This is a genomic window from Streptomyces sp. NPDC018263 (assembly GCF_055562575.1).
Genome location: NZ_JBVHFA010000008.1, coordinates 1 through 56609, shown reverse-complemented (window position 1 = coordinate 56609; position 56609 = coordinate 1). Strand labels below are relative to the sequence as shown.

General features: G+C 72.3%; 51 protein-coding genes (1 of these 51 running past the window's edge). 26 read left to right on the top strand and 25 right to left on the bottom strand.

Annotated features, from left to right (window positions below; genetic code table 11):
- From ACZ3HQ_RS23110 to ACZ3HQ_RS23095, 4 genes are all read right to left on the bottom strand, one after another.
- A protein-coding gene (locus ACZ3HQ_RS23110; RefSeq protein ID WP_031182872.1) for a branched-chain amino acid ABC transporter permease crosses the window boundary here: on the bottom strand, positions 1–778 show its 5' portion. The gene continues 155 nt to the left of window position 1, outside the view; the window shows 778 of its 933 coding nt (coding positions 1–778); its start codon is at positions 776–778; the stop codon falls past the left edge of the window.
- 114 nt (positions 779–892) lie between these two features.
- The gene (locus ACZ3HQ_RS23105) at positions 893–2125 is read right to left on the bottom strand and encodes a branched-chain amino acid ABC transporter substrate-binding protein (protein ID WP_467513653.1); all 1233 of its coding nucleotides are present in this window, start codon (positions 2123–2125) and stop codon (positions 893–895) included.
- Between the two features lie 945 nt (positions 2126–3070).
- Complete coding sequence (locus ACZ3HQ_RS23100; protein ID WP_467513651.1) at positions 3071–3550, bottom strand: PaaI family thioesterase; 480 nt, start codon at positions 3548–3550, stop codon at positions 3071–3073.
- 57 nt (positions 3551–3607) lie between these two features.
- Positions 3608–5908 (bottom strand): FdhF/YdeP family oxidoreductase, encoded by a 2301-nt coding sequence (locus tag ACZ3HQ_RS23095; RefSeq protein ID WP_467513649.1) that lies wholly within the window; start codon positions 5906–5908, stop codon positions 3608–3610.
- Between the two features lie 190 nt (positions 5909–6098).
- On the opposite strand from ACZ3HQ_RS23095, the gene polA reads away from it, so the two are divergent.
- A complete protein-coding gene (gene polA, locus ACZ3HQ_RS23090) occupies positions 6099–8822 on the top strand; it encodes a DNA polymerase I (RefSeq protein WP_467513647.1) in 2724 nt (907 codons plus the stop codon).
- A 101-nt stretch (positions 8823–8923) separates the two neighbouring features.
- The gene (locus tag ACZ3HQ_RS23085) at positions 8924–9334 is read left to right on the top strand and encodes a hypothetical protein (RefSeq protein WP_467513645.1); all 411 of its coding nucleotides are present in this window, start codon (positions 8924–8926) and stop codon (positions 9332–9334) included.
- On the opposite strand, the gene ACZ3HQ_RS23080 is transcribed toward ACZ3HQ_RS23085, so the two are convergent.
- A complete protein-coding gene (locus ACZ3HQ_RS23080; RefSeq protein WP_467513643.1) occupies positions 9249–10133 on the bottom strand; it encodes a DUF4184 family protein in 885 nt (294 codons plus the stop codon). The two genes, ACZ3HQ_RS23085 and ACZ3HQ_RS23080, sit on opposite strands and share 86 nt — an antisense overlap.
- Before the next feature lie 312 nt (positions 10134–10445).
- On the opposite strand from ACZ3HQ_RS23080, the gene ACZ3HQ_RS23075 reads away from it, so the two are divergent.
- Positions 10446–12206: a lytic murein transglycosylase gene (locus ACZ3HQ_RS23075; protein ID WP_467513641.1), complete on the top strand. Its 1761-nt coding sequence runs from the start codon at positions 10446–10448 to the stop codon at positions 12204–12206.
- A gap of 6 nt (positions 12207–12212) precedes the next feature.
- On the opposite strand, the gene ACZ3HQ_RS23070 is transcribed toward ACZ3HQ_RS23075, so the two are convergent.
- Together ACZ3HQ_RS23070 and ACZ3HQ_RS23065 are read right to left on the bottom strand one after the other, a co-directional pair.
- Positions 12213–14891 (bottom strand): ATP-dependent RNA helicase, encoded by a 2679-nt coding sequence (locus tag ACZ3HQ_RS23070; protein WP_467513639.1) that lies wholly within the window; start codon positions 14889–14891, stop codon positions 12213–12215.
- Positions 14892–14925: 34 nt separating this feature from the next.
- Positions 14926–15762 (bottom strand): class I SAM-dependent methyltransferase, encoded by an 837-nt coding sequence (locus ACZ3HQ_RS23065; RefSeq protein ID WP_467514167.1) that lies wholly within the window; start codon positions 15760–15762, stop codon positions 14926–14928.
- A gap of 372 nt (positions 15763–16134) precedes the next feature.
- On the opposite strand from ACZ3HQ_RS23065, the gene rpsA reads away from it, so the two are divergent.
- The 4 genes from rpsA (at position 16135) to ACZ3HQ_RS23045 (ending at position 19889) form a co-directional block, all read left to right on the top strand.
- Entirely contained in the window at positions 16135–17640 is a 1506-nt protein-coding gene (rpsA, locus tag ACZ3HQ_RS23060; protein ID WP_135785464.1) for a 30S ribosomal protein S1, read from the top strand.
- Between the two features lie 229 nt (positions 17641–17869).
- Positions 17870–18808, top strand: coding sequence for a PAC2 family protein (locus tag ACZ3HQ_RS23055; RefSeq protein WP_467513637.1), 939 nt, complete (start codon positions 17870–17872; stop codon positions 18806–18808).
- A 32-nt stretch (positions 18809–18840) separates the two neighbouring features.
- Positions 18841–19458 carry a dephospho-CoA kinase gene (coaE, locus tag ACZ3HQ_RS23050; RefSeq protein ID WP_467513635.1) on the top strand — a complete coding sequence of 206 codons (618 nt, stop codon included), beginning with the start codon at positions 18841–18843 and terminating at the stop codon, positions 19456–19458.
- A gap of 50 nt (positions 19459–19508) precedes the next feature.
- Positions 19509–19889, top strand: a complete 381-nt coding sequence (locus tag ACZ3HQ_RS23045) for a tetratricopeptide repeat protein (protein ID WP_161187201.1) — start codon at positions 19509–19511, stop codon at positions 19887–19889.
- A gap of 10 nt (positions 19890–19899) precedes the next feature.
- On the opposite strand, the gene ACZ3HQ_RS23040 is transcribed toward ACZ3HQ_RS23045, so the two are convergent.
- The gene (locus tag ACZ3HQ_RS23040; RefSeq protein ID WP_467513633.1) at positions 19900–20226 is read right to left on the bottom strand and encodes a DUF6343 family protein; all 327 of its coding nucleotides are present in this window, start codon (positions 20224–20226) and stop codon (positions 19900–19902) included.
- Between the two features lie 128 nt (positions 20227–20354).
- Between ACZ3HQ_RS23040 and ACZ3HQ_RS23035 the strand changes: the two genes are divergently transcribed.
- Positions 20355–21038, top strand: a complete 684-nt coding sequence (locus tag ACZ3HQ_RS23035) for a class I SAM-dependent methyltransferase (RefSeq protein ID WP_467513631.1) — start codon at positions 20355–20357, stop codon at positions 21036–21038.
- A 43-nt stretch (positions 21039–21081) separates the two neighbouring features.
- On the opposite strand, the gene ACZ3HQ_RS23030 is transcribed toward ACZ3HQ_RS23035, so the two are convergent.
- The gene (locus ACZ3HQ_RS23030; RefSeq protein WP_467513629.1) at positions 21082–21621 is read right to left on the bottom strand and encodes an RNA-binding S4 domain-containing protein; all 540 of its coding nucleotides are present in this window, start codon (positions 21619–21621) and stop codon (positions 21082–21084) included.
- A gap of 307 nt (positions 21622–21928) precedes the next feature.
- Here ACZ3HQ_RS23030 and ACZ3HQ_RS23025 point away from each other — a divergent pair, with 307 nt between their 5' ends.
- On the top strand, positions 21929–22627 hold the full coding sequence (locus ACZ3HQ_RS23025; protein WP_467513627.1) for a uracil-DNA glycosylase: 699 nt from the start codon (positions 21929–21931) through the stop codon (positions 22625–22627).
- On the opposite strand, the gene ACZ3HQ_RS23020 is transcribed toward ACZ3HQ_RS23025, so the two are convergent.
- Both ACZ3HQ_RS23020 and ACZ3HQ_RS23015 read right to left on the bottom strand, forming a co-directional pair.
- On the bottom strand, positions 22624–23073 hold the full coding sequence (locus ACZ3HQ_RS23020; RefSeq protein ID WP_467513625.1) for a GNAT family N-acetyltransferase: 450 nt from the start codon (positions 23071–23073) through the stop codon (positions 22624–22626). The genes ACZ3HQ_RS23025 and ACZ3HQ_RS23020 overlap by 4 nt on opposite strands.
- Complete coding sequence (locus ACZ3HQ_RS23015) at positions 23070–23480, bottom strand: RidA family protein (protein ID WP_467513623.1); 411 nt, start codon at positions 23478–23480, stop codon at positions 23070–23072. Before ACZ3HQ_RS23015 ends, ACZ3HQ_RS23020 begins: the two co-directional genes overlap by 4 nt.
- 94 nt (positions 23481–23574) lie before the next feature.
- Between ACZ3HQ_RS23015 and ACZ3HQ_RS23010 the strand changes: the two genes are divergently transcribed.
- From ACZ3HQ_RS23010 to ACZ3HQ_RS22995, 4 genes are all read left to right on the top strand, one after another.
- Positions 23575–24396 (top strand): nucleotidyltransferase domain-containing protein, encoded by an 822-nt coding sequence (locus tag ACZ3HQ_RS23010; RefSeq protein ID WP_467513621.1) that lies wholly within the window; start codon positions 23575–23577, stop codon positions 24394–24396.
- 55 nt (positions 24397–24451) lie between these two features.
- On the top strand, positions 24452–26302 hold the full coding sequence (locus tag ACZ3HQ_RS23005; RefSeq protein WP_467513619.1) for an FUSC family protein: 1851 nt from the start codon (positions 24452–24454) through the stop codon (positions 26300–26302).
- A gap of 93 nt (positions 26303–26395) precedes the next feature.
- Positions 26396–27040, top strand: coding sequence for a DUF899 domain-containing protein (locus tag ACZ3HQ_RS23000; protein ID WP_467513617.1), 645 nt, complete (start codon positions 26396–26398; stop codon positions 27038–27040).
- A gap of 185 nt (positions 27041–27225) precedes the next feature.
- Positions 27226–27402 (top strand): hypothetical protein, encoded by a 177-nt coding sequence (locus ACZ3HQ_RS22995; protein ID WP_350904823.1) that lies wholly within the window; start codon positions 27226–27228, stop codon positions 27400–27402.
- 19 nt (positions 27403–27421) lie between these two features.
- Here ACZ3HQ_RS22995 and ACZ3HQ_RS22990 read toward each other — a convergent pair whose 3' ends face one another.
- From ACZ3HQ_RS22990 to ACZ3HQ_RS22980, 3 genes are all read right to left on the bottom strand, one after another.
- Complete coding sequence (locus ACZ3HQ_RS22990) at positions 27422–29284, bottom strand: ABC transporter ATP-binding protein (protein WP_467514166.1); 1863 nt, start codon at positions 29282–29284, stop codon at positions 27422–27424.
- A 244-nt stretch (positions 29285–29528) separates the two neighbouring features.
- The gene (locus ACZ3HQ_RS22985) at positions 29529–29951 is read right to left on the bottom strand and encodes a hypothetical protein (protein ID WP_467513615.1); all 423 of its coding nucleotides are present in this window, start codon (positions 29949–29951) and stop codon (positions 29529–29531) included.
- On the bottom strand, positions 29948–30643 hold the full coding sequence (locus ACZ3HQ_RS22980) for an ATP-binding protein (RefSeq protein WP_467513613.1): 696 nt from the start codon (positions 30641–30643) through the stop codon (positions 29948–29950). The genes ACZ3HQ_RS22985 and ACZ3HQ_RS22980 overlap by 4 nt, the downstream gene beginning before the upstream one ends.
- Before the next feature lie 239 nt (positions 30644–30882).
- Here ACZ3HQ_RS22980 and ACZ3HQ_RS22975 point away from each other — a divergent pair, with 239 nt between their 5' ends.
- Both ACZ3HQ_RS22975 and ACZ3HQ_RS22970 read left to right on the top strand, forming a co-directional pair.
- Entirely contained in the window at positions 30883–31743 is an 861-nt protein-coding gene (locus tag ACZ3HQ_RS22975; RefSeq protein ID WP_467513611.1) for a helix-turn-helix domain-containing protein, read from the top strand.
- Positions 31744–31998 (top strand): DUF397 domain-containing protein, encoded by a 255-nt coding sequence (locus ACZ3HQ_RS22970; RefSeq protein ID WP_030809830.1) that lies wholly within the window; start codon positions 31744–31746, stop codon positions 31996–31998.
- A gap of 94 nt (positions 31999–32092) precedes the next feature.
- On the opposite strand, the gene ACZ3HQ_RS22965 is transcribed toward ACZ3HQ_RS22970, so the two are convergent.
- A complete protein-coding gene (locus ACZ3HQ_RS22965) occupies positions 32093–33580 on the bottom strand; it encodes a glutamate synthase subunit beta (protein ID WP_467513609.1) in 1488 nt (495 codons plus the stop codon).
- A 267-nt stretch (positions 33581–33847) separates the two neighbouring features.
- Positions 33848–34609, bottom strand: a complete 762-nt coding sequence (locus ACZ3HQ_RS22960) for a DUF2293 domain-containing protein (protein ID WP_467513607.1) — start codon at positions 34607–34609, stop codon at positions 33848–33850.
- 132 nt (positions 34610–34741) lie between these two features.
- Here ACZ3HQ_RS22960 and ACZ3HQ_RS22955 point away from each other — a divergent pair, with 132 nt between their 5' ends.
- Complete coding sequence (locus ACZ3HQ_RS22955; RefSeq protein WP_467513605.1) at positions 34742–35374, top strand: nucleoside/nucleotide kinase family protein; 633 nt, start codon at positions 34742–34744, stop codon at positions 35372–35374.
- Between the two features lie 27 nt (positions 35375–35401).
- Here the strand turns inward: ACZ3HQ_RS22955 and ACZ3HQ_RS22950 are convergent, their stop codons facing one another.
- Positions 35402–36529 carry a magnesium and cobalt transport protein CorA gene (locus ACZ3HQ_RS22950; protein ID WP_467513603.1) on the bottom strand — a complete coding sequence of 376 codons (1128 nt, stop codon included), beginning with the start codon at positions 36527–36529 and terminating at the stop codon, positions 35402–35404.
- A gap of 178 nt (positions 36530–36707) precedes the next feature.
- Between ACZ3HQ_RS22950 and ACZ3HQ_RS22945 the strand changes: the two genes are divergently transcribed.
- Positions 36708–37502 (top strand): methyltransferase domain-containing protein, encoded by a 795-nt coding sequence (locus tag ACZ3HQ_RS22945; protein ID WP_467513601.1) that lies wholly within the window; start codon positions 36708–36710, stop codon positions 37500–37502.
- Between the two features lie 12 nt (positions 37503–37514).
- Here the strand turns inward: ACZ3HQ_RS22945 and ACZ3HQ_RS22940 are convergent, their stop codons facing one another.
- The 4 genes from ACZ3HQ_RS22940 to ACZ3HQ_RS22925 form a co-directional block, all read right to left on the bottom strand.
- The gene (locus ACZ3HQ_RS22940; protein WP_467513599.1) at positions 37515–38468 is read right to left on the bottom strand and encodes a carbohydrate kinase family protein; all 954 of its coding nucleotides are present in this window, start codon (positions 38466–38468) and stop codon (positions 37515–37517) included.
- A complete protein-coding gene (locus ACZ3HQ_RS22935; protein WP_467513597.1) occupies positions 38453–39361 on the bottom strand; it encodes a pseudouridine-5'-phosphate glycosidase in 909 nt (302 codons plus the stop codon). Before ACZ3HQ_RS22935 ends, ACZ3HQ_RS22940 begins: the two co-directional genes overlap by 16 nt.
- 90 nt (positions 39362–39451) lie before the next feature.
- Entirely contained in the window at positions 39452–40006 is a 555-nt protein-coding gene (locus ACZ3HQ_RS22930) for a methylated-DNA--[protein]-cysteine S-methyltransferase (protein ID WP_467513595.1), read from the bottom strand.
- A gap of 48 nt (positions 40007–40054) precedes the next feature.
- Positions 40055–40924 (bottom strand): glycerophosphodiester phosphodiesterase, encoded by an 870-nt coding sequence (locus ACZ3HQ_RS22925; RefSeq protein ID WP_467513593.1) that lies wholly within the window; start codon positions 40922–40924, stop codon positions 40055–40057.
- A 278-nt stretch (positions 40925–41202) separates the two neighbouring features.
- Here ACZ3HQ_RS22925 and ACZ3HQ_RS22920 point away from each other — a divergent pair, with 278 nt between their 5' ends.
- The 7 genes from ACZ3HQ_RS22920 to aroQ all read left to right on the top strand — a co-directional run bounded on the left by ACZ3HQ_RS22920 (position 41203) and on the right by aroQ (position 49855).
- Entirely contained in the window at positions 41203–42078 is an 876-nt protein-coding gene (locus tag ACZ3HQ_RS22920) for an MHYT domain-containing protein (RefSeq protein ID WP_467513592.1), read from the top strand.
- Positions 42079–42119: 41 nt separating this feature from the next.
- Positions 42120–44267 carry an excinuclease ABC subunit UvrB gene (uvrB, locus tag ACZ3HQ_RS22915; RefSeq protein ID WP_467513590.1) on the top strand — a complete coding sequence of 716 codons (2148 nt, stop codon included), beginning with the start codon at positions 42120–42122 and terminating at the stop codon, positions 44265–44267.
- Positions 44268–44423: 156 nt separating this feature from the next.
- On the top strand, positions 44424–45002 hold the full coding sequence (locus ACZ3HQ_RS22910) for a TerD family protein (RefSeq protein ID WP_135785439.1): 579 nt from the start codon (positions 44424–44426) through the stop codon (positions 45000–45002).
- A 43-nt stretch (positions 45003–45045) separates the two neighbouring features.
- Entirely contained in the window at positions 45046–46791 is a 1746-nt protein-coding gene (locus ACZ3HQ_RS22905; protein WP_467513588.1) for a TerD family protein, read from the top strand.
- 232 nt (positions 46792–47023) lie between these two features.
- Positions 47024–48007 (top strand): TerC family protein, encoded by a 984-nt coding sequence (locus ACZ3HQ_RS22900; protein WP_467513586.1) that lies wholly within the window; start codon positions 47024–47026, stop codon positions 48005–48007.
- Between the two features lie 166 nt (positions 48008–48173).
- A complete protein-coding gene (locus tag ACZ3HQ_RS22895) occupies positions 48174–49274 on the top strand; it encodes a calcium:cation antiporter (RefSeq protein ID WP_467513584.1) in 1101 nt (366 codons plus the stop codon).
- 107 nt (positions 49275–49381) lie between these two features.
- A complete protein-coding gene (gene aroQ, locus ACZ3HQ_RS22890; protein ID WP_356428041.1) occupies positions 49382–49855 on the top strand; it encodes a type II 3-dehydroquinate dehydratase in 474 nt (157 codons plus the stop codon).
- Between the two features lie 13 nt (positions 49856–49868).
- On the opposite strand, the gene ACZ3HQ_RS22885 is transcribed toward aroQ, so the two are convergent.
- A complete protein-coding gene (locus ACZ3HQ_RS22885) occupies positions 49869–50525 on the bottom strand; it encodes an MBL fold metallo-hydrolase (RefSeq protein ID WP_467513582.1) in 657 nt (218 codons plus the stop codon).
- 46 nt (positions 50526–50571) lie between these two features.
- Positions 50572–51258 carry a maleylpyruvate isomerase family mycothiol-dependent enzyme gene (locus ACZ3HQ_RS22880; protein WP_467513580.1) on the bottom strand — a complete coding sequence of 229 codons (687 nt, stop codon included), beginning with the start codon at positions 51256–51258 and terminating at the stop codon, positions 50572–50574.
- Positions 51259–51483: 225 nt separating this feature from the next.
- Here ACZ3HQ_RS22880 and uvrA point away from each other — a divergent pair, with 225 nt between their 5' ends.
- Both uvrA and ACZ3HQ_RS22870 read left to right on the top strand, forming a co-directional pair.
- Positions 51484–54504: an excinuclease ABC subunit UvrA gene (gene uvrA / locus ACZ3HQ_RS22875; protein ID WP_467513578.1), complete on the top strand. Its 3021-nt coding sequence runs from the start codon at positions 51484–51486 to the stop codon at positions 54502–54504.
- 2 nt (positions 54505–54506) lie between these two features.
- A complete protein-coding gene (locus ACZ3HQ_RS22870) occupies positions 54507–55631 on the top strand; it encodes an SRPBCC family protein (RefSeq protein ID WP_467513576.1) in 1125 nt (374 codons plus the stop codon).
- Positions 55632–55718: 87 nt separating this feature from the next.
- Here the strand turns inward: ACZ3HQ_RS22870 and ACZ3HQ_RS22865 are convergent, their stop codons facing one another.
- Both ACZ3HQ_RS22865 and ACZ3HQ_RS22860 read right to left on the bottom strand, forming a co-directional pair.
- Positions 55719–55892, bottom strand: coding sequence for a CsbD family protein (locus ACZ3HQ_RS22865; protein WP_467514164.1), 174 nt, complete (start codon positions 55890–55892; stop codon positions 55719–55721).
- Positions 55893–56213: 321 nt separating this feature from the next.
- On the bottom strand, positions 56214–56384 hold the full coding sequence (locus tag ACZ3HQ_RS22860) for a hypothetical protein (RefSeq protein ID WP_467513574.1): 171 nt from the start codon (positions 56382–56384) through the stop codon (positions 56214–56216).
- Positions 56385–56609: the final 225 nt, after the last annotated feature.

Genomic DNA, 56609 nt, shown 5'->3' with positions numbered 1-56609 from the left:
CGGCGACGCCGAGGACGAGGCCGCCGAGCATGGCGCCGTAGATGTTGCCGATGCCGCCGAGAACGGCCGCGGTGAACGCCTTGAGGCCGAGGATGAAGCCCATGCGGAAGTCGATCTGGCCGTACTTGAAGCCGTAGGCGACGGAGCCGACGGCGGCGAAGGCGGCGCCGAGGGCGAACGCGATCACGATGATGCGGTCGGTGTTGACACCCATCAGCTTGGCGGTGTCCGGGTCCTGGGCGGTGGCCTGCATGCCGCGTCCGGTGCGGGTGCGCATCACGAAGTAGGCGAGGACGGCCATGCTGAGCGGGGCGGCGGCGACGAGGAAGACGTCACCGGTCTGGATGGTGACGTTGCCGATCTCGAAGGGTCCGCCGGGGATGCTCGGGAAGGTGCGCGCGGACTTGGCCTCGGGGTACCAGGCCCACACGGCCTGCTGGAGGGCGAGGGAGAGGCCGATGGCGGTGATCAGCGGGGCGAGCCGGGGCGCGCTGCGCAGCGGCCGGTAGGCGAATCGTTCCGCTCCGACGGCGACGGTCACGGCGACCACGATGGCGCCCACCAGCATCAGCGGCAGGGCGATCCACATGGAGGTGCCGTCGGGAAGGATGTACACGTAGACAGTGAGGGCGCCGAAGGCGCCGGTCATGAATATCTCGCCGTGGGCGAAGTTGATGAGCTGGACGATGCCATAGACCATGGTGTAGCCGATGGCGACCAGCCCGTACATGGAACCAAGTAGCAGGCCGTTGACGAGCTGCTGCGGCAGTTCGTTCACCGCATGTCCTCCGAGCGTGGGATAAGCGACGGATGTGGCCGGAAGTGGCCGGATGCGAGTCCGCGCGGGGCGCCTCTTGAGCGCCCCGCGCGGCTCGGCTGGTGCGGGCGTGGGTCAGGAGCCGTTGTAGGTGCCGGACTCCACGGCCTTCCAGGCACCGTCCTTGACGGAGTACACCGTGAGCTGCTTGTTGGTGGCGTCGCCGTACTCGTCGAAGGAGACCTTGCCGGTCACGCCGTCGAAGGAGACGTTCTGGAGGGCGGCGGTGACCTTCGCGCGGGCGTCGGAGGGCAGCTTGCCGCCGTTGTCGTCGACGACCTTCTTGACGGCCTCGATGATCGACCAGGCGGAGTCGTAGGAGTAGCCGCCGTAGGCCGCGTACGCCTCCTTGTAGCCCGCCGCCTGGTAGTCGGCGACGAACTGCTTGGCGGAGGGGAGGGTCTCCACGGGGGCGCCGACGGAGGTGGCGAGGTCGCCGGTGGCGGAGGCGCCCCCGAGCTTGATGAAGTCGTCGGCGTAGATGCCGTCGCCGCCGACCAGCGGGACCTTGGCGCCGGCCGCCTTGATCTGCTTGCTGAGCGGGCCGGCCTGCGGGTACTCGCCGCCGTAGTAGACGACCTCGGCACCGGAGTTCTTCACCTTGGTGGCGACCGCGGAGAAGTCCTTGGTGTCGGGGTTGATGTGCTCGGTGCCGACGACCTTGCCGCCCAGCTTCTTGAACTCGGCGGAGAAGGTGGCGGCGAGACCGGCGCCGTAGGTCTTCTTGTCGTCGATGACGAAGACCTTGGTCTTCTTGGCCTTGTTGTAGACGTACTGGGCGGCGAACGGACCCTGGATGGCGTCCGTGGTCGCGGTGCGGAAGTACGACTTGTACGTGCGGGCCTTGGTCTTCTGCCAGTTGACGCCCTGGGTCAGCGCCGGGTTGGTGTTGGCGGGGGAGACCTGGGCCAGCTTGGCGTCGTCGAGGACCTTCTGCATCGACTCGGCGACGGAGGAGTTCAGCGGGCCGACGACACCGAGGACGCTCTTGTCGGTGACGAAGGCGGTGGAGTTCTGCTGGCCGGAGGAGGGCTGGGCCTGGTCGTCCTTGGCGTCGATCTTGAAGGTGACGCCCTTGACGTACTCCTTCTTGTTCGCGGTCTTGACCGCGAGGTCCACCGAGTTCTTGATGCCGAGGCCCAGCGCGGACAGGTCGCCGGTCAGCGGGGCGTCGACGCCGATGGTGACGGTGGTGCCGCCCTTGGCGTCGGTGCCGTTGTCGCCGCTGTCGCGCGAGCCGCAGGCGGTGAGGGTGAGCGCTCCCGCGGACAGCGCGGCGGTGATGGCGATGAGCGAACGTTGACGCACGATCAGTCCTTTCCCTGGACGACCGCATCCCCATGGAAACGGTCGAGCCGCGCGCCTGGCCGAAAAACGAATCCGGGGCGCGGTGACTGGCCGTGACTCTAGGCGTGTGATGGGAACGTGGAGGAGAGCTTGACCAAGGCTGTGACGCTCTTGTTATGACACGAGGTAATGCAGAGCGGTACGCCCTGGGGGGAACGCCGGAATTCCGGCCGATTCGCCCTGTCCACATGGTGAGAACGCGCAGCCCGTGCCCTCAACTGTTCAGGCGTCTCGGGGGTTTTGGTGATGACGGCGTACTTTCGCGGCAGGCTTCCCCAAGTGCGCGGGAGAGGTATCGGGCGTAGCGCGGACCGAGGATGAAACTCTGGGTTTGTATTGCGCGCGTATTACGCAGTGTTACTTCCAGGAAAGGCAGTGCGGCATTTTTGGGCACCCTTCCGCATTCCGTGACACGCATGGTCACGGTGATCACGCGCGAGGAACCGGGTGCGGTCCGGAAGGGGACGGGGGGCTCGGATTCGGCCGACATCCCGGCGTGGGGCTGGCTCACCCGGGTCACGGTGACCGCGGGACCGGACTCCACGGCGAGCCGCACGTCGAACGCGAGGCGGCGGGGTGCGGTGGTCCGGCCCTCCAGAAAGGCCACGGTCACCGTCTGTGCGGGAAAGGGGAGTTCGGGAGGGGGTGCCGGGCGCGGGCGGGTGGCCCAGAGGGCGGCGCCGGCCGCCAGCACGGCGCAGGCGGTGGCCGGAATCAGTAGGGTGCGGCGGCGCCATGGGCGGGATGCCGGGCGTGCCCCGGCGGGCTCGCGCGCCCAGGTGCCCTCGCCGGGTTCCAGCGGGCCGATGCCGGTCATCGCCGGATTCCGGGCCGTACGAGAAGTGCCCCGCCCCGTCCCATGCGCCGAAAGCTACGGCGTGGGGCGGGGCGGGGCAATGGGTGGCGTCAGTCCTTCGCCGGGGCCCCGCTCGCGGGAAGGTCGCGCAGCAGGCAGGTCAGGCGGGCCGTGCAGACACGGCGGTCCTGCTCGTCGGTGATGACGATCTCGTACGTCGCCGTGGAGCGGCCCCGGTGGACCGGGGTGGCTACGCCGGTGACCAGGCCGGAGCGGACGCCCCGGTGGTGGGTGCAGTTCAGGTCGACGCCGACGGCGACCTTGGAGCTGCCGCCGTGCAGCATCGAGCCGACGGAGCCGAGGGTCTCGGCGAGCACCGCGGAGGCACCGCCGTGCAGCAGGCCGTACGGCTGGGTGTTGCCCTCCACGGGCATGGTGCCGACCACCCGCTCCGGCGCCGCCTCGATGATCTGCACACCCATCCGCGTCCCCAGGTGGCCGGCGGAGAACATCGAGGGCAGGTCCACGCCGAGCGCCGCGTACTCGTCGATGATCTCCTGCGGGAATGTCACCTGCTGCTGCTCACCCATGTCCGGCTCCGTTCTCGTGCGCCTGTCCGGCGGCCACCGATATCACTGAGCGAACGCTCAGTCGGTCGCCGATTGTTCCAGACGCCCCTCCGGGCGCGCTTCCAGCCGGACCACCACGGACTTGCTCGCCGGGGTGTTGCTGGTGTCGGCGGTGGCGTCCAGCGGCACCAGCACATTGGTCTCCGGGTAGTACGAGGCGGCGCAGCCCCGCGCGGTCGGGTAGTGCACCACCCGGAAACCGGGCGCCCGGCGCTCCACCCCGTCGCTCCACTCGCTCACCAGGTCCACGTAACTCCCGTCGCTCACGCCGAGTTCGCGGGCGTCCTCGGGGTGGACCAGCACCACGCGGCGGCCGCCGGTGATGCCCCGGTAGCGGTCGTCCAGGCCGTAGATCGTGGTGTTGTACTGGTCGTGCGAGCGCAGCGTCTGGAGCAGCAGCCGGCCCTCGGGCAGCTCCGGGTGCTCCACCGGCGCGGCGGTGAAATTGGCCTTGCCGGTGGCGGTGGGGAAGCGGCGCTCGTCGCGCGGGGCGTGCGGCAGGGTGAAGCCGCCGGGGCGGGCGACGCGGGCGTTGAAGTCCTCGAAGCCGGGGACCACCCGTGCGATGCGGTCGCGGATGGCCGCGTAGTCCCGCTCGAACTCCTCCCACGGCACGGTGCTGTCCGGCAGTATGCGCCGGGCCAGCCGGGCCACGATGGCGGGCTCGGACAGCAGGTGCGGGCTCGCGGGCGCCAGCCGGCCGCGCGAGGCGTGCACCATGCCCATGGAGTCCTCGACGGTGACGAACTGCTCGCCCCCGCCCTGCACGTCGCGCTCGGTGCGCCCCAGCGTCGGCAGGATCAGCGCGCGGGCTCCGGTGACCACGTGCGAGCGGTTGAGCTTGGTCGAGACGTGCACGGTCAGCCGGGCCCTGCGCATGGCCGCCTCGGTGACCTCGGTGTCGGGGGAGGCTGAGACGAAGTTCCCGCCCATGGCGAAGAACACCTTCGCCTCGCCGTCCCGCAGCGCGCGGATGGCCCGTACGACGTCGAAGCCGTGCTCGCGCGGCGGGGCGAAGCCGAACTCCCGCTCCAGCGCGTCCAGGAAGGCGGGCGCGGGGCGCTCGAAGATGCCCATGGTGCGGTCGCCCTGCACATTGGAGTGGCCGCGCACCGGGCACACCCCTGCGCCGGGACGGCCGATGTTGCCGCGCAGCAGGAGGAAGTTGACCACCTCGCGGATGGTCGGCACCGAGTGCTTGTGCTGGGTGAGGCCCATCGCCCAGCAGACGATGGTCCGCTCAGAGGCCAGCACCATCTCCAGGGCCTGCTCGATCTCCGCGCGGTCGAGCCCGGTCGCGGCCAGGGTCTCGTCCCAGTCGGCCTTGGCGGCTGCGTCCGCGAAATCCTCGTAGCCGTGGGTGTGTGCGCGCACGAACTCCTCGTCGACCGCGCCGTCCGTCTCCAGGATCAGCTTGTTCAGCAGGCGGAAGAGGGCCTGGTCGCCGCCGATGCGGATCTGGAGGAACAGGTCGGTGAGCGCGGCGCCCTTGAGCATGCCCTGCGCGGTCTGCGGGTTCTTGAACCGCTCCAGGCCCGCCTCGGGCAGCGGATTGACGCTGATGATCCTCGCGCCGGACGCCTTGGCCTTCTCCAGCGCGGAGAGCATGCGCGGATGGTTGGTGCCGGGGTTCTGCCCGGCCACGATGATCAGATCGGCTCGGTACAGATCCTCCAGCAGGACGCTGCCCTTGCCGATGCCGATCGTCTCCGAGAGCGCCGAACCGGACGACTCGTGGCACATGTTGGAACAGTCGGGCAGGTTGTTCGTGCCCAGCTCGCGCGCGAAGAGCTGGTACAGGAACGCCGCCTCGTTGCTGGTGCGCCCCGAGGTGTAGAAGACGGCCTCGTCCGGCGAGCCGAGGGCCGCGATCTCCTCCGCGACGATGTCGAAGGCACGCTCCCAGGTGACCGGCTCGTAGCGGTCGGCGCCCTCGGGCAGGTACATGGGGTGGGTGAGGCGGCCCTGCTGGCCCAGCCAGTAGCCGCTGCGCGCGGCGAGGTCGGCCACCGGGTGCGCGGCGAAGAACTCCGGGGTGACCCGGCGCAGCGTGGCCTCCTCGGCCACCGCCTTGGCGCCGTTCTCGCAGAACTCCGCCATGTGCCGGTGCTCCGGCTCGGGCCAGGCGCAGCCGGGGCAGTCGAAGCCGTCCTTCTGGTTCACCCGCAGCAGGGTCAGCGCGGTGCGCCGCACCCCCATCTGCTGCTGGGCGATCCGCAGGGAGTGCCCCACCGCGGGCAGCCCCGCCGCCGCGTGCTTCGGCTCCCCTGTCCGCGGCGCGTCCTGCACCGGATCACCCTTGGGCGGCTTCGTCGCCATCGCCCGCTCTCCTTCGATCGTCCTTCTCGCATCCGGGGTCCCCCGGCCCCGCGGGACAAGCATGCCCCGCGAGCGCCCGCAGCGGGAGCCCTGTGGACAGTGCGTGCGGGAAGCCTGTGGACAGTGCGCATCTCCGGGCGGAAACGGTTCGCGGACTCGGCTGTCAGTGCGGCGTGGCAGGATCGGGGGCGTGGCAGATTCAGCATCGAAGAAGACCGACACCCCTCCCGGCGGCCGACCCCGCCTGATGCTCATGGACGGGCACTCACTGGCGTACCGCGCGTTCTTCGCGCTGCCCGCGGAGAACTTCACCACCGCGACGGGCCAGCCGACGAACGCGATCTACGGCTTCGCCTCGATGCTGGCCAACACCCTGCGTGACGAGGCGCCCACGCACTTCGCGGTCGCGTTCGACGTGTCCCGCAAGACCTGGCGCTCGGAGACGTTCACCGAGTACAAGGCGAACCGGTCCAAGACCCCGGACGAGTTCAAGGGCCAGGTCGAGCTGATCGGCGAGCTGCTGGACGCGATGCACGCGCCCCGCTTCGCCGTGGACGGCTTCGAGGCGGACGACGTGATCGCCACCCTCGCCACCCAGGCCGAGGCCGAGGGCTTCGACGTGCTGATCGTCACCGGCGACCGGGACTCCTTCCAGTTGGTCAGCGAGCACACCACGGTGCTCTACCCGACCAAGGGTGTCTCGGAGCTGACCCGGTTCACCCCGGAGAAGGTTTTCGAGAAGTACGGGTTGACGCCCGCGCAGTACCCCGACTTCGCCGCCCTGCGCGGCGACCCGTCCGACAACCTGCCCGGCATCCCCGGCGTCGGCGAGAAGACCGCCGCGAAGTGGATCAACCAGTTCGGCTCGTTCGCGGAGCTGGTCGAGCGCGTGGAGGAGGTCAAGGGCAAGGCCGGGCAGAACCTCCGCGACCACCTGGAGTCGGTCAAGCTCAACCGTGTGCTGACCGAGCTGGAGCGCCAGGTCGAGCTGCCGAAGACGGTCGCGGACCTCGGCCGTGAGCCGTACGACCGCAAGGGCGTGGCCGCGTTCCTGGACACCCTGGAGATCCGCAACCCCTCGCTGCGCGAGCGGCTGTTCGCCGTCGACCCCGGCGCCGAGGAGGCCGAGGCCACCCCGGTCGTCGCGGACGGCGTCGAGGTGGACGGCACGGTCCTGGGCACCGGCGAGCTGGCCGGCTGGCTGGCCGAGCACGCCGCCGAACCGCTGGGCATGGCCACGGTGGACACCTGGGCGCTGGGCGCCGGTTCGGTCGCCGAGGTCGCCCTGGCCGCCGCCGGGGGAGCGGCCGCCTTCTTCGACCCCGCCGAGCTGGACGAGTCCGACGAGCGGGCGTTCGCCGACTGGCTGGCCGACCCCGAGCGGCCCAAGGTGCTGCACAACGCCAAGGGCGCCATGCGGGTGCTGGCCGAGCACGGCTGGAGTGTGGAGGGCGTGTCCATGGACACCGCGCTCGCCGCCTACCTGGTCAAGCCCGGCCGCCGCTCCTTCGACCTGGACGCGCTCTCGCTGGAGTACCTGCACCGCGAGCTGGCCCCCGCCGCCGCGGCCGACGGGCAGCTCGCCTTCGGCGGGGACGACGGCGCCGAGGCCGAGGCCCTGATGATCAAGGCCCGCGCCATCCTCGACCTGGGCGACGCGCTGGAGACCCGGCTCGCCGAGGTCGGCGCCGCCGACCTGCTGCGGGACATGGAACTGCCCACCTCCGCCCTGCTCGCCCGCATGGAGCGGCACGGAATCGCGGCCGACCGCCCGCACCTGGAGACCATGGAGCAGACCTTCGCGGGCGCCGTGCAGCAGGCCGTGAAGGAGGCGCACGCCGCCGCCGGGCACGAGTTCAACCTCGGCTCGCCCAAGCAGCTCCAGGAGGTCCTCTTCGGCGAGCTGGCGCTGCCGAAGACCAAGAAGACCAAGACCGGGTACACCACCGACGCCGACGCCCTGGCCTGGCTCGCCGCGCAGACCGACAACGAACTGCCGGTGATCATGCTCCGCCACCGGGAGCAGGCCAAGCTGCGCGTCACGGTCGAGGGCCTGATCAAGACGATCGCCGCCGACGGCCGTATCCACACCACCTTCAACCAGACGGTGGCGGCGACCGGCCGGCTGTCCTCCACGGACCCCAACCTCCAGAACATCCCGGTCCGCACCGACGAGGGCCGCGCGATCCGCCGGGGCTTCGTGGTCGGCGAGGGCTTCGAGTCCCTGATGACGGCCGACTACAGCCAGATCGAGCTGCGCGTCATGGCCCACCTCTCCGAGGACGCCGGCCTCATCGAGGCGTTCACCTCCGGCGAGGACCTGCACACCACGGTCGCCTCCCAGGTGTTCTCGGTCGGCCGGGACGCGGTGGACGCGGAGATGCGCCGCAAGATCAAGGCCATGTCGTACGGCCTCGCCTACGGCCTGTCCGCCTTCGGCCTCTCCCAGCAGCTCAACATCGACGCCGGCGAGGCCCGCGCGCTGATGGACACCTACTTCGAGCGGTTCGGCGGCGTACGGGACTATCTGCGCCGCGCGGTCGACGAGGCGCGGGCGACGGGCTACACGGCGACCCTCTTCGGCCGCCGCCGCTACCTGCCCGACCTCAACAGCGACAACCGCCAGCGCCGCGAGGCCGCCGAGCGGATGGCGCTGAACGCCCCGATCCAGGGCACCGCCGCCGACATCGTCAAGATCGCGATGCTCCACGTCGACCGGGCGCTGCGCGAGGCGGAGCTGAAGTCCCGGATGCTGCTCCAGGTCCACGACGAAATCGTGCTGGAGATCGCCCCCGGCGAGCGCGCGGCCACCGAGGAGATCGTCCGCCGCGAGATGGCGAACGCCGTCAGTCTGCGCGCCCCGCTGGACGTCTCGGTGGGCGTCGGCCCGGACTGGGAGTCGGCGGCGCACTGAGCCACCGGAAACCCCGCGGGCAGCCGTCCTTCCCGCGGGGTTTCACTCACGTGGCCCCCGCCAGAACGCACCCCGCGCCCGCCACCCGCGAGACTGCGGGCATGGGTATACGCATGCTTCACCGCCTGAGGCCCGCCCCGCGGCACGGCAGTACGGAGCGTACGGACACCGGCCCGGCGCCCGAGGCGTCCGGGACGGCCGTACCCGTCGTCGCGGCCGGTGCCAGCGCCGCCCGCCACCCCGCGCACCCGCTGACCCGGGTCCGCCGCGCGGGCGCGGCAACCCGCCGGGCCCTGGCCGCCGTGGCCCGTCGCCTCCCCGACCGGCACGCCTGTGCCGACCTCGCGCGCGGCTACCTCGCGCTGCTGCTGACCCACCTGCCGAAGGCCCGCCCCCGGCACACGCTCACCGTGTTCGTGGCCTCCCTCACCGACCGCCCCGCTCCCTCGGCCCCGCGCCGACCGTCGCGCCCCGCGACACCGGGTCCCCGGCCGGGACGGAAGCGGGCGTAGCACCGCCGGGCCGCCACACCCGTAGCGCGCCCGCGTACAGCACCACACCGAGCAGCAGGCCCGCGCCCGCGCCGAAGCACACCGTGGGCACCAGCTCCCAGGGCCGGGCGACCGCGCCCCAGTACGCCCACCAGCGCACCGCCCGCACTGCCGCCGCACCCAGCGCGCAGCCGGCCAGCAGGAGCAGCGCCCAGCACCGGTCCCGTACGGAGAGCAGCGGCACGCCCACCGGGTCCCCGGCCGGGGCCGACCGGACCGCCCGCACCAGGAAGACGGTGATCCCGACGGCGGCCAGGGCCGACGTGCCGTACTGGAGCCACTGGAAGAGGGGAATTCCGGCCATGGCGCTGGCGAGCGCCGGGACCAGTTCGGTGCCCCAGCGGTCGTGGTGGGTGAAGGCGTCCCACACCACGTGGGTGAGCCCGCCGAGCACCGCCGAGACGTACCACCACAGCGCCAGGGACGCCCTCACCCGCGCGCGGGGCGCCCCGCAGCGCAGCAGGGCGGCGGGCCTCGGCTGCCAGGACCCAGGGAGCAGCGCCACCAGCGGCTCGCGCACCAGCAGCCAGAGCGCCACCAGCGCCCAGGAGATCAGCACGTCCACGGTGAGCACACCGCTGAAGGAGTGCGTGACCGTCCCGAACTCCATCGCCTCCGGGTGGACGCTGGCCGCGTAATAGGTCAGGTCCGGCGCGAAGGAGCCCGCGACGAGCACCGCGGGGACCAGCGGCCCGCGCCCGGTCCCGTCCCGGCGGACGGCGGGCAGTACGGCCGCGGCATGGCTGAGCGTGAACGGCAAAGGGGCCTCCTGGAACGGCCGGCACAGGCCGCACCGGTGATCGCGCGCCCAGTATGCGTGATCCGCCCGCACCGGCCGCGCGAGCGACGGGAGTCGGCCAAGTCCGGAAAACGCGGCCGCCACGGGTGCCTTGAGGCAGGGGAGTTGACGTAGGGTCGGCCGGGGCGCATCTGTCGTGCACACGGTCAGGTGACCCACCACACATGCCTCAGTGCGGCACACCGGGCAACCGCGGTACCGGCTCGGCCGTCACACCTTCAGTCGGACAGGCGCAGACGGACGCCGAGGGCGTCCACGGGAGGGGTTCACTCTATGGCGGCGCACAAGGGCAGGCGGCTGCGCAAGGGAGCGGCGACGACCGCGGCGGCCGCCTTGGCGGTGGCGGCACTCTCCGCGTCCCAGGCACCGGGCGCGACCGGCGCCCCCGACACCCTCCAGGCCAACGCGGGCCAGAGCAGCCCCGCGCCGGAGATGTCGGCGGACGGCAACGCCACCGGCAACTCCCCGTACTACACGGACCTTCCGCCGCTCAAGAGCCCCGTGCCGAGCCCGTCCTCGACGATCGGCACGCCCGTCTCGCGGGGCGAGGGCGAGGCGGGCATCCCCGCGACCGTCCTGGACGCCTACCAGAAGGCCGCGGCCGAACTCCGCGCCGCCAAGCCCGGCTGCAACCTGCCCTGGCAACTCCTCGCCGCCATCGGCAAGGTGGAGTCCGGCCAGGCCAGAGGCGGCCGCGTGCGTGCCGACGGCACCACCATCAGCCCGATCATCGGCCCCCAGCTCGACGGCAACGGCTTCGCCCTCATCAAGGACACCGACCACGGTGCCTATGACGGCAACAGCTCCTACGACCAGGCCATCGGCCCGATGCAGTTCATCCCGTCCACCTGGGCGTGGGCGGGGCGCGACGGCAACGGCGACGGCAAGGCCGACCCGAACAACGTCTACGACGCGGCCCTCGCCGCGGGCCACTACCTGTGCCGCAACGGCTGGGACCTCTCCACGTCACGCGACCTGCACCGCGCGATCCTCAGCTACAACAACTCCACCGATTACCTCAACCTGGTGCTGAGCTGGGTGGATTACTACCGCAAGGGCACCCACTCGGTCCCGGACGGCTCCGGCGGCGTCCCCGGCCACCGCAGCGACGACGACCTCCCGCGTACGAGCATGCCCGCCACTCCCGGCAGGGCCGAGCCGAAGCCCTCGAAGCCGGCAAAGCCCGCCAAGCCCTCGAAGCCGGCCAACCCGCCCAAGGAGAGCCCGAGTCCGGACCCGGGCACGCCCGGCAGCGCCTCGCCCGAGCCCACCCCGCCGGGCGGGACGCCCACCCCGTCCGACACGGTGGACCACCTCGTCTCCCCCGACCTGGACGGCACCGAGCTGACCGCCACGGCCGGGGACGCCTTCGAGCGGCGGATCGGCGCCCGCGCGGTGACCAAGGACGGCAAGTCCGTGGCCAAGATCCGGGTGCGGTTCACCATCAGCGGCGACACCGACGCCACCTTCACCGGCGGCGAGCGCGTGGCCACCATCGCCACCGACACCAAGGGCATCGCGCTCGCCCCGCAGCTCCTCGCTGGGGAGAAGGCCGGCACCTTCACGGTCAGCGGCGTGGTCGTCGGGCATGCGGCCAAGGGCGTCGGCTACACCGCCACCGTCACCCCGCGCCCCGCCGACAAGCTGGTCCGCACCTCCGACACCGCCCTGACCTGCACGCCGGGCGGCGAGTTCGCCGGACAGATCCAGGTGAAGGCGACGTACAAGGGCGCCCCGGCGGCCAAGGTCGGCGCCACCGCCACCCTGGTCAAGTCCGCGGCCGACCCCGCCGCGAACATCGCCGGGCCCTACTTCAAGGACGCGAACGGCCAGCCCGTCCGCACCCTCACCGGGCTCACCACCGACGCGAACGGCCTGGTCACGCTGCCCAAGCTGTACGCCGACCTGTTCAGCGGCACCTACCTGCTCCGCGTCACCACGCCGGGCGGCGGGAGCGTCACCGTCGAACTGAAGGTGTCGGCCGCGGCAAGCGCCTCCGCCAGCCCGTCGCCGAGCCCCTCGGCCGGCTCCTGAGGTCCTTCACCGCCTGAGCCGGGCCGTCGTGTGACGGGTCGGCTCGGCGGTGGCCGGGTCCTCGGGCCAGGGATGCTTCGGGTACCGCCCGCGCAGCTCGGCCCGGACCGCCCGGTAGCCGTCCCGCCAGAACGAGGCGAGGTCCGCCGTCACGGCGGCGGGCCGCCCGGCGGGCGACAGCAGATGCACCAGCAGCGGCACCCCGGCCACCTCCGGGGTCTGCCGCAGCCCGAACATCTCCTGCAACTTCACGGCCAGCACCGGCCGTTCGGGGTCGCTGTAGTCGACCCGCACCCGTGACCCGCTCGGTACGGCGATCCGCTCCGGTGCCAGCTCGTCCAACCGGGCCGCCTCCCCGCCCGCCCACGGCAACAGCCGCGTCAGCGCCTGCCCCGCGTCGATCCGCCCCAGGTCCGCCCGGCGCCGGGCCCGCCCCAACTCCGGCTCCAGCCAGTCGTCCACGCGGGCCGGCAGCGCCTCCTCGGACACGTCCGGCCACGGCTCCCCGAGCCGCGCGCGCAGGAACGCCAGCCGCTGCCGCAGGAGTTGACCGTGCTCGGTCCACCTCAGCAGCCCCAGCCCCTCCCGCTCCAGCCCCTCGACCAGGGCGGCCCGCACCAGCGCGGAGTCCGGCCGCGCCAGGGACCGTACGGCCAGCTCGACGGCCCCCAGCCGCTCCACCCGCCGCGCCACGACATCCCCGTCGGCCCACCGCACCTCCTCCCGCTCCTCCCACAACGAACCGGCAGCCGCCCGGGCGACCTCCTCCCGCACAGCGGCCCCCAGCCGCACCCGCCCATGCCCCTTGCCCGCCGGCCGATCGGCCACGGCCACCACGATCCAGGGCGCTCCCCGCAACGCCGACCCCTCCGCCAGCTCCACCCGAGTCCCGGACACCATCAGATACGACCCCCCGTCCAACCGGGCGACCCGCTCGGGGAAGGCGAGCGCGGCGACCTGACCGACGGCGGCCTCGTCACCGGACAGGCCGACGGCGGAGCCGGACGCCCCGGGGGAGGCCGAGCGGGAGTCGCCGTCCCATGAGGCCGCCTGGTCCGGGCCGCTTGGCCGGGCCGGACCGTCGCCGGCCGGCCGGGGCCCGCGGCCCGCCGTGGCCTCACCGCTCGGCTCGGCGTGCCGCGCCTGCTCGTCCATGGGGCTCTCGGCGTCGGCCGATCCCGCCGCAGGCCCCGCCGCACGCCCCGTAGCCCCCCGCAGCCGGTGTACCTCCGCCGCCCACCGCCCCGCGTACGCGTCCCCGCCGCGGCGGGCTCGGCGCAGGGCTCCGGCCAGGTCGTCGCCGTAGTCGCGGGGGACCTCCTCCGACAGGAGGGCGACAGTCTCAGCGGCGGGGGCCGGTGCGTCCAGGAGGGCTCGGCCGAGGCGGGGGTGGAGGCCGAGGCGGGAGAGGCGGGTGCCCCGGGGGGTGGCGCGGCCGGTGGGGTCGACGGCGCCCACGGCCGTCAGGACGTCGCGGGCCGCCGCCATCGCGCCGGCGGGCGGCGGGTCCAGCAGGGCGAGGCCGGTGGCGTCCGGGTCGCCCCAGCAGGCCGCCTGGAGGGCGAAGGCAGTCAGGTCGGCGACCTTGATCTCCGGGGCCGGGAAGGCCGCTAGGCGGGAGTCCTCGGCGCTGTCCCAGCAGCGGTAGACCACGCCGGGTGCCTCGCGCCCGGCCCGGCCCGCCCGCTGGGCACCGGCCGCGCGGGACGCCCGTACCGTGGCCAGGCCGCTCAGGCCCCGCGCGTGGTCCACGCGGGGCTCCCGCGCGAGCCCCGAGTCGACCACGACCCGGACGCCCGGCACGGTGAGGGAGGACTCGGCCACGGAGGTCGCCAGGACCACCCGGCGCCGTTCGCCGGCGGAGAGCACCGCGTCCTGCACGGCGGCGGGGGCGCGGCCGTGCACCTGGAGCACGTCGATGTCCGGAAGCGGCCCCAACTGACCTGCCACGCGGGCGATCTCGCCCACGCCGGGCAGGAAGCACAGCACGTCACCGGACTGCTCGGCGAGGGCCCGCCGTACGACGGAGGCCACGTGCGCGAGGAGCGCCGGGTCCACCCGCATCCCGTGCGGCGGCCGTACCGGACGCGCGGGCGGCGCCCAGACCACGTCCACGGGGTACGACACCCCGGCCGCCTCCACCACCGGCGCACCGCCGAGCAGCCGGGCCCAGCCCCCCGCGTCGGTGGTCGCGGAGGCGGCCACCAGGCGGAGGTCGGGCCGGAGGGTCCCGCGTACGTCCCAGAGGAAGGCGGCGGCCGTGTCCGCGTCGAGATGCCGTTCGTGGCACTCGTCCAGGACGACCACGTCGACACCGGCCAGCTCCTGGTCCCGCTGGAGCCGCTGAAGAAGGACGCCGGTGGTCACGACCTCCACGCGGGTGTGGGGCCCCACCACACGTTCGCCGCGCACGGTGTGGCCGACGCTGACGCCAGGCTTCTCACCCAGCAGCCACGCCATCCGCCGGGCGGCGGCCCGCGCCGCGATCCGGCGGGGCTCGGCCACCACGACCCGCCGCGCCGGACCCCCGCCGACCAGCCCGGCCAGCACCAGCGGCACGAGCGTCGTCTTGCCGGTACCGGGCGGCGCCACCAGTACGGCCGTGCCCTCCCCCTCCAGCGCGGCGGTCAGGTCGGGCAGGGCGGAGCGCACGGGCAGCGCGTCGAGGGCGTCGTCACGGATCACGCCCCCAGTGTCGTACGCCGGGCCGCGGGGCCCGTCAGTCCCGTTCGCAGACGAAGATCGCGGTGCCGGGGATCAGGTTGCCGCGCAGCGGGGACCAGCCGCCCCACTCGGAGGTGTTCCAGGCCGGCCACTCCGGCTCCACCAGGTCCACCAGCCGGAACCCGGAGGACACGATGTCCCGCACCCGGTCACCGATCGTGCGGTGGTGCTCCACATAGACGGCGTGCCCGTCGTCGCCCTGCTCCACATAAGGAGTGCGGTCGAAGTAGGACGACGCCACCGACAACCCCTCCGGACCCGGCTCGTCCGGGAACGCCCAGCGGACCGGATGCGTCACCGAGAACACCAGCCGGCCGCCCGGCCGCAGCACCCGCCGCACCTCGCGCAGCACCAGCCGGGGATCGGCCACGAACGGCAGCGCCCCGTACGCCGAGCACACCACGTCGAAGGAGGCGTCCGCGAAGGGCAGCGCGCCCGCGTCCGCGCACACCAGCGGGAACGCCGCGCCGATGCGCAGCGCGTGCTGGAGCTGCCGGTGGGAGAGGTCGAGCGCGACCGGCCGGGCCCCCTGGGCGGCCAGCCAGCGCGCGCACTGCGCCGCGCCCGCGCCGATCTCCAGCACGTCCCGGCCCTTCAGCTCCTCCGCCGGGCCGAGCAGCTCGGCCTCCACCTCGTCCAGCCCCTCCGGGCACCAGACGAAGCGGTCGTCACCGAGGAAGGTGCCGTGCTCGATCTGGTACTCGTCGGCGTTCCGGTCCCACCAGCCGCGGTTGGCCCTGCTGCTCTCCGCGACCCCCGCGTCACGTCGGGTGGCTTCCGGCTCGGATTCCTCCGGCCCCTCCGGCTCGTGCGTCTCAGGCTCTTGGATGATCGGCTCCCTCGTCGTACTCTTCCGTCCAACCGGCCCGCCGGACGCGTGTCACGGAAGGGATCGCGCGGTCTGCCGCGCCCAGTTGGGACGATTCTTCCGCCGGGTATGCGGCGATCCGTCGGCGGTGTGCGCCTTCGCGCATTGACCCTGCCCGGCTGCCCCCGTATGCTACAAGTTGCGCTGCGGGCCTGCGCACCTCAGACGTAGCAGGTCGCGCTCGCATCTGTATGTATCCCTCGGTTCTCGAGGCGCCACCGGGCACCCGGTGCTTATGTGGCGCTTCCTTGGCTGTCCGGCTTCTGCAGAGCGAAACGGGCTCCCGGCGTAAGCAGTACCTACGACTTCAATGTCCGTACCGGAGCCCTTTCCCACATGACGAGCAGCACCGAGACCACCGCCACCACCCCGCAGGTTGCGGTCAACGACATCGGTAACGAGGAAGCCTTCCTCGCCGCGATCGACGAGACGATCAAGTACTTCAACGACGGCGACATCGTCGACGGCGTCATCGTGAAGGTCGACCGGGACGAGGTCCTGCTCGACATCGGTTACAAGACCGAAGGTGTCATCCCGAGCCGCGAGCTCTCGATCAAGCACGACGTCGACCCGAACGAGGTCGTCAAGGTCGGCGACGAGATCGAGGCCCTGGTTCTCCAGAAGGAGGACAAGGAAGGCCGCCTGATCCTCTCGAAGAAGCGCGCCCAGTACGAGCGCGCCTGGGGCACCATCGAGAAGATCAAGGAAGAGGACGGCATCGTCACCGGTACCGTCATCGAGGTCGTCAAGGGTGGTCTCATCCTCGACATCGGCCTCCGTGGCTTCCTGCCGGCTTCCCTCGTCGAGATGCGCCGTGTCCGCGACCTCCAGCCCTACGTGGGCAAGGAGCTCGAGGCCAAGATCATCGAGCTGGACAAGAACCGCAACAACGTGGTCCTGTCCCGCCGTGCCTGGCTGGAGCAGACCCAGTCCGAGGTCCGCCAGACGTTCCTCACGACCCTCCAGAAGGGTCAGGTCCGCTCCGGCGTCGTGTCCTCCATCGTCAACTTCGGTGCCTTCGTGGACCTGGGTGGCGTCGACGGTCTGGTGCACGTCTCCGAGCTGTCCTGGAAGCACATCGACCACCCGTCCGAGGTTGTCGAGGTCGGCCAGGAAGTCACCGTCGAGGTCCTCGACGTGGACATGGACCGCGAGCGCGTCTCCCTGTCGCTGAAGGCGACCCAGGAAGACCCGTGGCAGCAGTTCGCCCGCACCCACCAGATCGGCCAGGTCGTGCCCGGCAAGGTCACGAAGCTGGTTCCGTTCGGTGCGTTCGTCCGCGTGGACGAGGGCATCGAGGGTCTGGTCCACATCTCCGAGCTGGCCGAGCGCCACGTGGAGATCCCGGAGCAGGTCGTCCAGGTCAACGACGAGATCTTCGTCAAGGTCATCGACATCGACCTCGAGCGTCGCCGCATCAGCCTCTCGCTGAAGCAGGCCAACGAGGCCTTCGGTGCCGACCCGGCGTCGGTCGAGTTCGACCCGACCCTGTACGGCATGGCCGCGTCCTACGACGACCAGGGCAACTACATCTACCCCGAGGGCTTCGACCCCGAGACCAACGACTGGCTCGAGGGCTACGAGACCCAGCGCGAGGCGTGGGAGGGCCAGTACGCCGAGGCGCAGCAGCGCTTCGAGCAGCACCAGGCCCAGGTCATCAAGTCCCGCGAGGCGGACGAGAAGGCCGCTGCCGAGGGTGGCGACGTCGCGGGTGCCGCTCCGGCCGCGTCCGGTGGCGGCGGCGGTTCGTACTCCTCCGAGGGTGCGGACACCTCCGGTGCCCTTGCTTCGGACGAGGCGCTTGCCGCGCTGCGTGAGAAGCTGGCGGGCGGCCAGAGCTGATCGCTCACCGCTGAGGTTTAGCCGGTATTAAGGCTGAGGGACTCGTACCTTTCGGGGTGCGGGTCCCTCAGGCGTTTCTGGTGCGTTGTCAGGTGCGGGCTGTGGGAGCTGAGCGCGCAGTTCCCCGCGCCCCTTTGGGGAGTCGCAGCCGGACTCTGTTCGATGATCTTGGGAATGCTCTGTTGCTTCTTGGTGTTGGGTCATTTGGACACTAGGAGGGGCGGTCATCGTGGTTGATCCGCAGGGTTTGTTCGCTTGGGAGTCGAAGGGTCTGGCCGTGGTGGACATGGCGCTGGCCCAGGAGTCGGCCGGGCTGGTCATGCTCTACCACTTCGACGGGTACATCGACGCGGGAGAGACGGGCGACCAGATCGTCGAGCGTGTCCTCGACACGCTGCCGCACCAGGTCGTGGCCCGGTTCGACCACGACCGGCTGGTGGACTACCGCGCCCGCCGTCCGCTGCTGACCTTCCAGCGGGACAGTTGGACCGACTACGAGGTGCCGGCCATCGAGGTCCGCCTCGTGCAGGACGCCACCGGCGCGCCGTTCCTGGTGCTGTCCGGGCCGGAACCCGATGTGGAGTGGGAGCGGTTCGCGCTCGCCGTCCAGCAGATCGTGGAGCGGCTCGGCGTCCGGCTTTCCGTCAACTTCCACGGCATCCCGATGGGCGTGCCGCACACCCGTCCCGTGGGCCTCACCCCGCACGGCAACCGCACCGACCTCGTGCCCGGACACCGCAGCCCCTTCGAGGAGGCCCAGGTGCCGGGCAGCGCGGCCGCGCTGGTGGAGTACCGGCTCAGCGAGGCCGGGCACGACGTCCTGGGGGTCGCCGCGCACGTCCCGCACTACCTGGCCCGCTCCGCGTACCCGGACGCCGCGCTGACCGTGCTGGAGGCGATCACCGCCGCCACCGGCCTCGTCCTGCCCGGCGTCGCCCATGGCCTGCGCACGGAGGCCCACCGCACCCAGACCGAGATCGACCGCCAGATCCGCGAGGGCGACGAGGAACTGACCTCCCTCATCCAGGGCCTTGAGCACCAGTACGACGCGGCCGCCGGCGCCGAGACCCGCGGCAACATGCTCGCCGAGCCCGTGGACATCCCCTCCGCCGACGAGATCGGCCGCGAGTTCGAGCGGTTCCTCGCGGAGCGGGAGGGCGAGGCGTAAGCCTCCTGGCAGAGGGGTCTAGGCTGCGCGGCATGTTGAAAGTGGGGCTGACCGGCGGTATCGGGGCCGGCAAGAGTGAGGTGTCGCGGCTGCTCGTGGAGCACGGGGCCGTGCTGATCGACGCGGACCGGATCGCGCGGGAGGTCGTCGCGCCGGGGACGCCGGGGCTTGCGGCCGTGGTGGAGGCGTTCGGGCCGGAGATCCTCGCCGGGGACGGCTCGCTGGACCGGCCCCGGCTCGGGTCCATCGTCTTCGCCGACCCCGAGAAGCTGGCCGTCCTCAACTCGATCGTGCACCCCCTGGTGGGCGAGCGGTCCCGTGAGCTGGAGAGCGCGGCGAGCGCCGACGCCGTTGTCCTGCACGACGTACCGCTCCTCACGGAGAACGGGCTGGCGCCGCTGTACGACCTCGTGATCGTCGTGGACGCCAGCCCCGAGACCCAGCTCGACCGGCTGGTCCGGCTGCGCGGGACGACCGAGGAGGACGCCCGCGCCCGCATGGCCGCCCAGGCGAGCCGCGAGCAGCGCCGGGAGATCGCCGACATCGTGATCGACAACGACGTGCCGCTGGACGCGCTGGAGAAGCGGGTCGCGGAGGTGTGGGCCGAGCTGACCCGGCGCGCGGTCGCGCGAAGCGGTGGCGCGGAATAGCCGTTCGGTTCCGAGGCGTTGGAACGGCGGAGTGAGGGAAGGACTTCGCCGTGCCCGAGATCAATGGTTCCGCCGGACGTACGCCGGAGACGGATGTCATCGACTTCCGCGCCGCCGAGCACCTGCTCGACGCGCGGGACCCCCGGGGCGCGGTGAAACTGCTCGACGAAGTGATCGCCGCCCACCCCGAGAACACCGCCGCCCGGCTGCTGCGGGCGCGCGCCTTCTTCGCCGCCGCCCAACTGCGGCCCGCCGAGCTGGAGTTCACGGTCGTGCTGGAGCGCGAGCCGGACAACGCCTTCGCCCACTTCGCGCTGGGCCGCACCTACGAGCGACAGGGCCGGTCCGGTCAGGCCCGGCGCCACTTCCGGCTGGCCGCCGCGCTGGACCCCAACCCGGACTATCTGCGAGCGGCCCGCTTCGACTCCTGAGCCCTGTGGTTCAGGGGTGGTGGTGCCGGGGCGCGGGCAGCCGGTGGAAGCCCCGCCGCCGCCTCGGCCGTACCGCCGTCTCGTCGTGCACCGGCTCGTACGGGGGTACGTCCCGGCCGGGCTGGTAGTGCGGGCCCTGGCGCAGATGGCGGACGACCAGGACCAGGTCGACCGTGACCACCAGCCACAGCACGGCACAGGCGACCGCCCAGCCGGTCCGTCCGGTGAGGGCGAAGGCCACGGTGCCGAAGACGGTCCAGGCGAACCCCCACACGCTCAGCCACAGCCGCGCCCGCAGCGCACTGCGCGCGGTCGTCGGTTCACTGCCGGTACGCATCCGATCACCGCCTCTCTGGCAACGTACTCCGGTTCCCGGACCGGTGTGAATTGACTCGAACGAGTGGTTCGGAGCGGGACGGGAACGGCCGAGCGAAGATCGTCCGTTCTTCCGGCATGACAGTCGAGATGCGTGAAGGACATCAGGGCACCGGCCCCGGAGCGATCACCCCGGACGGCTGCGCGGTCGAGCTGTACGCCCGCTTCCCGGCGGGCGACGAACCGGACGTCATCGCCGCGGCCGTGCCCGCCGGGGCGCACATCCTGGAGCTGGGCAGCGGTGCGGGCCGGATCACCCATGAGCTGCTGGAGCGCGGCTTCCGGGTGACGGCGGTGGACGAGTCCGCCGAGATGCTGGAGCGGGTGCGCGGCGCGGAGCGCACCATATGCACGCCGATCGAGGACCTGGACCTGGCCGAGCGGTTCGACGTGGTCCTGCTCGGTTCGTTCCTGGTGCACACCGCCGACCCGGCGCTGCGCCACGCCCTGCTGGACGCCTGCGCCCGCCATGTGACCCCGGACGGGTGCGTGCTCATCCAGCGGGAGGGCGCGGACTACCACGAGAACGTGCCGCGGGAGCGCGTCGACCCCCGTGGGTTCACCGTCCGGATCGCCTCGGTGGAACCGGTCGGGGACGGGGTCGACTCGGTGCGGGCCGAGTACACCTTCCCGGACGCCACCTGGACCCAGACCTTCCGCAGCAGGCCCCTGACGAAGGAGCGGTTCGAGGCCGCGCTGGCGGAGGCGGGGCTGAGAGTGGACGCCGAGCTGACCGACGACGGGACATGGGTGAGGGCGGTGCCGGTGAGCTGAGAGGTCTGAGGGGTTCGAGGGGGGCGGTCCGGGGTGCCGTGGTTCAGGGGCCCGGCCGGTGCCTGGTTTCGGGGGCAGCGGGAGCGTCCGGCGCGCCCAGCCCGCGCAGGCGTTCCAGCTCGCGGCGGTCCCGCTTGGTGGGGCGGCCGGCGCCCCGGTCGCGGATGCCGATGGGGGCGACCGCCTCTCGGGGCGGGGGAGGAGGCGAGTTGTCGATGTAGCACTGAGCGGCCACCGGCGCGCCGACTCGCTTGCGGATCAGCCGCTTCACGATCACCACGCGCTCCCGGCCCTCGTGCCGCAGCCGCACCTCGTCACCCACCCGCACGGAGTACGCGGGCTTCACCCGGTCCCCGTTCACATGGACATGGCCGCCCCGGCACGCGGTGGCGGCCAGCGAACGCGTCTTGACCAGGCGCACCGCCCAGATCCAACTGTCGATCCGCACGGTCTCCCCGGCGGCGAGCCCCGCGGCCTCGGCGGCGGCCACCGCGGCGGCGGTACCGGAGTCGGGCGCCGGTGCCCCGGAGGCGGCGGCTCCCCGGGTCTCGTCGGCGGCCGGGTCCTGTGAAGCGAGTGCCATGCTGCCGACCCTAACGCTCCGCCCCGCCGGGCCGGTACGGCGTTTCCCACCACTCCCACGCCCCGGCCCGGAAGCGGCCCGCGCACCCCGGAGGCTGTTGCCGAGGCGGGGCCGGACTTCGCCGGGGTGTCCCGCGCGGTCGTCGTCACCGCTTGGCCGGCGTCCAGCGGCCGGCTGAACCTCTGGGTGCCGACCACCGCCGTCACCATGGGTGTGGCCGCTGCCGGCCGTGCTGTTCGCGCTGAGCTGCGGGTTCCTCGCGCTGGGAGCGGCATTCACCGGACCGGACCGGTCTACCGTGAAGGGCATGGACGACAGCGGTGGCCTCGCCAGGCTCGACCGGCGCGTGAGCGAGTGCCGGGCCTGCCCGCGCCTGGTGGAGTGGCGCGAGGAGGTGGCCCGTACCAAGCGGGCCGCGTTCGCGGACTGGACGTACTGGGGGCGCCCGGTACCCGGCTACGGCCCTGCCGACGCCCGCCTCGCCATCATCGGGCTGGCCCCCGCCGCGCACGGCGGCAACCGCACCGGACGCATGTTCACCGGCGACCGCTCCGGCGACGTGCTCTACCAGGCCCTCTACGACCTGGGCCTCGCCTCCCAGCCGACCTCGGTCGCCCTCGACGACGGGCTGGAACTGTACGGCGTCCGGGTCACCGCGCCCGTGCACTGCGCCCCGCCCGCCAACAAGCCGACGCCCGGCGAGCGCGACACCTGCCGGCCCTGGCTGGTCCAGGAGCTGAAGCTGCTCCGGCCGACGCTCCGGGCCGTCGTCGTGCTCGGCGCCTTCGGCTGGCAGGCGGCGCTGCCCGCGCTCGCCGAGGCGGGCTGGACCGTACCCCGTCCCCGCCCCGCCTTCGGCCACGGCACCCACGTCCCGCTGGAGGGCGGCCTCGACCTCTTCGGCTGCTTCCACGTCAGCCAGCGCAACACCTTCACCGGCCGCCTCACCCCGGAGATGCTCCGGGAGACCCTGCGGACGGCGGCGGAGGCGGCGGGTCTGCGCTAGCGGGGCTGCCAGACGTACCGCACGTCCGGTTCCCGCTCCTCGTTGGCGCCGTCGGTGCGCTCGACGGCGACGAAGCCGTGGCGCTCGTAGAAGCGGTGGGCGGGTTTGTTCACCTGGAACGTCCACAGCGTCAGCCCGGTCGGTACGCGCTCCTTGGCCAGCGCGACGAACCGGTCGCCGAGGCCGCGTCCGCGATGGGCGGGGTCCAGGTAGAGCTGGGACAGCAGGCTCCCGTCGAGCACCATCACGCCGACGATCGCGCCGTCCTCCGCCTCGGCCACCCAGGTCTCGCGCAGCGGGATCACCACGTCGCGGAAGTAGGCGCGGACCTCGTCGTCCGACCGGGGGCGGACGACCGTGGGCAGGGCGGCGGCGAAGGAGCGCAGCCAGACGTCGGCCGTGGCGGGGGCGTCCGCCGGGGCGGCCCGGCGCAGCAGGACCGTCACTCGCCCGTCTCCGGGATCACGGCCGTGGCGGTGATCTCCACCAGTTGGCCGGTGTAGCCGAGGCACGCGACCCCGAGCAGGGTGGAGGAGTGCGGGCCCTTGCTCAGCCCGGACGCCTCCACCACCTCCCACACCGAGGAGAGCACCGAGGGCTGGTCGCTCACCACGTACACCTCGGTCCCCAGGACGTGCTCCAGATCGCTGCCCACGGCCCGCAACTGCTCCCGCAGGTTGGCGATCACCTGCCCGGCCTGGGCCACCGGGTCGCCCGGCCCGACCAGTTCGCCCCGTTCGTCCAGCGGGACCGCGCCCGCGAGGAAGGCGAGCCGGGTGCCCGCCTCCACCACGGAGGCGTGGGAGTAGGCCGGCGGCGGGAAGAGACCGGGGACGGTGACACGGCGGATCATGGCGGCTCCCTCGATGCGCGGGCGGACGACCGCCCATCATTGGACGCCCGGAGCCGTCCGCGCATCCGAATAACGACGACAGAAAGCAGCCGCCGTGCCCGCCCTCTCCGACGCCGACTTCCTCTCCGCCACCGCCGACCGCCTCGCCGGGCTGCCCACCGTGCGGGCCGTCGCGCTCGGCGGGTCGCGGGCCCAGGGCACCCACACCGAGGACAGCGACTGGGACCTCGCCGTGTACTACCGGGGCGGCTTCGACCCCGCCGACCTGCGCGCCCTCGGCTGGGAGGGCGAGGTGTCCGAGGTCGGCGGCTGGGGCGGCGGGGTGTTCAACGGCGGGGCGTGGCTCAGCGTCGACGGGCGCCGGGTCGACGTCCACTACCGGGATCTCGGCACCGTCGAGCACGAGCTGGCCGAGGCGGAGGAGGGCCGCTTCCGGGTCGAGCCCCTGCTGTTCCACCTCGCCGGGATTCCCACGTATCTGATCGTCGCCGAACTGGCCGTCAACCAGGTGCTGCGCGGCACCCTGCCCCGACCCGCCGCCTACCCGGACGCGCTGCGCCGTACCGCCCCCGAGCGCTGGTGGGGCACCGCCCGCGCCACCCTCGGCTACGCCCGCGCCGGCCACGCCCCGCACGGCCGGCTCACCGAGGTCGCCGGTGCCCTCGCCATCGCCGCCGCCCAGGCCGCACACGCGGTGCTGGCCGAGCGCGGGGAGTGGATCACCAACGAGAAGCGGCTGCTGGAGCGTGCGGGACTGCGCCGCATCGACGAGGTGACCGCCGCCCTCACGCCCGAGACCCTCATCGGCGCGGTGACCGAGGCGGAGAAGATCCTGCTCACGCCACCAGGGCATCTTTCACCTCCCCGAAACCCGGGCGTCGCATCCTCCGCAGCGCCACGCTCTACCCTGGAGTGATCCCACTCGGCCACCGTCGTCCGAAGGCCCCCGCCCTCGCACGAACAGGAGCCCCGTGTCGCGCCCCGCCGTCCGGTCACTTCCGCCCTGGCTCGCCCACGCCTTCCGCGCCCAGCGCGGCCCGGTGCCCTGGAGCGCGGTGCTCAGGGGCGCCCTCGCCGCCGGACCGCTGCTGGTCGCCGGGATGCTCGCCGGACTGACCGCCGAGGGCGTCCTCGCCGCGATCGGCGCGATGCTCGCCGGGATCAACGACCGCCCCGGCGGCCGCCGCGCCTCCGTCGGACGCCTCGACATCCCCGCACTGGCCGGCGCCCTCGGCCTGCTCGCCGGCACCTACGGCGGACAGCACCTCTCCGCCGTACCGCTCACCCTCGCCCTGACCGTGCTGGGCCTGCTGGCGGGTTCCATCAGCGCAGTCGGCCCGGTCGCCTCGGCGGCCGGCACCCAGCTCCTCGTCACCGCCGCCGTCGGCGCGGGCACCCCCGCCGGACCGCCCGCCTGGCAGGGCGCCCTCGCCTTCCTCGCCGGAGCGCTCTGGCTGCTCCTGCTCCGCCTCGCCCTGCCCACCCCCGGCTCGCTCGCGGGCGACTTCCGCTTCGACGGCGAACGCCAGGCGGTGGCCGACGTGTACGACGCCGTCGCCGCCCTGCTCGACGCGGCCGGCACCGACACCGCGCCCGCCCGCCGGGCCGCGCTCACCGCCGCCCTCGACCACGCGCAGGACGCCCTCACCGGGCCCCGGCTGCGCCGTCACGCCGCCTCCGCCGCCGAACGGCGCCTGCACGCCCAGTACCGGGCCGCGCTGCCCCTGGCCGAAGCCGCCACCGCGCTCGCCTGGGCCGGTGACCCGCTCTGCGGACGAGCCTCGGCGGGCCCCCGCAGGCTCGCCGCCGCCGTCCGCGACAACACCGCCGCCGGACCGCTGCCCGCCCCCACCCGCGCCGCGCCCGCCCTGCGCGCCCTCGACGACGCCCTGCTGCGCGCCGCCGAGGCGTTCGACCGTGCCGGCGACGCCCGCCACCTCACCCTCGGCCGACGCGGCGGGACACGCGACGCGCTGCGGGCCATGTTCGGCACGGCGGGCCGCGAGTACGGGCTGCGCGTCGCCCTCTGCTTCGGCGCCGGAGCAGGCATCGCTCAGGCGCTCCACCACACCGGCTGGTACGGCAGCCACCCGCACTGGTACTGGCTGCCGCTCACCGCCGTCTTCCTGGTCAAGCCCGATCTCGGCCCGCTGGTCTCCCGCGTGCTGTGCCGGGCCGCCGGGACCGTGCTGGGCGCGCTGGTGTTCGCCGCCCTGGCCGCGCTGCTGCCCCACCCGGCCGGGCTGATCGTGCTGGTCACGGTGTGCGGTGCGCTGCTGCCCGTCTCCACCCGGCACTTCGCCGCGCTGACCGCCGTCGTCACCGTGCTCGTGCTCGCCCTGATCATGGTCGGCGGGGAACCGCAGGCGTGCCTCGGCCGGATCGCGGAGACCATGGTGGCCTGCGCGCTCGTCCTGATCGTCGGCCACCTCCCGATGCCGGGCCGTCACGGCGCCGGGGTCCGGGCCCGGCTGGCCGCCGCCGGGGGCGCCGCGCACGCCTACCTCGTGCACGTCCTCGCCGAGACCGGCGACCACGCCGAACGCTGGGCGCTGCGCCGCGAGGCGTACCGCGCGCTCGCCGAGGCCCGTACCGCCATCGCCGTCTCCGCCGCCGAACTGCCCGCCCTGGCCCGGCACACGCAGGGCACCGACCAGGTGGCCGCCGTGCTGGAACGGCTCGTCGACACCACCACCGCCTGCGCGGTCCACCTGGACGACACCGGCCGCCTCACCCCCCGCCACACCGGCCAACTCCAGTCAGCGCTCAGGGAACTGGAGGCCGGCGGCCGGGACTGGACCGGGCTCGGCACGGCCGCGTAGCGACTGCCCGGAAAAAAAAGTCCGCCGCACGCCGATGAGTTGTGCCCCCGTCCACGGTCAGCACCCCGAACGGACCGTCGGACAGGAGGGCTCATGTCGTTTCCGGAGATCGTCAGCCGTGAACGGTGGCGGGCGGCGCGCGAGGAGTTACGGCGCAAGGAGCAGGCCGTCGAGCGGGCACGGGCGGCGCTCGGCGAGGAACGGCGGCGGCTGCCCATGGCCGAGGTCACCGAGGAGTACGTCTTCGAGGGCGGCGACGGCAAAGCCACCCTGCTCGACCTGTTCGGGGACCGCGCCCAGCTCGTCGTCCACCACTTCATGTTCGCGCCGGAGCAGGAGGCCGGCTGCCCCTGCTGCGCGGCCTTCCTCGACCAGCTCGGCCCCCTCGCCCACCTCCGCGCCCGTGACACCGCCTTCGCGGCCGTCTCGCTCGCGCCCTTCACCCGCCTGCTGCCCTTCAAGGCGCGGATGGGCTGGACCGTGCCCTGGTACTCCTCCTGCCACAGCGACTTCAACCGCGACTTCGAGGCGACCGTGGACCGCGCCGGCGCCCCCGCCGAACGCCCCGGCCTGAGCTGCTTCCTGCGCGACGGCGACCGCGTCTTCCACACCTACTCGGTGTACGACGACGCCCTGGACGGCATCGGCGCCCTCTCCGGCCTGCTCGACCTCACCGCCCTCGGACGCCACCCGCACGGCGACGGCCGGCTCCGCCTGCACGACGAGTACGACCACTGACCGGCCGGCGTCGTTCCGTGTCCGTCCGGGCACCGAACGCGGCCGCCGCTGTCGTGCGGTGAGCGGACGTACACGTTCGGCTGTGAACCGGTGTCGGCTATGTCTCAGTGTCGTCACCGGGCGAGGCGATCACCCCCTCCAGCGCGTTGACTTCGGTAAGCACGACGCATGACTGGAGGTGCGAGATGGTGATTGGGCGGACCGTGCTCGAACGCTTTCCCGCAGGCGGCCCGCGCGGCTCATGGCCCGCGGAGGAGTTCGCGCACGCGCGACGGCAGGAAGGGATGCCGGTCGAGGTCGTGATGGATCTGGCGACCGACACCTTCCTGGTGATCCTGCGCGGTGCGGACGGCGTGGACTGACTTTCTGAACGGGCCCGGCTCAGCCGGGCTTCGGCGCGGGGACGGGGGCGGTGAACTGCCCGGCCTGGAGCGCGTACAGCTCCGCGTACACCCCGCCCCGCGCGAGCAGCTCCTCCGGGCTGCCGGACTCCACCAGCCGGCCGCGCTCCAGCACGTGCACCAGATCCGCGTGCCGGACCGAGGCGAGCCGGTGCGTGATCAGTACGACCGTCTGACCGCTGCCCGCCAGCGCCCGGATCTTCTCGAACACCGCCAGCTCGGCCCGCGCGTCCAGCGCTGCCGTCGGCTCGTCCACGATCAGGATGCCGCCCCGCCGGTAGGCGGCCCGCGCGATTCCGAGCCGCTGCCACTGGCCCCCCGACAACTCGTGGCCGCCGGTGAAGTTCCGGGCCAGCAGGGTGTCCAGCCCGCGCGGCAGACCCGCGACCACCTCCTCGGCACCGGCCTCCGCGACCGCCGCCGCCAGCCGCTCCTCGGTCAGCGGCACGGAGGAACGGCCCACCGCCACATTGACCCGCGCGGTGAACGGCCACCGCTTGAAGTCCTGCGCCACCATCGCCACCCGCTCGGCCAGCAGCCGCCGGTCCGCCCGCGCCGCGTCCACCCCGTCCCACAGCACCCGCCCCCGGTCCGGCGCGTACAGGCCGGCGAGCAGCTTGACCAGGGTCGTCTTGCCCGAACCGTTCTCGCCGACCAGCGCGATGATCCGGCCCATGGGCAGGCTGAGGCTCACCCCGTCCAGCGCGGGCCGCGCCGACTCACCCGGGTAGTTGAAGGTGACGTCCTCGAACCTGATCTCCTTCGGCTCCTCCGGCAGTTCCTCCCCGCCCACCGGGATCGCCCGCTCGGCCGCCTCCACGTACAGCCGTTTCAGGTCCCCGACGAACAGCGCCTCCTCGTGCAACTGGTTGACCTCCAGCACCAGCGTGTCCAGGCTCGCCGAGCCGGTACGGATGGCGATGACCGCCGTACCCGCCACCGACAGCGCCATCGCCCCGGCCAGCAGCAGGCCGCCGAGGGTGGCGTAGGTGGCGAGCGTCGCCAGCCCCGTCCACGCGGCCGCCGCCAGCCCGGTACGGGCCGCGAGCCGGGAGAGGCGGGCCTGCTCGGCCTCCGCCGTCTCCGACATCGCCCGGTAGTGCCGCAGCAGGAACGGGCCGACCCCGTGCACCCGGATCTCCGGCGCGGCCCCCGGCTCGGTGAGCAGACTGCCGATGAGCTGCCCGGCCCGCACGTGCTGCACCCAGGTGTGGAACGACTCGTAGCGCCGCCGCGCGTTGGTCAGGGCGCTCCAGGCGCTGGGCAGCGTCATGGTGACCAGCAGCGGGAGCAGCGCGGGATGCAGCACGGTCAGCACACCGGCCGCCGCGAGCAGCGAGATCAGCGCGTTGATGACCCGCGCGCTGTAGGAGATCATGTGGCGCGCCGAGCGGGCGCCGTACTGCGCCGTGTCCAGCAGCTTGTGGAAGGCGTGGTCCTCGATCGCGGCCAGCTCCACATTGGCCGCCCGCTCCAGGTACAGCTCGGTCGCCACCCGCTCCACCTTGGGCTCCAGCCGCCCGGTGGCGTAGGTGGAGGCGGCCCGCAGCAACGCCGCGACCAGCATCGTCACGGCCATCACCGCGAGGGCGGGTACGGCGGCGCGCAGCCGGTGCTCGATGTCCGGGCCGGTGAGCAGGCTGCCGAGCGCGCTGTTGACGGCCAGCAGGCTCACCGCCTGGGCCACGCCCCGGCCCACCTCGGCGGCGAGCACGGTACGGGCCGCCCTCGAGTCCGCCTGCCGGGCCAGCTCCAGACTGGACGCCAGCATGCCGGGCAGCCGCCGCACCATCGAGCGCAGGCTCAGCTCCAGGAAGGCGTCGGCGTGTTCGTTCCACCCCATGTCGTACCGGAGGGGGCCGCCGAAGAGCAGCCGCTCCGACTCCGAGACCTCGGGGCCGTCCGGGTCCTTCGGTTCGCCTGGTCTGTTCCGTCCCCGCCGCTGCCGCCGCACCGCGGACCTCCCCGTCGCCGTGACCGAACGACCACTGTCCCCGCGGTCGCCCGGCGGGGGCAGAGCGCGAGCGGGGGCGTACGGGGGTGCGCGTGGCGGGGTGCCGCGGGAGGGTGCGCGGGGTCGTGTGCCGTCAGGCCGAGATGGGGCGGGACCAGTCCGGGGTGGTGCCCGTGACCCGGCACAGGGCCAGGTAGAGCGGGATCGGCGGGGTGTAGGGGATCGTGCCGGCCGGGCGGCGCAGCAGATGGGCGGTGCGGGGGACGGGGGCGCCGGGGGCGTACTGGGCGGGGGCGGGCCAGGGGAGCGCGTAGTCGGAGTCGGCCGGGACGAGCCACCACCAGCGGCCGCCCTCGGCGTACACACAGCCCACCCGGGGGAGTCGGGGGACGATCAGGGCGGCCAGGCGGTCGGGCATGGCGACGGCGTCGCAGCCGAGCGGCGCGGTCATGCCCTCGGGCACGGGCGGTCCGGGGAGCCGGTCGGGCGCGGGGCGGCCGCGTCCTAGCCGGACCAGCGTGTTCAGGCCGAGCGGCTGCCCGGCGGCGCCGGTCACGCCCTGCTCCAGGCTTCGGCCCGTTCGGCGGCGCGGGCGTACTGCTCCGGCACCCGGACGCGGCGGGCGGGGGCGGAGCGCACGTCCTCGCCGGGGGCGCGGGCGGGGTCGGGCTTGCCGCGCGTGCCCCAGCCGAGGTCGTGGCGGGGCTCGGTGGCGGTGCGAGTGCCGGTGCCGGTGTGCGCCGGGGTGGCGGGGTCGCCGTCCGTGGCGGGGTCGCGGTCCAGTTCGGCCCAGACCAGCAGGCCCGGCCCGTGTTCCTGGGCGCCCCAGGCCCGGCACAGCGCGGCGACGAGAAGCAATCCCCTCCCGTGCTCCTCGTCGGGCCGCTGCTGTGCCGGGTGCGGCTCGCCGGGCGCGCAGCCCTCGTCCCGCACGGCTATGCGCACCAGGCCGTCGTGGTCGGCCAGTTCGCACACCACGCGACTGCTCGCGGTGTGCACGACCGCGTTGGTGACCAGTTCGGAGACGACCAGGACCGCGCTCTCGCAGGTGTCCGCGCACACCGACCAGCCGGTCAGCCGGGTCCGCGCCAGGCGTCTGGCCTGGGCCGGAGAGCCCGGATGGGCGGCCAGCTCGAAGCGGAACCGGCGGCCGGCCCCGGCCGTTGCCGGTGCCGGTGCGACGCCGGGACGGGAACGGTCTGCGGCGGAGTCTGTTCCTAAGGGCGCGGACGGAATCACGGTTGCCACTATCTCCCCGCCGTGAACACTTGGCAAGTGTCACTCTGAAAAATGCAGAGTGCGGTATGACGCGGTGAACGGCCGTGGCACACTGCTCGCAACAGCACCTCGCGCGGCGCCAATTGGGACCCTCGCCGATCCGCCCGGATCGTCGAATGCGTCTTCGAACGGCGCCGCAGGGCTGTCGGGGTGCCTTCACCGGGTGTCCCGCCCAGGCAACCGGTATCCCTTCCGTCGGAGGTGGCAACGTGAGCGAACCGCGGTCCGCGCCGACCGTGGGTCAGGTGGTCCTCGGCCGACGCCTGCTGGACCTGCGGGAACGCGCCGGGCTCAAGCGCGAGGAAGCCGCCCGCGTCCTGCGCGTCGCCCCCGCCACCGTGCGCCGCATGGAGATGGCCGAGGTCTCCCTCAAGATCCCGTACCTCCAACTCCTGCTGAAGTCCTACGGCGTTCCGGACGACGAGGCCGAACTCTTCGTCCAGCTCGCCGAGGAGGCCAACCGGCCCGGCTGGTGGCAGCGGTTCCACGACATCCTGCCTGGCTGGTTCTCGATGTACGTCAGCCTGGAGGGCGCCGCCGCGCTCATCCGCTCCTACGAGCCGCACTTCGTCCCCGGCCTGCTCCAGACCGAGGACTACGCGCGCGGGGTGCTCAGATCCGGCGCCATCGGGCAGACCAGCCCCGACGACATCGAGCGCCACGTCGACCTCCGGATGCGCCGTCAGGAACTCCTCACCCGCCCCGACGCGCCCCGCTTCTGGGCCGTGATGGACGAGACCGCCCTGCGCCGCCCGGTCGGCGGCCCCGAGGTGATGCGCGCCCAGCTCGACAGACTGCTGGAGGCCACGACGCTGCCCGGCGTCACCCTCCAGGTGGCCCCGTTCGCCAACGGGCCGCATCCGGGCACGTACGGCCCCTTCGTACTGTTCCGGTTCGCCATGCCCGAACTCCCGGACATGGTCTACAGCGAGTACCTGACCGGCGCGGTCTACCTCGACGCGCGCTCCGAGGTGGCCACACACCTGGAGGTCATGGACCGCATGGCGGCGCAGGCCGCCACGGCACAACGCACGAAGGAGATCCTGCGGGATCTCCGCAAGGAGCTGTGAATGGATCGCATCAATCCGCGCCGCCGCGTCTACAACGGGATGCCCGCGCGGGAACTGGGCGCCGTGGGCTGGCACAAGCCCTGGAGCGGCGGCAACGGCGGCAACTGCCTGGAGGCCATGAAGCTGGCCGACGGCCGCATCGCCGTACGCCAGTCCACCGACCCGGACGGCCCCGCGCTGATATACACCACCGCCGAGATGACCGCCTTCATCGAGGGCGCGAAGGCGGGAGAGGCGGACTTCCTGCTCTCCTGAACCGCTGTCCCACTTTTTGACTCTGCGCACCACCCTTGCCCCCCGGTCCCCTCCTTCCCGGCTCCTTCCTGCTCCTCCCTGACCCGGCCGATGGCTACACCGCCATCGGCCGGTCGTACGGCGAGATCGGCGCCTCCAGCCACGACTCACCCATCAGATACCGGTCCACGGCCGCCGCCACCGCCCGGCCCTCCGCGATCGCCCACACCACGAGCGACTGACCGCGTGCCGCGTCCCCGGCCGCGAACACACCCGGCACGTTCGTGGCGAACTGCCCGTCCCGTGCGAGCGTGCCGCGCGGCTCCGTCTCCAGCCCCAACTGGTCGATGAGCCCGTCCGCGCGGTCCGGCCCGGAGAAGCCGAGCGCCAGCAGCACCAGGTCGGCGGGCAGCACCCGCTCGGTGCCCGCCACCGGCTGCCGTCCCTCGTCCACCTCCACCAGGTGCAACTCCCTCACCCGCCCCCGACCGTCCCCGGTGAACCGGAGCGTGGACGCCGCGAACAGCCGGGCGTCCGCGTCCGCCACCGGAGCGGTACGCAGTTCACCCGCCTCCTCGTGCGCGCCGGAGAGCCGGTAGAGCTTCGGGTACGTCGGCCAGGGCTCCGCCTGCGCGTCCCGCTCCCCGCCCGGCCGGGCGTAGATGTCCAACTGGGTCACGGACGCGGCGCCCTCGCGCACCGCCGTCCCCAGACAGTCGGCCCCGGTGTCCCCGCCGCCCACGATCACCACATGCCGCCCGGCCGCCGACAGGGGGTTGGCCTCCAGGTCGCCCGCGCACACCCGGTTGGCCGGCGGCAGATACTCCATGGCCTGGTGGACTCCGGCCAACTCCCGCCCCGGCACCGTCAGTTCCCGCCACGCCGTGGCCCCGGTGGCGATCACCACCGCGTCGTACCGCGAGCGCAGCTCCGGCGCCGGCACGTCCTGCCCGACCGCCGTCGACGTACGGAACCGTGTCCCCTCCGCCCGCATCTGCTCCAGGCGCCGGTCCAGGAAGCGCTTCTCCATCTTGAACTCGGGGATGCCGTACCGCATCAGCCCCCCGATGCGGTCGTCCTTCTCGTACACCGCCACGGTGTGCCCCGCCCGCGTGAGCTGCTGCGCGGCGGCCAGCCCGGTCGGGCCCGACCCGATCACCGCGACCGTCTTCCCGGACAGCCGGTCCGGCGGCCGGGGCGGCTCGAAGCCCTCCTCCCAGGCCCGCTCGGCGATCGCCCACTCCACGTTCTTGATCGTCACGGCGGGCTGGTTGATCGCCAGCACACACCCCGCCTCGCAGGGCGCCGGGCACAGCCTGCCGGTGAACTCGGGGAAGTTGTTCGTCGCGTGCAGCCGCTCGCTCGCCGCCCGCCAGTCCGACCGGGCCACCAGGTCGTTCCACTCCGGGATCAGGTTCCCCAGCGGACAGGCGTCGTGGCAGAAGGGGACCCCGCAGTCCATGCACCGGTTCGCCTGCGCGCCGACGATCGGCAGCAACGCCCCCGGCACATAGACCTCGTCCCAGTCCCGGACCCGCTCCACCACCGGCCGCCGCGGCCACTCCTGGCGCGGTGTGCTCATGAACCCCTTGGGATCGGCCATGGGCGTCTTCCTCGCGGACGTGTACCGGGGTGCGGACGTGTACCGGGGTACGGACGTGTATCGGGGCACTGGGGGTACCGCGGGCCGTGCGGCATCGGACGGGGGTCGCTCGGCGGTCACCCGGCACGGAGGCACCCCCGGCCCGGTGTCCTTCCGGCCACGATACGTCGCCGCCGACCCCCGCGCAGGGCGGCGGACGCCACCTTTCCGCACTCCGCACACCATCGGCCCGCCCCCGCGAACCACTGTTTCCTCGCGCCACTCCCGTCACTCCTCTCCCTGTGCTCGTCCCGGTTCCACCCCCTCCCGCGCGGCCGGCTCCCGCCACTCCCGCAGCACTGCCTCCACGGCCCCGGCGATCCGGCCGCGCGCCTCGCGCCGGGGCACCCCGCTCATCAGCAGCCCGTCGTACGGGGTGTCCAGATGCCGTACCGACGCCACCACCGCCGAGGTCACCGCCGCCTCCGACAGCGCCCGCCCGGCCGCGCTCCGTCCGACCCGTCCGCTGCCCCGCAGGGCCGCGTGCCCGGCGACCGCCCGCGCCCGGCCGTCCGGACAGCCGGGGAACAGCCGCCCGATCTCCGCCGCGAACCGCGCGACGAAGCGCTCGTCCTCCGCCTCCCGGCGCCGCGCGTCCCGCGCCCGGCGCCGCTCCCGGACCTCCGCGTCGGCCAGGCACCGCTCCTCCGCCCGCGCCAGCGCGGCCTCCTCCACCAGCAGGCCCTGGCGCTCGTACCGGCCACGCCGCCGCGCGAACCGCACCACCACCGCCGACAGCGCGCTCTCCTCCCGCGCCCGGCGGGTCAGGGCGGCATCCCCGCGCGGCAGGAACACCAGGTGCCCCAGATCCGCGCAGTCGAGGCAACGCGGCACCCCGTCCTCCAGCACCAGCAGCGCCAGCGGCCCCCGCCGACAAGCCGCGCAGTGCTTCCGCCGCTGCGGCTGGACCACGACCGGGCCGCCCCCGGTGTCGGGCAGCGCGGGGGAGGGGGGCTCCACGGGACGGCGTGCACCTGCGGGACGGGCCATAAGCGGTTCATTCCCCGCCACCGGCCAGCCCTCCCGCACCGGGCCGGGCCGTTCCTTCCCTCCCTTCTCCCTTGCCTTCCTCCGTTCCTTCCTTCTTTCCGTCCTCTTCCGGCTTCCCGGCATCATGGGCCTGTGCGACTCGAAGCGATCACGTGGGAGCGGCTGGCCGAACGGCTCGCCGACCGGATTCTGGCGCTGGAGCCCGCCGACGGCAGCCGCTGGCCGCGCGTGGGCCTCGACGGAGCGCCCGCCGCAGGTCCGGGTGACCTCGCCACCCGGATCTCCGAGGCGCTCCGGGTACGCGGCCGGCCCTCCCTGGTCGTCGGCGCCGAGGGCTTCCTGCGCCCCGCCTCCCTCCGCCTGGAGCACGGGCGGCGCGACGAGGAGTCGTACTACAGCGGCTGGTTCGACACCGGCGCGCTGTGGCGGGAGGTCCTCGGCCCGCTGGACGCCGGGGGCGACGGGCGGGTGCTGCCCGACCTGTGGGACCCGGTCACCGACCGCGCCACCCGCAGCTCCTACGTCCGGCTACCACCCGGCGGGGTACTGCTCCTGCACGGCCCCCTTCTTCTCCAGCACTGGTTCCCCTTCGACCTGACCGTCCACGTCCTGCTGTCGTCCGGCGCCCTGCGCCGCCGCACCCCCGACACCGACCACTGGACGCTTCCCGCCTTCGCCCGCTACGAGACGGAGACCGATCCGGCCGCGACGGCCGACGTCGTCGTACGCGCCGACGACCCCCGGCACCCGGCCTGGAACGGCTGACCCCGCCTGCCGGACCCGGCCGGCGTGTCAGAACCAGCCGTTGCGCCGGAAGCCCCGCCACAGCGCGACACAGGCCAGCGCGGTGATGCCCATGATCAACGGATAGCCGTAGTGCCAGCGGGTCTCCGGCATGTACTCGAAGTTCATGCCGTAGACACCGCAGACCATCGTCGGCACCGCCACGATCGCGGCCCAGGCCGTGATCTTCCGCATGTCCTCGTTCTGCGCGACCGTCACCTGCGCCAGATGCGCCTGGAGGATGGAGTTGAGCAGCTCGTCGAACGCGGCGATCTGATCCTTGGCCCGTATCAGATGGTCCATCACATCGCGGAAGTACGCCTGTATCTCCGGGTCGACCACCTTCATCGGCCGGGTGGCCAGGTCCTCCACCGGGCGCAGCAGGGGCACGGCGGCCCGTTTCAGTTCGAGCAGTTCACGCTTGAGCTGGTAGATGCGCCCCGGATCGGCGCGGGCGCCCTCCTGCGAGAAGACGTCCGTCTCGACCTGCTCGACATCGCCCTGCACCGCGTCCGTGACGTTCAGATACTCGTCCACCACATGGTCCGCCACGGCGTGCAGCACCGCCGACGGGCCCTTGGCGAGCTGGCGCGGGCGCGCCTCCAACTCCTCGCGCAGCGGCCCCAGCGAGCCATGGTGACCGTGCCGCACGGTGATGACGAAGTCCTCGCCGACGAACACCATGATCTCGCCGGTGTTCACCACCTCGCTCGTCGCCGTCAGCTTCTCGTGCTCCACGTAACAGACCGTCTTCAGCACCGCGAAGAGCGTGTCGCCGTACCGCTCCAGCTTCGGGCGCTGGTGGGCCTCCACCGCGTCCTCCACCGCCAGCGGGTGCAGGTCGAACAGCTCGGCGACATCGGTGAACTCCTCGGCGGTCGGCTCGTGCAGACCCAGCCAGACGAAGCCGTCGCCGGTGTTGCGGACCGTCTTCACCGCCTCCACCACATCGGCGGAGCCCGGCACGCGTATGCCGTCCTGATACATCACGCAGTTCACGACCGAGGAACCCAGCGGCGACCTGGCCGGGTGGCTCAGGTCCACACGCGGCCGGCGCCGGGCCAGACCGGCCACCTTGCGCAGGCCGCCGACCTTGCTCAGCTTTGTGACTTTCCGCAGATTCCCCGTCATCGACATCTCGATCCCCTTGCCTGGATCTCCGCACCCGACACCTTTCGTGTCCTGCCCGGTCAGTGTGCCAGTCCGCCGAGAAGGCCGGGGAAGCCTGTGGGAATCGTGGATTCCGCTTGGTTCCCGCCTGTGGACGGAGGGTCGGCCACCCCGGACCCGCCGGCCGGCTGGGACGATGCGGAACATGACGCCCTCGGACGGATACCTCCTGGACAACCGGCAGACCGAGGCGGGCGAACGCTTCGACGCCTTCGCCTCCCTCTTCGACCCCACCACGTTCCGCCACCTCGAACGCCTCGGCATCGGCCCCGGCTGGCGCTGCTGGGAGGTGGGCGCCGGGGGCACTTCCGTCGTCTCCTGGCTCGCCCGGCAGGTCGGCCCGACCGGCACCGTCGTCGCCACCGACATCGACACCTCGCGCCTGGACACCGCGGCCCGGCCGCCGGTGGAGGTCCGTACCCACGACGTGGGCGCCGAGGAGCCGCCCGGCCGGGGCTTCGACCTGGTGCACGCCCGGCTCGTGCTCGTTCATGTCCCGGACCGGGAGCGGGCGTTGCGCTCCATGATCGACGCGCTGCGGCCCGGCGGCCGGCTGCTGGTCGAGGACGCCGACCCGGCCCTGCAATCCCTGACCTGCCCCGACGAGCACGGCCCCGAGGAACGGCTCGCCAACCGGCTCCGCCAGGGCTTCCGCCGGCTCCTCGCCGAGCGCGGCGCCGACCTCTCCTACGGACGCCGGCTGCCCCGGCTGCTCCGTGAGGCCGGGCTGCGGCAGGTCGAGGCCGACGCGTACTTCCCGCTCACCTCACCGGCGTGCACCGCGCTCGAACTGGCCACGGTCCGTCAGATCCGGGGCCGCCTGGTCGAAGCGGGGCTCGCCACCGACGAGGACATCGACCGCCACCTCGCCAACGTCGCGGCGGGCGGCATGGATCTGGCCACGGCGCCGATGATCTCGGCATGGGGGCGCAAGGTCTGAGCGGCGTCCGGTTCAGGGGGTGTGCGGCGGCCGCCCGTCGTCGTCCGGGCGCGGCGGTCGGCCGCCCACCCGCTCCACCGCCCGCGCCCCGGCCCGGCACCCACACTCCGCCGCGTCCTCCGCACAAACGCCCGCCACCAGCGCCGCGAGGAACGCGCCGGTGAACGCGTCCCCGGCACCCGTACTGTCCGTCGCCCGTGCCGGTACCGCAGGAACCCGGGCGCTCACCACGCCCGACCGCGCCACCAGCGCGCCCTCCGCCCCCGACTTGGCCACCACCACCGGCCCGAGTCCGCTCAACTCCGCCGCCGCCTCGGCCCAGTCGGACAATCCGGTGAGCAGGCACGCCTCGTCCCGGCTGGGCAGCAGCACATCGAGCTGCTTGGCGAACTCCAGGAACCGGTCCGCCCCGAACCGCGCGAGGAACCCCGCCGAAGCCGGGTCCAGGCTCACCGGTACTCCGCGCGCACGCGCCGCCGCCAGCGCGGTCTCGGCCAACGCCCGGCTGGACTCGGCGAAGAGCAGGTATCCCGACAGATGCAGCCGGGCCACCCCGTCGAGCAACCGTTCCGACCAGTCGGCCGGTTCGAGCCGCAGCGAGGCCCCGCTGGAGGTGAGGAACGTGCGCTCGGCCGCCGCCCCGCCGTCGACCAGGCAGATCACCGTGCCGGTCGGCGCCACCGGGTCCACCACCAGCCGTGGGCGCACCCCTGCCGCCAGCAGCTCCCGCTCGTGCCACCGCACCGCGTCCGCGCCCACCCGTGCCAGCAGCCGTACGTCCGTACAGCCCGCGTCGGCGGCCCAGCACGCCACGTTGGCGCCCGCGCCGCCCGGCAGCGTCCGGATCACGGCGGCCGTGTCGGTGCGCGCGGCCAGTGGCCCCCGGTGCCGGGCCACCACGTCGGTGATCACGTCCCCGACGACCAGCAGCCCTCCCGCCGGGCCGCCGGTCACCTCACCGCCCACGCCGTGGCGATCCGCGCCGCCAGCTCCACATTGCCGCGCACCGCTGCCAGGTTGGCGCGCAGCGAGGCCCCTTCCGTGTGCCGGACCAGATGAGCCAGCAGGAACGGGGTGACGGCCTGGCCGGTGACGCCCTCCTCCTCGCAGGCCCGCAGCGCCTCGGCGAGCACGCGCGCGTGCAGCTCGGGATCGAGCTGCCGCTCCGGCGGGACGGGGTTGGCCACGATCAGCGCCGACTCCGGTCCGCCGAGCGTGTCCTGCGCCCGCATGACCTCCGCGACCTGCTCCGGGTGCCGCAGCGTCCAGTCCACCGGATGACCCGAGTCGGACAGGTAGAAGCCGGGGAACCGCTCGGTGCGGTATCCGGCGACGGCCACGCCCAGTGTCTCCAGCCGCTGCAAGGTGGCCGGCACGTCCAGGATCGACTTCACGCCCGCGCACACCACGGTGATCCGGGTCCTGGCCAGCAGCCCCAGGTCGGCCGACTCGTCCTGGGTCGCCGTCCACTGCCGGTGCACCCCGCCCAGGCCGCCGGTGGCGAACACGCGGATGCCGGCCAGCGCCGCCAACTGAGCCGTCGCCGACACCGTGGTCGCTCCGCTCGCTCCGGAGGCCATGGCCAACGGCAGGTCACGGTGGCCCAGCTTGCGGATGCCGTCCTCGTTGGCGATCCGGTCCAACTGGCTCTTGTCCAGCCCGACATGGGGCTGTCCGTCGAGCACGGCGATCGTCGCGGGCACGGCCCCCTCGCGCCGGACCACGTCCTCCAGCTCCAGCGCCACCTGGAGATTGCGCGGGCGTGGCAGCCCGTGCGCGATGATCGTGGACTCCAGGGCCACCACCGGCCGTCCGGCGCCCCTCGCCTCCCGGACCTCCTCCGACAACACCAGCACCATGCGCCCGCCTCCCGTCCGTCGCCTCCCCTCATTCCTGGCGGGCGCGACCGGCGGCCAAACGCCATGCCCGGCAATGGGTATGGGGCGCCGTCAGAACAGCGGCTCGGGCAGCACGCCCTCCAGCGCGAGCAACTGCCGTTTCGTCTCCAGCCCGCCCCCGAACCCCCCGATCCCGCCGTCGCTCTCCACCACCCGGTGACACGGCACCACCACCGGCAGCGGGTTGGCGCCCATCGCCGTGCCCACCGCCTGCGCCCCGCCCGGCTGCCCGACCCGCCGCGCCAGATCGCCGTAGCCGACCACCGTGCCGTACGGGACGCCGTCGGCCAGCTCGCGCAGCACCGCCCGGTTGAAGCCGGAGATCAGCGACCAGTCCAGCGGCAGCTCGAAGTCCTGTCGCTCGCCCGCCAGATACGCCTCGACCTGCCGTATCGCCTCCGCCAGCAGGGGGGCGCCCGGCTCCTCGACCGGCTCGGTGCCGTACCGCGCCGCCAGCCGCTTCCGCGCGCGCTCGCACACCGGGCCGGTGGCGTGGAAGACGACGTTGACCAGTCCCTGGCCGCTCGCGGCCAGCATCAGCGGGCCGATGCGGCTGTCCATGACCGTCCACACGACCCGCTGTCCGTCCTGCCCCTGACTGTCCATGCCGACCACGTTACGACCCGCCACTGACAACGGGCCCCGCCGCCGGGATCAGTCGGCGCTGAGGGCCGCGCGCACCACGTCGGGCTTGTTGGTGATGATCCCGTCGACGCCGTAGCCCCGGACCTTCCGAGCCGTGGCCGCGTCGTTCACCGTCCAGGTGAAGACCCGGAGGGGCTTGCCGTGCGGCCCCTTCAGGGCGTGCGTGGTGGAGACGTAGCTCGCGGAGACGTCCGCGTACGCGGGGTTGATCAGGTCCGCGAACCGGGCGTACGCGCTCAGCTCGGCGACCTTCGGACTGCCCAGGTACCCAGTGGTCAGCGCGGGCTTGAGCCGGTGCACGGTACGGATGCTGTCCGCGCTGAAGCTCTGCACGATCAGGCGGCTCCGGTGCGCACGGTCCAGCCAGCCCTCGTTGCTCAGGGTCTTGAGGATCTGCGCCTCGATGCCGGGGTACAGCTCGGGGTTCTTGACCTCCAGCAGCAGTTTCTCGTGGTTGTGCTCGACGCGGCGCATGTAGCGCTCCAGCGTCGGCACGCGCGCGCCCGCGTAGGCGGCGGAGAACCAGCTCCCCGCGTCCAGCCGGGCGATCTCCGCGGCCGTGAAGTCCTTCACTTTCCACGGCGCCCGGCCGGGGAAGACGTCCTCGACGTTCGTGGTGCGCGCCAGGCTGTCGTCGTGGATGACGACCAGCTTGCCGTCCTTGGTGCGCTGCACGTCGTTCTCCACCCAGGAGAAGCCCAGCTTCGCCGCCGCGTCGATGGAGGACAGCGTGTTCTCGGGCGCGTACGCGGAGGCCCCGCGGTGGGCGACCACCGTGGGCTGGGCGGCCCGAGCCGGCCGGCCGTCGGAGCCGGGGCTCAGCAGGACCGTCGCCCCCAGGGCCGCGGTGGCCGCAACGGCGACTGCGTGCGCGTGCATGCGTACTCCTCACGTCCGGCGAATACCAACAGCACCAGGGTGACAGCGGAGCGTCAACGGCACAGGAGCGCAGAACGGCCACACGATGAACGGCGGGGCTCAACTCCGCACACCGGTGCCGCACAAGTGGGGCGAGGCCGTGTTTCTTTGCCGGAAAATCATTCGACCATTCCGGTGGCGGCCATACTCTCTCCGACAGCCCCGACCGCCGCAGCGGTGTGGGGCAGGGGGAACATCGCGTCGGTAGAGGGACGCGAGAAGGCGAGGGAAAGCCGCGCATGCGAGGCACGATCGACGGATTCGGCTACGGGGTCGTCACCCCCCTCGTGGGCTATGTGATGGCCTGCCTGGGCGGCGCTCTCGGCCTGCGCTGCACCACCCGTTCCCTGCTGGTCACCCACTCCTGGCGGCCCGCGTGGCTGGCTCTGGGCTCGACCGCGATCGGCTCCGGCATCTGGACCATGCACTTCATCGCCATGATGGGCTTCTCCATCGACGAGACGCCGGTCCGCTTCGACAAACCGATGACCTACGCCAGCCTCGGCCTGGCCATCGTCATGGTGGGCGTCGGGATCTTCATCATCGGCTACCGGGGCGCCACCGGCACCTCGCTCGTCACCGGCGGCACGATCACCGGCCTGGGCGTCGCCTCGATGCACTACCTCGGCATGGCCGGTATGCGCTTCGACGGACAGTTCACCTACGACCTCACCGGTGTCGTCGCGTCCGTCGTCATCGCCGTCGTCGCCGCCACCGTCGCCCTCCGGGCCGCCGGGCAGGCCAGGGGCTGGCGGGGCAGCATCGGCGCCAGCCTCGTCATGGGTCTCGCCGTCTCCGGTATGCACTACACCGGCATGGCCGGACTCACCGTCCACCTCCACGGCACCTCCGGCACCGCGACCGGCGGCTCGTCGGCCGCCGTGCTCGCCCCGATCCTCATCGGGCCGCTCGCCCTCCTGCTGCTGGCCGCCGTCGTCGTGATGTTCGATCCGCTGATGGTCAAGGGCGCGCCGCGGCACATCCCCGAGGAGTCCAAGCCGGGCGTCCCGGCCGCCGCCGTACCCTCCCACCAGCGCGTTCGCCCGCCGCGGCGGCCGGTCCGGGAGCCGGTCCACGCCGGCGACCACGGCTCTCGCACCCCGCAGCGCCACTGACTCCCGACCCGTTGTCAGTGCGGGGTCGTACGGTTGATGCCATGCGGCCCGTTTCAAAGATCGAACGCACGGTGGCGCCCTTCGAGGTCGTCAGCCCCTACCAGCCCAGCGGCGACCAGCCGGCGGCCATCGCCGATCTGGCCAAGCGCGTGCGGGGCGGCGAGAAGGACGTCGTACTGCTCGGCGCGACCGGCACCGGCAAGTCCGCCACCACCGCGTGGATGATCGAGAAGCTCCAGCGCCCGACCCTGGTCATGGCGCCGAACAAGACGCTGGCCGCCCAGTTGGCCAACGAGTTCCGCGAGCTGCTCCCCAACAACGCGGTCGAATACTTCGTCTCGTACTACGACTACTACCAGCCCGAGGCGTACGTCCCGCAGTCGGACACCTACATCGAGAAGGACTCCTCGATCAACGAGGAGGTCGAGCGCCTGCGCCACTCCGCGACGAACTCCCTGCTCACCCGCCGTGACGTCGTCGTGGTCGCCTCCGTCTCCTGCATCTACGGCCTGGGCACGCCGCAGGAGTACGTGGACCGCATGGTGCCGCTCAAGGTCGGCGAGGAGATCGACCGCGACGACCTGCTGCGCCGCTTCGTCGACATCCAGTACACGCGCAACGACACCGCCTTCTCCCGCGGCACCTTCCGCGTGCGCGGCGACACCATCGAGATCTTCCCGGTCTACGAGGAGCTGGCCGTCCGCATCGAGATGTTCGGCGACGAGATCGAGGCGCTCTCCACGCTGCACCCGCTCACCGGCGAGATCATCAGCGACGACCAGCAGCTCTACGTCTTCCCCGCCTCCCACTACGTCGCCGGACCGGAGCGCATGGAGCGCGCCGTCAACGGCATCGAGAAGGAGCTGGGGGAGCGCCTGGCCGAGCTGGAGAAGCAGGGCAAGCTCCTGGAGGCCCAGCGCCTGCGGATGCGCACCACCTACGACATCGAGATGCTCCGGCAGATCGGCACCTGCTCCGGCGTCGAGAACTACTCGATGCACTTCGACGGCCGCCTCCCCGGCTCCCCGCCGAACACCCTGCTCGACTACTTCCCGGACGACTTCCTGCTGGTCATCGACGAGTCGCACGTCACCGTCCCGCAGATCGGCGCCATGTACGAGGGCGACGCCTCCCGCAAGCGCACCCTGGTCGACCACGGCTTCCGGCTGCCCTCCGCGCTGGACAACCGCCCGCTGAAGTGGGAGGAGTTCCAGGGCCGCATCGGGCAGACCGTCTACCTCTCGGCGACTCCGGGCGCCTACGAGCTGTCCCGCGGCGACGGCGTGGTGGAGCAGATCATCCGCCCGACCGGCCTGGTCGACCCCGAGGTCGTGGTCAAGCCCACCGAGGGCCAGATCGACGACCTGGTGCACGAGATCCGGGAGCGCACCGACAAGGACGAGCGCGTCCTGGTCACCACGCTCACCAAGAAGATGGCCGAGGACCTCACCGACTACTTCGTGGAACTCGGCATCCAGGTCCGCTATCTGCACAGCGACGTCGACACCCTGCGCCGCGTGGAGCTGCTGCGCGAGCTGCGCGCCGGTGAGTACGACGTCCTGGTCGGCATCAACCTGCTGCGCGAGGGCCTCGACCTGCCCGAGGTGTCCCTGGTGGCCATTCTCGACGCCGACAAGGAGGGCTTCCTGCGCTCCGGCACCTCGCTGATCCAGACCATCGGCCGCGCGGCGCGCAACGTCTCCGGCCAGGTCCACATGTACGCCGACAAGGTCACCCCGGCGATGGAGAAGGCCATCGACGAGACCAACCGGCGCCGCGAGAAGCAGGTCGCGTACAACAAGGCCAACGGCATCGACCCGCAGCCGCTCCGCAAGAAGATCAACGACATCGTCGCGCAGATCGCCCGCGAGGACGTCGACACCGAGCAGCTCCTCGGCACCGGCTACCGGCAGCAGAAGGACGGCAGGGCGGCCAAGGCGCCGGTGCCCAGCCTCGGGGGCAAGGCGACCGCGGACGCCAAGGCGAAGGCGGCCAGGACGAAGGCCAAGGGCAAGACGCAGCCGACCGACCAGCCGGCCGCCGAACTCGCCGGGCAGATCGAGGAGATGACGGACCGGATGCGCGCCGCCGCCGCGGAGCTCCAGTTCGAGATCGCCGCCCGGCTGCGTGACGAGGTGTCCGAGATGAAGAAGGAACTGCGCCAGATGCGGGAGGCCGGTCTCGCCTGACCCACCCGACCCGTCCGGACCTCGGCATACGCGCCCAGTGTTGCAACACCGACACAAAGCGCGGGCCGGGGTTCGGCGCCGTCGGCCACGCTGCGTAGGGTTCTGGGCAACCGCGCGATGCGCGGCAACAGGGGAACACCGAGAGGGGATTCAGCCGTGACCGTCAACATGACCAAGGGCCAGGCCATCAGCCTGGAGAAGAAGGACGGGGCCACCCTGACCGCGGTCCGTATGGGTCTCGGCTGGCAGGCGGCGAAGCGCCGCGGGCTGTTCGGCTCGCGCACCCGCGAGATCGACCTGGACGCCTCGGCGGTCCTCTTCGCGGAGAAGCAGCCGGTCGACGTCGTCTTCTTCCGTCATCTGGTGAGCGACGACGGTTCCGTGCGGCACACCGGCGACAACCTCGTCGGCGGCGTCGGGCAGGGCGGTGACGACGAGGCCGTCCTGGTGGACCTCCAGCGGGTCCCGCCCCATGTCGACCAGATCGTCTTCACGGTGAACTCCTTCACCGGGCAGACCTTCCAGGAGGTGCAGAACGCGTTCTGCCGCCTCGTGGACGAGACCAACGGCCAGGAACTGGCGCGCTACACGCTGGCGGGCGGTGGCCAGTACACCGCGCAGATCATGGCCAAGGTGCACCGCCAGGGCGCCGGCTGGACCATGACCGCGCTGGGCGAGCCGGCCAACGGGCGCACCTTCCAGGACCTGATGCCGGCGATCCTGCCGCACCTGTAGGGCCGGCCCGGCGCGCACCACAACACGACACAGGGGGACGGCGATGGGGGCGGAACTGGTGCGGGGGCAGAACCACCCGCTGCCCCGGACCCGGCTGGAGATCCTGATCTCGGCCGAGGTCCCCGTGCTCGTGGCGGCCGCCCTCGGCGACGAGGGCGGCCGCGTTCATGACGGCCAACGGATCGCCCACCCCGGCGCCCCCGTCCTCCCCGGCATAGAGGTGCCCCGCGCGGCCGCGGCCGAGCACCGCCTCTCCGCCGCCCTGGGGGAGCTGCCCGAGGCGGTGCACCGCGTCACCGTGCTGCTGGCGCTGCCGGGCTCGCGGTTCGGCGCGATCGCCGCCCCGCGCGCGACCGTCACCGAGGCCGACGGCACGGAGATCGCCCGCTTCACCCTCGCCGGGCTGGACGCCGAGTCGGCCGTCGTCGCCCTGGAGCTGTACCGCAGGCAGGGCGGCTGGAAGGTCCGCGCGGTCGGCCAGGGGTACGCGGAGGGCCTGACCGCCCTCCTGGCGGACCTGGGGTTGCCCGAGGCGCGGGAGGTCGCGGAGGCGATACACGAAGCGGGGCGCCCCCGCGAGGCGCAGGCGGCCTCTCCTCGGCAGGACAGGCCGCCCGGGGGTGGACCGGTCGACTACACCCACCCCGGGCGACAGGCTTGCGAACAGCCTCAGCCCATCGCGGGCGACGCGGCGGGCTGGTCGATGGAGGAACGGCTGTACAACCAGGTCTGGGGCATGTTCGAGGACCTGGCCCGCTCCACCGCCGCCCTGCGGAGCGCGGCTGACTTCGCCGCCGCGCGCCTGGACCGGGAACTCGACGAGGCCCTGGCCGACCCGCGCACCAGGATCGGCCGCGCCGGGGACGCGGCACGGCAGGCGGCCCGCGCCAAGCACGACGAGCTGATGGGCCGGGCGCGGGCCGCCCATCACCGTGACCTCGGCCAGCTCACCGCCGAGGCGGAGGTCGTCGAGCCCGCCCTGCCACCCGCGTACGCCCGCTGGGACAGCCCAGTCTGGCAGGGCCACCGGATGCCGGCCGAGCCGCCCGAGGCCGTACGGCTTGGCGACCTCCACCTTCCCGAGAGCGCGTCCCTGCGCATCCCGATGCTGGTCAGGCTGCCGTTGGAGCGGGGTCTGTGGGTCGACAGCGGCGCCAGACCGGCCGACTTCACGGACTCCGCCGAGCGGCGCCGACTGGCCCTGGAAGTCGCCGTGGCCCTCGCCGTGCGGCTGCTCGCCGTCCACCCGGTGGGGGAGTTCTCCGTGGAGGTCGTCGACCCGGCCGGTACCGGGGCCGGACCGCTCGGCCCCCTCACCCGTTCGGGGGCCCTGACGGGGCCGCCCGCGAGGGGCACGGCGGGTGTCGCGCAGGCGCTGGAGTCGCTCACAAGGCGGGTCGACCTCGTCCGGATGGCCATCGGCGGCGGTGCCACCGAGGCGCTGCCGGACGGCTTCGACACCGCCCGGCGACTGCTGGTCGTGAACGACTTCCCGCAGGGCTTCGACGACCGCGCCCTGACCCGGCTCCGCTTCCTCGCCGACGAGGGCCCGGCGGCCGGGGTCCATCTGCTGCTGGTCGCGGACCGTGCGGACGCGGGGGAGTACGGGCCGTTGCTCGACCCGCTGTGGCGTTCGCTGATGCGACTGACGCCGTCCGCCGACGACCATTTCGCCGATCCCTGGGTCGGGCACGCCTGGACCTTCGAACCGTCGCTCCCGCCGCAGGGCGGTGCGGTGCTTCAGCAGGTGCTCGGCACGGTCTCCGAGGCCAGGATCAAGGGAAAGTAAAGAACCTCTGAGCTGCTCACTTGGTCTTTATTTTACCTTTCTCTTTACTCTTCCTTGGTGATTGCGCTACCGTATTCGTGCGGAGGGGAGTACTCCCTGATGCGGCGCACCCGTCAGTACGAATCCCCATGGATTCCGGGGCGCCGGCCCGTTCCTCGGGTGGAAGAGACCTCCGGCAGCGACAACGCTGATGTTTGCCGTGACTGATGCCGGAGGTGCAGTGGACGTCTCGATGACCCTGTGGGTCTTGACCATCGTGGGGCTGGCAGCCCTGATCGCGGTGGACTTCTTCATCGGCCGCAAGCCGCATGAGGTGTCCATCAAGGAAGCGGGCATCTGGACAGCAGTCTGGATCGCCCTGGCCGGACTCTTCGGCCTCGGACTGTTCCTCTTCGGCGGCGCCCAGCCCGCCGGGGAGTTCTTCGCCGGCTTCATCACCGAGAAGTCGCTGAGTGTCGACAACCTCTTCGTCTTCGTCCTGATCATGACGAAGTTCGCGGTGCCCGTGCAGTACCAGCAGCGGGTCCTGCTCTTCGGCGTGCTCATAGCCCTGGTCCTGCGGGCCGTCTTCATCGCGGCCGGCGCGGCGATCATCGCCAGCTTCTCCTGGGTGTTCTTCATCTTCGGCGCCTTCCTGATCTGGACCGCCTGGAAGCTCATCCAGGAGGCCCGCGCCGATCAGGAGGACGAGGAGTACGAGGAGAACAAGCTCCTCAAGGCCGCGGAGCGCAGGTTCGGGGTCGCCGACCGGTACCACGGCACCAAGCTGTGGATCGAGGAGAACGGCAAGCGGGTCATGACCCCGATGCTGGTCGTGATGCTCGCCATCGGCACCACCGACGTGCTGTTCGCGCTGGACTCCATCCCCGCGATCTTCGGCCTGACGCAGGACCCGTACATCGTCTTCACAGCGAACGCCTTCGCCCTGATGGGTCTGCGCCAGCTCTACTTCCTCATCGGCGGCCTGCTGAAGAAGCTGGTCCACCTGTCCTACGGCCTCTCGGTCATCCTCGGCTTCATCGGCGTCAAGCTGGTGCTGCACGCCCTGCACGAACTCGGGGTGCATGTCCCCGAGATCAGCATCCCGGTCTCCCTGGCCGTGATCTGCGGCGTGCTGATCATCACCACGATCACCAGCCTCATCGCCTCCCGGAAGCAGGCCGCCGCCGACGCGGCCAGGGGCGGCGGCGCCTCCAAGGACAGCATCGACGCCTGACCCTTCACTCCCTGACGGTCGAGCGACCCGTGCGGAGGGTGCCGCAGCCCGGCACCCTCCGCACGGGAAGGCTCCGGCCGACCCGACCTCACCGCGCCCACCCGGCCGGTGTGCCGGGCGAGACGAACGGAATGCGAACCCTGTACGCCTCTGCCACCATCACTGCATGATCACTCGGCTCAGCTCGCTCGCCGCGCGGTGGACGCTGCTCGTGCCGGTGCTCGCGATCGTCCTCCTCGTCTTCACCTGGGGCCGCGGCCTGCCCGGCGCGGTCGTCGCCCTGGTCGCCCTCGTGCTCGCCGGGTCCGTACTGGCCGCCGTGCACCACGCCGAGGTCGTCGCCCACCGGGTGGGCGAACCCTTCGGCTCCCTGGTGCTCGCCATTGCCGTCACCGTCATCGAGGTGGCACTGATCGTCACCCTCATGGTCGACGGCGGGGACAAGAGCGCCACCCTGGCCCGCGACACGGTGTTCGCCGCCGTGATGATCACCTGCAACGGCATCGTCGGCATCTGCCTCCTGGTCGGCTCCCTGCGCCACGGCACCGCCGTGTTCAACCCCGAGGGCACCGGAGCGGCCCTGGCGACGGTCGCCACCCTGGCCACCCTCAGCCTGGTGCTGCCGACCTTCACGACCAGCAAGCCCGGCCCCGAGTTCTCCTCCGTGCAACTGACGTTCGCGGCCTTCTCCTCGCTGATCCTCTACGGCCTCTTCGTCGCCACCCAGACCGTGCGGCACCGCGACTACTTCCTGCCGGTCACCAAGGAGGGCGACGTCATCACCGGGGCCGACCACGCGGCGCCCCCGACCGCGCGCCGGGCCTGGATCAGCCTCGGCCTGCTCGGCCTCGCCCTCATCGGCGTGGTCGGCCTCGCCAAGGGGGTCTCGCCCACCATCGAGTCCGGGGTGGAGAGCGCGGGGCTGCCCCCGGCCGTCGTCGGTGTGATCATCGCCCTGCTCGTGCTGCTCCCGGAGACCATCGCCGCGCTGCGCGCCGCCCGCCGTGACCGGGTGCAGACCAGCCTCAATCTGGCGCTGGGCTCCGCCATGGCCAGCATCGGCCTGACCATCCCGGCCGTCGCCCTGGCGTCGATCTGGCTGTCCGGACCGCTCGTGCTGGGCCTCGGCTCCACACACATGCTCCTGCTCGCGCTCACCGTGGTGGTCGCCTCGCTGACCGTCGTGCCCGGCCGTGCCACCCCGCTCCAGGGCGGCGTCCACCTGGTCATCTTCGCCGCCTATCTGGAGCTGGCCCTCAACCCGTAGCGGCCGGCGCCCCACCGGGCAGGCGAGCCCTCCGGCGGCGCGTGATAGACCGGGTGCGAGCAGTGGCCGCCCTGCCGGCCGCCCCCGACGCACCGGAGGAAACCACCGTGCCCCGCAGCCTGGCCAGCGCCCCGATCATGATCCTCAACGGGCCCAACCTGAACCTCCTCGGCCAGCGGCAGCCCGAGATCTACGGCAAGGACACGCTGGCCGACGTGGAGGCCATGTGCGCCGAGGCGGCGGCCGCGTACGGCGGCACGGTGGACTGCCGGCAGTCCAACCACGAGGGTCAGTTGGTGGACTGGATTCACGAGGCACGGCTCGACCACGCCGGGATCGTCATCAACCCCGGCGCCTACTCCCACACGTCGGTGGCGATCCTGGACGCGCTCAACACCTGCGACGGCCTGCCGGTGGTGGAGGTCCACATCTCCAACATCCACCAGCGCGAGTCCTTCCGGCACCACTCGTACGTCTCGCTGCGCGCCGACGGCGTGATCGCGGGCTGCGGGGTGCAGGGGTACGTCTTCGCGGTGGAGCGGATCGCCACGCTGGCGGGGGCGGCGCGGGCCGACGCCTGAGCGCCGCGCCGGTTCACCAGCCGCGCGCGTGCCACTCCGGCAGATGCGGGCGCTCGGCACCGAGGCTGGTGTCGTCGCCGTGGCCGGGGTAGACCCAGGTCTCGTCCGGCAGCGCGTCGAAGATCTTCGTCTCCACGTCGTGGATCAGGCTGGCGAACGCCTCGGGGTCCTGGTGGGTGTTGCCGACACCGCCGGGGAAGAGGCAGTCACCGGTGAAGACGTGCGGGTGGCCGTGCGGGTCGTCGTAGACCAGCGCGATGGAGCCGGGCGTGTGCCCGACCAGATGGCGCGCGGTCAGCTCGACCTGGCCGACCCGGATGACGTCCCCGTCGTCGACCGGCACATCGGTGGCGACCGGGATGCCGGCGGCGTCCGCCCGGCCGGCGTACGTACGGGCGCCGGTGGCGCCGACGACCTCGCCGAGCGCCTGCCAGTGGTCGCCGTGCTGATGGGTGGTGACGACGGACGCGATGCCGTCCTCGCCGATCATGGTGAGGAGCGTGTGCGGCTCGGCGGCCGCGTCGATCAGGAGCTGCTCGTCGGTGGCCCGGCAACGCAGCAGATAGGCGTTGTTGTTCATCGGGCCGACCGCGACCTTCGTGATCATCAGGTCCTTCAGCTCGTGCACGTCCGCCGGACCGCCGACCCTGACCTCGCCGCTGTACGTCATGACGATCAGCCTATAGCGGGGCGGGGGCCGGCGGGCCGGCGCCGTGTCACAGCGGGGGCAGTGCGGGCAGTTCGCCGCCCTTCACCTCCAGCGCGGTCCCTTCGCGGCGCCCGGCGAGCCAGCCCAGCAGGTCGGCCGGAGTGCCCGTGACGGTGACCTCGGGATCATCGGCCTTCCGCCCGGTGGTCCAGGTCCGGGTGCCGTCGCTCAGCAGTGTCGGGGGCACGTCGGGGTGGCCCAGGAAGCGCTCGGCCAGGAACCCGGTCTCGCGCTCGGTGAACTCGGCCGGGAGATCCTCCAGCTCGTAGCCGGCGCCGAGGTCCACGTGGTGCAGCTCGATCTCGACCCAGCGCCGGAACGGCAGCCGGGCCGCGACGTCGGTGATGCCGTTGCGCAGCTCCAGGACCCGGTCCCAGTCGCCCGGCGCAGCGCCTGCCGCGTCGAACCGGGCCGCGCTGTCGCGCACGTCGGTGAGATGGGTCTCCAGGGGGCGCGAGGCGTCCCGCTCGATGTCGGCGTCGCGCGCCTCGGCGCTCACGTACATCGGGCGGCCCCCGAGGACGTTCACGAGGGCGTCGGCGTTGCGGGCGACGTGGGCGAGGACGTGTCCGCGCGTCCAGCCCGGGAGCCGTGACGGCTCGGCCAGCGCCGCGTTGTCCAGTACGGCGGCCGCGCTGAGCAGCCGTTCCGTCGCTTCCTGTACACGTGCCAGGTCATGAGCGTGATCGGTCATGAGGCCCGACCCTAGCGGGACCACTCCTTCGGGTGAAGGTGACGGACATCCTCCAGAATTCGAAAGCGCGTGCTATATCGTCGAAGGCGGCGTCGGGCATGCTGGATGGCTGGAGATTGTTATGCATCCGGGAATCCGACCGGCGTTGTCAGTGGCTCCCCCTAGGCTCGAAGAAGCACGGGCCCAAGGCCCCTGTCACTTCTCTGAAGAAAGGTGCGGACCGGCGTGGCCGACCGTCTCATCGTCCGTGGCGCGCGCGAGCACAACCTGAAGAATGTCTCGCTCGACCTGCCGCGTGACGCGCTCATCGTCTTCACGGGCCTGTCCGGGTCGGGCAAGTCCTCCCTGGCCTTCGACACCATCTTCGCGGAGGGCCAGCGCCGCTACGTGGAGTCGCTCTCCTCGTACGCCCGCCAGTTCCTCGGGCAGATGGACAAGCCCGACGTCGACTTCATCGAGGGCCTCTCGCCCGCGGTCTCCATCGACCAGAAGTCGACCTCGCGCAACCCGCGCTCCACGGTCGGCACCATCACCGAGGTCTACGACTACCTGCGGCTGCTCTTCGCCCGCATCGGCAAGCCGCACTGCCCCGAGTGCGGCCGGCCCATCTCGCGCCAGTCGCCGCAGGCCATCGTGGACAAGGTGCTGGAGCTGCCCGAGGGCAGCCGCTTCCAGGTGCTCTCGCCGCTCGTGCGCGAGCGCAAGGGCGAGTTCGTCGACCTCTTCTCCGACCTCCAGACCAAGGGCTACTCCCGCGCGCGGGTCGACGGCCAGACCATCCAGTTGTCCGAGCCGCCGACCCTGAAGAAGCAGGAGAAGCACACCATCGAGGTGGTCGTCGACCGGCTCACGGTGAAGGACTCCGCCAAGCGCCGTCTCACCGACTCCGTGGAAACCGCCCTCGGCCTCTCCGGCGGCATGGTCGTGCTCGACTTCGTCGACCTCCCCGAGGACGACCCCGAGCGCGAGCGCATGTTCTCGGAGCACCTGTACTGCACCTACGACGACCTGTCGTTCGAGGAGTTGGAGCCGCGCTCCTTCTCCTTCAACTCGCCCTTCGGCGCCTGCCCCGAGTGCACCGGCATCGGCACGCGCATGGAGGTCGACCCGGAGCTGATCGTCCCGGACGAGGACAAGTCGCTCGACGAGGGCGCCATCCACCCCTGGTCCCACGGCCACACCAAGGACTACTTCGGCCGGCTGATCAACGCCCTCGCGGACGCCCTCGGCTTCCGTACGGACATCCCGTTCGCCGGGCTGCCCCAGCGGGCGAAGAAGGCCCTGCTGTACGGGCACAAGACGCAGATCGAGGTCCGCTACCGCAACCGCTACGGCCGCGAGCGGGTGTACACCACGCCGTTCGAGGGCGCGGTGCCCTTCGTCAAGCGTCGGCACAGCGAGGCCGAGAGCGACGCCAGCCGGGAGCGCTTCGAGGGCTACATGCGAGAGGTGCCCTGCCCCGCCTGCGAGGGCACCCGCCTGAAGCCGATCGTCCTCGCGGTCTCCGTCATGGGGAAGTCCATCGCCGAGGTCTCCGCGATGTCGATCAGCGACTGCGCGGACTTCCTGGGCGAGCTGAAGCTCAACGCCCGCGACAAGAAGATCGCCGAGCGCGTGCTGAAGGAGGTCAACGAGCGGCTGCGCTTCCTGGTCGACGTCGGCCTGGACTACCTCTCGCTCAACCGCGCGGCCGGCACCCTGTCCGGCGGCGAGGCCCAGCGCATCCGCCTGGCCACCCAGATCGGCTCCGGTCTGGTCGGCGTGCTCTACGTCCTGGACGAGCCGTCCATCGGTCTGCACCAGCGGGACAACCACCGGCTGATCGAGACCCTGGTCCGGCTGCGCGACATGGGCAACACCCTCATCGTGGTCGAGCACGACGAGGACACCATCAAGGTCGCCGACTGGATCGTGGACATCGGCCCGGGCGCCGGTGAGCACGGCGGCAAGGTCGTCCACAGCGGTCACCTCGACGAGCTGCTCGCCAACGCGGAGTCGCAGACCGGCCAGTACCTGTCCGGCCGCAAGTCGATCCCGCTGCCGGACGTGCGCCGCCCGCTCGACCCGTCCCGGCAGCTCGTGGTGCGCGGCGCGCGGGAGAACAACCTCCAGGACATCGACGTGTCCTTCCCGCTGGGCGTCTTCACGGCGGTCACCGGTGTGTCCGGCTCGGGCAAGTCGACCCTGGTCAACGACATCCTGTACACCCACCTGGCCCGCGAGCTGAACGGCGCGCGGAACGTCCCCGGCCGCCACACGCGCGTGGACGGCGACGACCTGGTGGACAAGGTCGTGCACGTCGACCAGTCGCCCATCGGGCGCACCCCGCGCTCCAACCCGGCGACGTACACCGGTGTCTTCGACCACGTCCGCAGGCTGTTCGCCGAGACCACCGAGGCGAAGGTGCGGGGCTACCAGCCCGGCCGCTTCTCCTTCAACGTCAAGGGCGGCCGCTGCGAGAACTGCTCCGGCGACGGCACGATCAAGATCGAGATGAACTTCCTCCCGGACGTGTACGTCCCGTGCGAGGTCTGCCACGGTGCCCGGTACAACCGGGAGACCCTGGAGGTCCACTACAAGGGCAAGTCCATCGCTGACGTGCTGAACATGCCGATCGAGGAGGCGACCGACTTCTTCGAGGCGGTGCCCGCCATCTCCCGGCACCTGCGCACCCTGAAGGACGTCGGCCTCGGCTACGTCCGGCTCGGCCAGTCCGCGACCACCCTGTCCGGCGGTGAGGCGCAGCGCGTCAAGCTCGCCAGCGAGCTGCAGAAGCGCTCCACCGGACGCACGGTCTACGTCCTGGACGAGCCGACCACCGGTCTGCACTTCGAGGACATCAGCAAGCTGCTGAAGGTCCTCTCGGGCCTGGTGGACAAGGGCAACACGGTCGTCGTCATCGAGCACAACCTCGATGTCGTCAAGACCGCGGACTGGGTCATCGACATGGGCCCGGAGGGCGGCGCGGGCGGCGGTCTCGTGGTCGCCGAGGGCACGCCCGAGGAGGTCGCGGCGGTTCCGGCCAGCCACACCGGCAAGTTCCTGCGCGAGGTCCTCGGCGCCGACCGGGTCAGCGACGCGGGCCCGGTGAAGGCCCCGCGCAAGACGGCCAGGACGACCGCGAAGAAGACGGCGGCGAAGGCGGTGCCGGCCAAGGTCAACAGCACCGCGACCGCCAAGGCCGGCACGGCCAAGAAGACGGCCGCCAAGAAGACGGCGCGGCGCAAGCAGTCGGCGCGGAGGTAGCCATGGCAACGTCAGACCGCGCCAGCGGGAAGGAACAGTCCTCGGGGATGGACCAACTGCTCGGTGAGCTCTCCAAGTTCGTGGGCGCTCAGGCGGACAGGCTGGCCGAGAAGGCGACGGACAAGCTCGGCGACATCACCGATCAGCTCTACGACGTGGCCGACAACGGCGGCAAGCTCTCGGACATCGGCGGGATAGGCAGCCGGATCCTGCAGGGCGACTCGCCCCTGAAGGCGTTCGCCGGCCAGAAGCTCGGCAATCTCAAGGACAAGGTGACGGACACCGCGTCCCAGGTGTTCGGCAAGAGCAAGGGCAAGGGCCGCAAGGGCGGCGGCAAGGTCGTCAACATCTGCGAGTCGGTGGACGTGGGACTTCCGCTGCGCGAGGTGTACGACCACTGGACGCAGTACGAGGACTTCAGCAGCTTCGCCAAGGGCGTCCGCGACGTGTCGCGCAACGACGACACCACGAGCGACTGGAAGGTCAAGGTCGGCCCGTCCAGCCGCTCCTACAAGGCGACCGTCCAGGAACAGGTGCCGGACGAGCGCATCGTGTGGACCTCCGAAGGCGCCAAGGGGACCACCCGGGGCTGCGTCAGCTTCCATGAACTCGCCCCCTCGCTGACCCGGATCGTCGTCGTGGTCGAGTACCACCCGGCGGGCTTCTTCGAGAAGACCGGCAACCTCTGGCGGGCCCAGGGACGCCGCCTGCGCCTGGACGTGAAGAACTTCCTGCGGTACGTGAGCCTCGGCACCGAGGAGGCGGAGGGCTGGCGCGGCGAGATCCGCGACGGCGAAGTGGTCCGGACCCACGAGGAGGCCCTCGAGGCGGAGCAGGCAGAGGAAGAAGAACAGGGCGACGAAGGCGAAGAGGGCGAGGAGGAAGACGCATACGACGAGGAGGAGGAAGCGGACGGCGAGGAAGAGCCCGAGGGATACGAGAACGAGGACGAGGATCAGGACGAGGATCAGGACGAGGACGAGGACGAGGACGAATACGAGGACGCCGACTACGCCGAGGAGCCCGGCGAAGACGGAGAGGAAGAGGGCGAGTACGAGGAGGACGAGGGCGAGGAAGAGGAGGAAGAGCCTTCCCGCGGGCGGCGGCGCAGCCGCCGGGCGGCGTGAGCGGGCGCGCGGAGCACACGCAAGGGCCGACGGGTCCAGGCCCGTCAGCCCTCTCGCTCGCCGCACCTGTGCGCCCGGTGCGGCGCGTCAGTGCTTCATCGCGTCCTTCGCCTTCTGAGCAGCCTGCTTGGCGTCACCCGCGGCCTGCTCGCCGCGCCCCTTCATCTCCAGGCTCTCGTTGCCGACCGCTTTTCCGGTCTCCTCCTTCACCTTCCCCTTGGTGGTCTTCGCGACGTTCTTCACCTTCTTGCCCGCGCCCATGCTGTTCACCTCCGCACCGCTCCGCACATGGGGTCGCTGGTGTCAATCCGTCGTTTACCCACAGAATGCGCATAGCACGCCATTTCACCCGATCAGGGTGACTCGGAATACGTCAGGAGACATGCATGATGTCCGCCGCGAAACGGCGCCGACGCCGGCGCCGCCCGGTCCGACGCGTCGCGCACTGGGCGACCCGGCCGTTCGCCCGGCGCGTGGCCCTGTGGGCGACGTGGTGGGGCATCCGCCTGGCGCTCTGGGGAATGCGACGGGCGCTCCGGCGTTCGCTTCACAGGGCCCTGTCGGCCGTCCTCACCGGCTCCGTCAGCGGAAGCCGTCCTTGCCCTTCTCCTTGAGGCGCCGGGCCTGGCCCCGGGCTTCCAGGGCCGCGCCCTTGGCCGCCAGGGTCTCCTTGCCCATCGCGTGGGCCGCCTTCTGCACGGCTCGTCCGGCGACCCGTTCGATCTCCGCCTTGGCCTTCTCGCCTGCACTCATGGCCGTCCTTTCACCGTTCCGGCACTTTCGCTTCTGTCCTGGCGGTGGAGCGGTAAACGACGCGTGCGGGGGCCGGCGGGGGCCGGACTTCACCGTCGCGGGGACGGCACCAGGCGGAGCAGGGTGTGCAGGAGGGCGTCGACGCGGTCGTGGGCGGGTTCGTCGGTGACGTGGGTGAGCAGCCGGGCCAGCACACGGAGCAGCGGCGGCGAGGCCATGACCCGC

Coding starts and splice junctions, on each gene's coding strand:
- ACZ3HQ_RS23085 (WP_467513645.1), top strand. CDS start 8,924: ATGGGTATACGCATGCTTCACCGCCTGAGGCCCGCCCCGCGGCACGGC.
- ACZ3HQ_RS22960 (WP_467513607.1), bottom strand. CDS start 34,609: ATGGCCCGTCCCGCAGGTGCACGCCGTCCCGTGGAGCCCCCCTCCCCC.
- ACZ3HQ_RS22935 (WP_467513597.1), bottom strand. CDS start 39,361: ATGGTGCTGGTGTTGTCGGAGGAGGTCCGGGAGGCGAGGGGCGCCGGA.
- ACZ3HQ_RS22900 (WP_467513586.1), top strand. CDS start 47,024: ATGACCCTGTGGGTCTTGACCATCGTGGGGCTGGCAGCCCTGATCGCG.
- ACZ3HQ_RS22945 (WP_467513601.1), top strand. CDS start 36,708: ATGACGCCCTCGGACGGATACCTCCTGGACAACCGGCAGACCGAGGCG.
- ACZ3HQ_RS23100 (WP_467513651.1), bottom strand. CDS start 3,550: ATGGGTGAGCAGCAGCAGGTGACATTCCCGCAGGAGATCATCGACGAG.
- ACZ3HQ_RS22880 (WP_467513580.1), bottom strand. CDS start 51,258: ATGACCGATCACGCTCATGACCTGGCACGTGTACAGGAAGCGACGGAA.
- ACZ3HQ_RS23030 (WP_467513629.1), bottom strand. CDS start 21,621: ATGGCACTCGCTTCACAGGACCCGGCCGCCGACGAGACCCGGGGAGCC.
- ACZ3HQ_RS23095 (WP_467513649.1), bottom strand. CDS start 5,908: ATGGCGACGAAGCCGCCCAAGGGTGATCCGGTGCAGGACGCGCCGCGG.
- rpsA (WP_135785464.1), top strand. CDS start 16,135: ATGACGAGCAGCACCGAGACCACCGCCACCACCCCGCAGGTTGCGGTC.
- ACZ3HQ_RS22865 (WP_467514164.1), bottom strand. CDS start 55,892: ATGGGCGCGGGCAAGAAGGTGAAGAACGTCGCGAAGACCACCAAGGGG.
- coaE (WP_467513635.1), top strand. CDS start 18,841: ATGTTGAAAGTGGGGCTGACCGGCGGTATCGGGGCCGGCAAGAGTGAG.
- ACZ3HQ_RS22990 (WP_467514166.1), bottom strand. CDS start 29,284: ATGGGGTGGAACGAACACGCCGACGCCTTCCTGGAGCTGAGCCTGCGC.
- ACZ3HQ_RS23025 (WP_467513627.1), top strand. CDS start 21,929: ATGGACGACAGCGGTGGCCTCGCCAGGCTCGACCGGCGCGTGAGCGAG.
- ACZ3HQ_RS22970 (WP_030809830.1), top strand. CDS start 31,744: ATGGATCGCATCAATCCGCGCCGCCGCGTCTACAACGGGATGCCCGCG.
- ACZ3HQ_RS23040 (WP_467513633.1), bottom strand. CDS start 20,226: ATGCGTACCGGCAGTGAACCGACGACCGCGCGCAGTGCGCTGCGGGCG.
- ACZ3HQ_RS22870 (WP_467513576.1), top strand. CDS start 54,507: ATGGCAACGTCAGACCGCGCCAGCGGGAAGGAACAGTCCTCGGGGATG.
- ACZ3HQ_RS23035 (WP_467513631.1), top strand. CDS start 20,355: ATGCGTGAAGGACATCAGGGCACCGGCCCCGGAGCGATCACCCCGGAC.
- ACZ3HQ_RS22885 (WP_467513582.1), bottom strand. CDS start 50,525: ATGACGTACAGCGGCGAGGTCAGGGTCGGCGGTCCGGCGGACGTGCAC.
- ACZ3HQ_RS22860 (WP_467513574.1), bottom strand. CDS start 56,384: ATGAGTGCAGGCGAGAAGGCCAAGGCGGAGATCGAACGGGTCGCCGGA.
- ACZ3HQ_RS23000 (WP_467513617.1), top strand. CDS start 26,396: ATGTCGTTTCCGGAGATCGTCAGCCGTGAACGGTGGCGGGCGGCGCGC.
- ACZ3HQ_RS22995 (WP_350904823.1), top strand. CDS start 27,226: ATGGTGATTGGGCGGACCGTGCTCGAACGCTTTCCCGCAGGCGGCCCG.
- ACZ3HQ_RS22895 (WP_467513584.1), top strand. CDS start 48,174: ATGATCACTCGGCTCAGCTCGCTCGCCGCGCGGTGGACGCTGCTCGTG.
- ACZ3HQ_RS22950 (WP_467513603.1), bottom strand. CDS start 36,529: ATGTCGATGACGGGGAATCTGCGGAAAGTCACAAAGCTGAGCAAGGTC.
- ACZ3HQ_RS22925 (WP_467513593.1), bottom strand. CDS start 40,924: ATGCACGCGCACGCAGTCGCCGTTGCGGCCACCGCGGCCCTGGGGGCG.
- ACZ3HQ_RS22930 (WP_467513595.1), bottom strand. CDS start 40,006: ATGGACAGTCAGGGGCAGGACGGACAGCGGGTCGTGTGGACGGTCATG.
- ACZ3HQ_RS23075 (WP_467513641.1), top strand. CDS start 10,446: ATGGCGGCGCACAAGGGCAGGCGGCTGCGCAAGGGAGCGGCGACGACC.
- ACZ3HQ_RS22905 (WP_467513588.1), top strand. CDS start 45,046: ATGGGGGCGGAACTGGTGCGGGGGCAGAACCACCCGCTGCCCCGGACC.
- ACZ3HQ_RS22965 (WP_467513609.1), bottom strand. CDS start 33,580: ATGGCCGATCCCAAGGGGTTCATGAGCACACCGCGCCAGGAGTGGCCG.
- uvrB (WP_467513590.1), top strand. CDS start 42,120: ATGCGGCCCGTTTCAAAGATCGAACGCACGGTGGCGCCCTTCGAGGTC.
- ACZ3HQ_RS23015 (WP_467513623.1), bottom strand. CDS start 23,480: ATGATCCGCCGTGTCACCGTCCCCGGTCTCTTCCCGCCGCCGGCCTAC.
- ACZ3HQ_RS22920 (WP_467513592.1), top strand. CDS start 41,203: ATGCGAGGCACGATCGACGGATTCGGCTACGGGGTCGTCACCCCCCTC.